Here is a 50146-nt window from a genome sequence, read left to right as displayed (position 1 = left end):
CCTAGCCCTCGCCTGACCTTCGCTCGACGACTTTTCGTACAGAGCCTAACGGGGACATAGCCATAAAAAAGCCGCCCCGAGGGGGCGGCAAGGTCTCCAGCAGATTTCGATGACGGGTGTGCTGGAGGCGGTTCCTCCTGGCGCGGCGGTCAGCGGATGCCGATGGCGCGCAGCGCCGCCGGGGTGAAGTCCGCGGTCTTGGCCTTGAGGCCGAAGCGGTAGGCGTTCTTCACCTTGTTGAACATGTAGTTGCCCAGGTAGCGGCCCGAGATCAGGTCGTAGGTCAGCTCGCCGGCGGAGATCTGCGTCTGCACGTCGTACAGCGGCAGGATGTGGTTCTCCGAGACGCGCCACAGGTTGCCGCGGGCGTCGTAGTGGTCGGCCTCGACGATGGTCCAGCTGTCCTCGTCGATGAACAGGTGGCGCTTGGAGTAGACGTGGCGCTGCCCCTCCTTCAGCGTGCCGACGATTTCCCAGACCCGGTGCAGTTCGTAGCGGGTCTTGTCCTGGTTGAGGTGGCCGGGGGTGATCAGCTCGTCATAGCTGTTGGCCGGGTCCGCCAGGCGGAAGCTGTTGTAGGGCACGTACATCTCGCGCTTGCCGACCAGTTGCCAGTCGTAGCGATCCGGCGAGCCGTTGAACATGTCGGTCTGGTCGGTGGTGCGCAGGTTGCCCGGGCCGGGGCTGTCGTAGGCCACCTGCGGCGCGCGACGCACCCGGCGCTGGCCGGAGTTGTACTGCCAGGCCATCCGCGGTTCCTTCACCTGGTTGAGGGTCTCGTGGACCAGCAGCACGCCGCCCACGTCGCGCGCCGGCGCGATGTTCTCGGAGGTGAAGTAGTAGAGGATGTTCTTCGACTTCTTCGGGTCGTAGTCCAGCAGTTCCTCGCTGTAGGCCAGGCGGTCGCGCTCGGTCTTCCACGAGTAGTCGCCGGTGGGGGTGGTCATGAAGGCCGTGGTTTCCCGGGTGAAGCTGCCGCCGCGGTAGCGGGTGATGTGGTTCCACAGCACTTCCAGGCCGTTCTGCGGGATGGGGAAGGCCAGCGGGCTGGAGTAGTTCTCCAGGCCGTTGCCGCCTTCCACCGTCTGCGTGGCGGTGGCGTTGCGCCGCGCGATCTCGTAGGCCTTCTGCGGCCAGGCGATGCTGCGGTGGGTGGTGTACACGGGAATCTTGTAGGTGTTGGGGTAGCGGGCGAACAGCGCCTGCTGGCCCGGGCTCAGCTGCTCCCGGTACTGGTCCAGGTTCTGCGCGGTGATGGTGAACAGCGGCGCCTCGCCGGCGAACGGATCGGCGCGGAAGCCGTCGCTGACCTGGCCGGCGTCCTGCGCCAGGCCGCCGGTCCACTCGGGGATGCTGCCGGCGGCGTTGCCGGCGCGCTCGGCGCCGACCGGGGTGAGGCTGGTGCCGAGCCTGTCCGCCTGCGCCGCGTCCACGGCGGCATGGGCGGTGTTGAGCAGCAGCGGCAGGCACAGCGAGAGCGCGCAGCGCGAGAAGAGGGTGGGTCGATTCATGTGGAGCATCCTCAGAACGTCACGCCGATGCTGGCGCTGATGAAGTCGCGGTCACCGTTGGTGGCGTAGTCGCCGCCGAAGAAGTCGGTGTAACTGATGCTGGCTTCGTAGTTGTTCAGGTACTTGGCACTGAGGCCGATGCTGACGGCCTTGCTGCCCTCGGTGAAGTTGGGGCCGTAGCCGTCCACGTCGTGCGACCAGGCCAGGCTGGGGCTGAGGTCGAGCCCGCCGATCACGCCGTTGTAGGTCAGGCCGGCGCGCAGGCGGTAACCCCAGGAGTTGCGGGTGAAGAAGCCCTTGTCGTTGCAGTATTCCGGCAGGCTGCTGAGCACGGCCCGGCACAGGTCGGTGCCGTCCTCGCCGAAGTATTCGCCCGGTCCGAAGTGGCTGGCGCGGCCGAAGCGGAACTCGCCCCACTTGCCCTCGCTGATGCCGTTGAGGTGGTTGAAGGCCACCTCGCCGATCAGGTTCAGGCGGCTAGCGCCCAGCACCTGGTCGAAGGTCTGCACCACGCTCACCTGGCCCTGGGTCATGGGCACTCGGGTGTAGCCTTGCACCTCGTCGCCGGGGATGCCCGAGTTGGGGATGATGCTCGGTACCAGCGGCGACAGGCGCAGGGTGGCGTAGGTCAGGTCGTCGACGCCCAGCGGCATGTTCGGCCGGTGGCTCAGCTCGCCTTCCACGGAGGCGGTGCCCACGGTGGTGGCGAAGCTCAGGCCGTACAGGCGGATGTCCTCGGGGTAGGAGAGGAAGTACTGGGCGTAGGCCGCGCCGTAGCCCGGGGTGGCGAAGGGGTTTTCCGCGCTGCTGATGACCGAGTTACCCACCGGCATGCGGCTGTGGTAGTTGAGGTAGTAGAGGCTGAACTCGGTGTCGTTCAGCTCCGGCACGAACCAGCGCAGGGCGAGGCCGAACTGGCCGCTGTCGCGGGCGTCGCGGTCGCCGCCGCGGGGCAGGTAGATGGTGTTGCCGTTGCGGCCGCTGTTGTCGGACTGGCCCGGTTCGATGTCCCGCCCGCTGACCACGTAACGGTCGTCGCAGCCGTCGGCGATGATGTCCGAGCTGGCGAAGAAGGTGCCGCAGTTGTCGGCGACGGTCTGGTCCCACTCCAGCTGGTAGAAGGCCTCCACGCTGATGTCTTCGGCCAGCGCCTGCTGCAGGTAGAACATGTTCACCGGCAGCAGGCCTTCCTTCAGCTCCGAGCCGGGGCGGCGCAGGGCGTTGGCATCCAGCGGGTTGATGCTGTTGATGCCGCCGCCGATGAACAGGCTGCCGCCCCAGCTGACCACCTGCTTGCCGACGCGGACCGAGCCGGGCAGGTCGGCGACCTCGTAGTTGTGGTAGACGAAGGCGTCGAGCAGCTCCACGCCGGACGACTGGGCGCCGCGCTTGCGGTTGTCGTCGCGGATGTCGTAGAGCAGGCGGTGCTCGTCCTTCAGTTCGAAGTCGTACCAGTACTTGCCGCGCAGGAACACCCCGGTGTCGCCGTACTTCAGTTCGAGGTCGTGGATGCCCTTGAAGATCTTCGAGAAGGTCTCGCCCTTCTTGAAGTTCAGGCGCGCGTCGTCGGAGGTGCGGGTATCGCCCTTGCCGCCGTTGCCGGCGCCGATGAAGTCGCGGTCCGGCGCGCGCACCGCCCAGCTCGCGCCGATGGACAGGGCCGAGTCGAACTTCCCTTCCACTTCGCCGATGTTGAAATTGACCGCTTGGGCGCCGGCCATGTAGCTCGCCGTCGCCACCGCCAGGATGGCTGCACCGGGCATGCCGGGCCGCTTGATGGTTGGTTTCACGTCTGTTCACCTTTTCTTGTTTTCGATGCGGGCCCCAGCGAGCGCTGCGTTCCCGGGCATCCCTAGGCTTGGCGAGTCAGGGCATTGATGTACTGTTTTTGTACATATGTATGAACTGATCTCCATAAGACGCTATACATATGCGATTGACATGTAAATCTGTACGATTTTTGTGCATGCGTGTCGGCCGCGCGCCGGGGAGGCGCGGGCGAAGGGGGGCGGCAAGGGCAGGGCGCCGGCGCGGGATAGCGCGCCGGCCAGGGCGGGAGGTCAGCCCGGCAGGGTGCCGGTGTAGCGGGCGCGGTGGCGGATCAGCGGGTGCTGGTTGTACTGCTCGCAGGCGTGGGCGATCCAGCCGATCAGGCGGGCGACGGCGGCGAGGGCCAGTTCCTGGCCGCCCAGGTTGAGTTTGCGGCCGACGAAGCTGACCAGCAGGATGAACTCCGCCGGGTGCTGCACCAGTTCCTCCGCCACCTGCATCGCCTTGAGCAGGCGCAGGTAGTCCGGGTCCTCGGCGAACATCGCGTCGAGGGTCTGCTTCAGGTTGATGGCGCGCGGGTCGGCGACGCTGTGCACGTGGTGCGCGGTGTGCGCGTTGGCGCAGAAGCCGGGGATGTCGCCGCCCTGGCTGTAGTACTGGAGGATCGGCTCGGCCGGGTCCTTGGCGTTGCAGATGTCCTCCAGCAGGTGGCTGACCGCCTCGTTACGGCCGTAGGCGACGCGTCGCCCGCGCGCCGTGGCCAGGCCGGTGATCGCCGCGTAGTAGGGGGTGATGCCGGTGTTCGCCGCCGCCCGCACGCTATAGGTGGAGTGGTCCAGCTCGTGGTCGATGCACAGGATCAGCATGCGCCGGATCAGGTCGGCGAAGCGCTGGTCGACGCCGCACGACGAGGCGATGAATTCGTGCAGCGGGCGGGTATCCGGCGCCGTCGCGCCGACCACCAGCGCGGCGAGCCAGCGCACCACGTCGGCGCCGGTGCGCGCGTAGCCTTCCGGTGACAGGTCGAAGGCCTTGGGGTTCTCCCGTTCCACCAGGGGGAACAGGGCGATGGCCTTCTCGATCACCGTGGTGTGGCCGTACAGCTCCAGCAGCTGCGGCACGCCGGCCGGCATGTGCGGCAGCGCGTCGCCGAATGCGCCCGGCACCTGCCAGAACATCTCCGCCACTTCCTCCACCGTGGCGGTTTCCACCAGTTCGTTGACGTCCCGGCCGCGGTAGTACAGGCCGTCCTCGGTGAGCAGGGTCAGCGAGCTGTGGGAGTCCGCGCCGCGCTTGCCCGGCGCGCCGTCGCCGCCGTTGCGCGAGCCCTTGACCAGGCGCTGGATGTCCGCCGCCCAGTAGCGCCGCTTGCGCGAGCCCTCGATCTTCACCGAACGGATGTTCTTGCGGCCCACGTAGGCGTACAGGGTCGGCAGGTTGACGCCGAGCAGGCCGGCGGCCTCCTCGGCGGAGAGGTACAGCTCATCTTGGTTGGCCATGGCGCCCTTCAGGTAGACGTTTTCAGTACAGATTTACCGATGTTAGTCGACTGTTTACATTCCTGTAAATCATTGCTGCGAGGCGTCTATGTAGGCCCTTCCAGCGCTTGCCAGCTTCCCCTGTCAGAGGTCGATCCGATGAAGTCCACCCATCTCCTTTCCCTCGTCCTGTTGCTGCCCCTCGCCGCCCAGGCCGGCGACTCCGGCCTGCGCTCCATCGGCCTGGGCGTGTCCGCCGCGCAGAGCGTCTACGCCGGCGAAGGCAATTCCGTGTCGGCGCTGCCGCTGCTGCACTACGAGGGTGAGCGCTTCTTCGTGCGTGGCCTGACCGGCGGCGTGCATCTGTACGAAGGCGAGGGCTTCGGCCTGGATGCCATCGTCGCCGGCCGCTTCGACGGCATCGACGCCGACGACTTCGGCCGCGCCGAACTGGCCGACAACGGCATCGACCGCGACCTGCTGGAAGACCGCGACAACGGCCTCGACCTCGGCCTGCGGGCCACCTGGAAGGGCGCCGCCGGCGAGCTGCGGGCCACCGCCCGGGGCGATGTCAGCGGCGCCAGCGACGGCTACGAGCTTGAGCTGGAGTACGGCTATCCGTTACGCCTGGCCGATGCCACGCTGACGCCGTCGCTGAGCGTGAGCTATCTGTCGGACAAGCTCGCCAACTACTACTACGGCACCCTGGGCGACGAGGAGGCGCGCGGCGTGGCGCGCTATCGTCCCGGCAGCGCGGTGGTGCCGGGCGTGGCGCTCGGCCTGGCGCAGCCGCTAGGCGAGCGCTGGTTGCTGAATGCCGAGGCGAGCTACCGGCGGCTGCCGGGGCGCATCGGCGACAGCCCGCTGAGCGAGGGCGACTCCGGCGTGGCCGGCGTCAGGGTGGGGCTGTCCTGGGTTTTCGACTGAAAGATGTACGAAAAAAATACAGATTTACGTATATGTGATCAATGTGTACTTTTCGCTTCGTCGTGCATCCGGGCAGCCCCGCTGCCTGATGCGCGAGCCCCTACCTGAACGCTTCTGATAACAAGGACAAGAGAATGGCTTGGGTTGGTTTCGCGATGGTCTCGGTGTTCATGCTGCTGATCCTCACCCGGCGGCTGTCGGCGATCGTCGCGCTGATTCTGGTGCCGGTGGCCTTCGGCCTGGCGCTCGGCCTCGGGCCGGAACTGGGCAAGATGATCATGGACGGCGTCCTCAAGGTGACGCCGACCGCGATGATGCTGATGTTCGCCCTGCTGTACTTCGCGGTGATGTTCGACGCCGGCCTGTTCGAGCCGGCGGTGAAGCGGATCATCCGCTGGGTCGGCGACGACCCGCTGCGCATCACCCTGGGCACCGCCGCGCTGGCGACGATCATCTCGCTGGACGGCGACGGCGCGACCACCGTGCTGGTGGTGGTCACCGCCTTCCTGCCGGTGTACCTGCGCCTGGGCATGAACCCGCTGATCCTGGCGGTGATGCTGCTGCTGACCAACACGGTGATCAACATCGTGCCCTGGGGCGGGCCGACGGCGCGCGCCGCCAGCGCCCTGCACGTGGACGCGCTGGAGGTGTTCCTCGGCCTGATCCCGGCCATGCTGGCCGGCCTGGCGTACGCCTTCGCCGCCGCCTGGTGGCTGGGCAAGCGCGAGCGCAGGCGCCTCGGCTGGGTGGCCGGCCAGGCGCTGGCGGCGGAGCCGGCGCAGGAGCGCGAGGCCAAGGCCAGCCACCGGCCGCGGCTGTTCTGGGTCAACCTGGCGCTGACGCTGGCCCTGGTCGCCTCCATGGGCCTGGGCATCGCCCCGCTGCCGGTGCTGATGATGGTCGGCCTGGCCCTGGCCATGGTGATCAACTACCCGCGCCTGGCCGACCAGCGCGAGCGGGTCGCCGCCCATGCGGAGAATGTGCTCAACGTGGTCGCGCTGATCTTCGCCGCCGGTGCCTTCACCGGGATTCTCAGCGGCTCGGGCATGGTCGACGGCATGTCCCAGGCCTTCCTCGACGTGGTGCCGGAGGGCTCCGGGCCCTACATGAGCCTGATCACCGCGCTGGCCGCGATCCCCTTCACCTTCGTCATGTCCAACGACGCCTTCTTCTTCGGCATCCTGCCGATCCTCAACGGCGCCGCCGGGCAGTACGGCGTGGACCCGCTGCACATCGCCCGCGCCTCGGTGCTGGGCCAGCCGGTGCACGCCCTGAGCCCGCTGATCGCGGCGCCCTACCTGCTGGTGGGGCTGCTCAAGCGCGACATGGGCGAGCTGCAGCGCCACTGCCTCGGCTGGGCGCTGGGCAGCTCCGCGGTGCTGATCCTGGCGGCGCTGGCGACCGGCGCGATCCTCTAGAACCACGCACCCGTGAACCACCACGCCCCCGTCGTCCGCGACAGGGGGATGGGCGGCGGCTTGCCGCGAGAAACGTAGGAAGAGAGACGCAATGAACAGGCAATCCCCGCGCAAGGTCCTGGTGACCCAGCGCTTCTTCGACCCCGACAGCCTGGCCTACCTGCGGAGCCAGGGCTGCGAGGTGAGCATCGCGCCGCTGTCGGAGCGGCAGGGCGACGGCGACCTCGACGAGGAACAGCTGCTGGCGCTGCTGGCCGATGCCGACGCCTGGATCGTCGGCCACGCCTGGGTCACCGCCCGGCTGCTGGCCGGGCTGCCGCGGCTCAAGGTGATCGCCCGCCGGGGCGTCGGCTACGAGCGGGTCAACGTCGAGGCGGTGCGCGCCAGTGGCAAGGTCGCCACCATCGCCGTCGGCGGCAACGACGCCAGCGTCGCCGACCACGCCATCGCCATGATGCTGGCCCTGGGACGCCTGGGCGAGGCCAAGGCGCGCATGGTCAGGGGCGACTGGGCCATCGCCCTGGGCCGCGACCTGTACCGCAAGACCGTCGGCATCGTCGGCCTGGGCCGCATAGGCCGCGGTGTCGCCAGGCGCCTGGCCGGCTTCGACGCCGAGGTGCTGGCGTATTCGCCCAACCCGGACTGGGAATACGGCCTAGAGGCCGGCGTGCGCTACGTCGACCTCGACCGGCTGCTGTGCGAGAGCGACTACGTGACCCTGCACGCCCCCCTGCTGGAAGACACGCGCTTTCTGATCGACGCCGCCGCCCTGCGCCGGATGAAACCCACGGCCTACCTGATCAACACCGCCCGCGGCGGCCTGGTCGACGACCGCGCGCTGCTCCAGGCGCTGCAGGACGGCGTCATCGCCGGCGCCGGCCTGGACGTGTTCCTCAGCGAGAACGATCCCCTCTACCGGCCCACCACCGAGGCGCTGCTGGCGCTGCCAAACGTGGTGGCCACCCCGCACAGCGGCGCCTCGACCCATGAAGGTCTGCAGCGCACCAACCTGATCGCCGCGCAGTGCGTCGTCGCCGTGCTGAACGGCGACACGCCGCCAGCGTCCTGCGTCATCGCCGATGGGCGTGGCCACTTTCCAAGCGAGGAATGACCCATGGAAAAACCGATAAAAGTACTCGTCCCCACCGGCTGCATCGGCTCCGGCATACGCCTGGACCTGTTCGAGCAGGCCCTGCTGGAGAAGCCCGACGTGATCGCGATGGACGGCGGCTCGACCGACTCCGGCCCGCACTACCTGGGCACCGGCAAGACCAAGGCGTCGCCCGCCGTGCTCAAGGCCGAGCTGCTGGTGTACATGAAGGCGCGCGCCGAGCTGGGCGTGCCGCTGATCATCGGCAGCAGCGGCACCTGCGGCTCCGACGCGGGCGTGGACCTGCTGCGCGGCCTGTGCCTGGAAGTCGCCGCCGAGCTGGGGCAGACCGTGAAGATCGCCGCCATCTATGGCGAGCAGCCGGCCGCCACGGTGGTCCAGGCGCGGGCCGACGGCCGCGTGTTGCCGCTCAACCCGGTGCGGCCCATCGACCAGGCGCTGGTCGAGCGCTGCTCGCGCATCGTCGCGGCGATGGGCGTGGAGCCGTTCATCCACGCGCTGGAGCAGGGCGCCGAGGTGATCGTCGCCGGTCGCGCCACCGACACCGCGGTGCTGGCCTGCCTGCCGATCATGCGTGGCGCGCCGGCCGGTCCGGCCTGGCACGCGGGCAAGATCATGGAGTGCGGCGCCCAGTGCACCACCACGCCGGCCGACGCCCTGGTGATGGCCGAGATCGACGACCGCGGCTTCACCATCACCGCCCTCGGCGAACAAGCGCGGCTCACCCCGCGCTCGGTCATGGCGCACATGCTCTACGAGAACAGCAACCCGCTGCTGCTGGTCGAGCCGGGTGGCGCGCTGAACGTAGAGGCGGCCACCTACACCGCCGTGTCCGAACGCAGCGTGCGGGTGGAAGGCTCGGTGTGGGAGCCGAGCGAGCGCTACACCGTGAAGCTGGAAGGCGCGGCCCCGGCCGGCTACCAGTCGGTGCTGCTCAGCGTGGTGCGCGGGCCGGAATACATCGCCCGCTTCGATGAGTGGCTGGCGCTGCTGGACGGCGTGATGCGCCAGCGCATCGAGAAGAACCTGGGCATCGGCCCGGCGGACTACGACCTGCAGTTCCGCGCCATCGGCAAGAATTCGGCGCTGGGCGAGCTGGAGCGGCAGGTCGGCCAGCCGGTGGAGATCGGCGTGCTGGCCATCGCCACCAGCCCCGAGGCCTCGCGTACCCAGGACATCCTGGCCCTGCTCAACCCGTACATGCTGCATTTCCCGCTGCCCGAGGACAAGGACCTGCCGACCCACGCCTTCCCGCTGTCGCCGGCCTCCATGGATCGCGGCCTGATCTACGAGTTCGTGCTCAACCACGTGATGGTGGTGGCCGACCCGCTGGCCCCGTTCCGTTTCGACATCACCACCGCAGGAGCCTGACCATGATCCATTCCCAGGGTTACGAAATCCGTTCGAAAAGCGCCGGCCCGTTCTGGCTGACCTTCGACATCTTCTGCGCCGACGCCGAGACCTTCCGCAACCTGTGCGCCGACCCGCACCTGAGCGGGCCGGCCATGGCCACGATGTTCCGCAGCGACCCGGAGCAGGTGCGCATCTTCCACGTGGCGCCGCTCAACGTGATCAAGATCAGCCTGCCGCGCCCGGTGGTCCAGGGCTCGGTGGCCGACCGCGACATGCATGGCGCGCAGTGGGGCTACGTGCTGACCGAGGAGCTGGCCCGCGCGGGCGCCTGAGCGCCTGTGCCACGGCTCTGATCTCGCGATGGCCACATGGCTGACAACGATGGGGGCGCTCCCTCACCCCAGCCCTCTCCCAAGGGGAGAGGGAGTCGGTCCGAGGTATCGATGGGGCTCGGTGCTCGACTCCAACCTAGATCAAGCCCCCTCTCCCTCTGGGAGAGGGCTGGGGTGAGGGACCGCCCCTACCGTAGACGCCCCACCCAAGCGCGAGAACCACCATGACCCGCCTCAGAACCCTCTACGAGAAGCACATCGACGCCCACACCGTCTGCACCCTGGACGACCACGGCCACGTGCTGCTCTACATCGACCGCCAGGTGGCCAACGAGTACACCAGCCCGCAGGCCTTCAGCGGCCTGCGCGAGGCCGGGCGCCAGGTGTGGCGGCCCGCCGCCACGCTGTGCGTGGTCGACCACGTCAACCCCACCGCGCCCGAGCGCATCGCCGCCATGCCCGATGCCGGCGGCGCGCGCCAGGTCGCCTACTTCGAGCAGAACTGCCACGACTTCGGCCTGGAGCTTTTCGGCGTGCTGGACCGGCGCCAGGGCATCGAGCACGTGGTGGCGCCCGAGCAGGGCTTCATCCTGCCGGGCATGGTGGTGGCCGCCGGCGACAGCCACACCACCACCTACGGCGCGCTGGGCGCCTTCGGCTTCGGCATCGGCACCTCGGAGATCGAGCACCTGCTGGCCACCCAGACCCTGGTCTACAAGAAGCTGCGCGGCATGCGCGTGACGGTGCGCGGCGAGCTAGGCCCGGGGCTCGTCTCCAAGGACATCATCATGGCGCTGATCCGCCGCATCGGCGCCGCCGGCGCCACCGGCTACGCCATCGAGTTCTGCGGTCCGACCATCGACGCGCTGAGCGTCGAGGCGCGCATGACCATCTGCAACATGGCGGTCGAGGCCGGCGCCCGGGGCGCCTTCATGGCGCCGGACGACAAGGTCTTCGCCTACCTCAAGGACAAGCCCCGGGCGCCGCGCGGCGCATTGTGGGAACGCGCCGTCGAGCGCTGGTGCGAACTGCGCAGCGACCCGGGCGCCCGCTACGAGGTCGAGGTGGAGCTGGACGCCGCCGAGCTGGAGCCGATGGTGACCTGGGGCACCAGCCCCGACCAGGCCGCGCCCATCGGCGGCCGGGTGCCGGACCCGGCGGGGGAGGCCGACCTAATACGCCGCCAGGACCTGCAGCGCGCCCTGCGCTACATGGGCCTGGAGCCCGGAGAGCGGCTGGCCGACATCCGCATCAGCCACGCCTTCATCGGCTCCTGCACCAACGCGCGCATCGAGGACCTGCGCGACGCGGCGCGGGTGGTGCGCGGGCGCCGGGTGGCCGCGCACGTGCGCGCGATGATCGTGCCCGGCTCCACCCAGGTGCGCGAACAGGCCGAGGCCGAGGGCCTGGCCCGGGTGTTCCGCGAGGCCGGCTTCGAGTGGCGGCAGTCCGGCTGCTCCATGTGCCTGGCGATGAACGACGACGTGCTGGCCCCCGGCGACCGCTGCGCCTCCAGCACCAACCGCAACTTCGAAGGCCGCCAGGGCGCCGGCGCGCGCACCCACCTGATGAGCCCCGCCATGGTCGCCGCCGCCGCCGTCAGCGGCCACCTTGTCGACGTCCGTCACCTGCTCCCGGAGGCCTGAGATGCAGCCGTTCACCACCGTCAGCGGCATCGCCGCGCCCCTGCTCGCGGCCAACGTCGACACCGACGTGATCATGCCCAAGCAGTTCCTCAAGGGCATCGACCGCAGCGGCCTGGACCGCGGCCTGTTCTTCGACCTGCGCTTCCTCGCGGACGGCGCGCCGAACCCCGGGTTCGTCCTCAACCAGGCACCCTGGGACCGGGCCTGCTTCCTGGTGGTGGGGCCCAACTTCGGCTGCGGCTCCAGCCGCGAGCACGCGGTGTGGGGCCTCAAGCAGCTGGGTTTTCGCGCGCTGATCGGCACCAGCTTCGCCGGCATCTTCTTCGACAACTGCCAGCGCAACGGCGTGTTGCTGATCCAGCTGGCGGAGGCCGAGCTGCAGCGCGTCGGCCGCGCCGCGAGCGATCCGGCCGGCGCCGCGATCAGCGTCGACCTGCAGGCCCAGCGGATACACCTGAGCGACGGCACGAGCGTGCCCTTCGACATCGACCCGCTGCGCAAGCAGGCCCTGCTGCTGGGCCTGGACGCCATCGGCAGCACCCTGCAGCGCACCGAGCAGATCCGCGCCTTCGAGGCTGCGCACCTGCACGCCAATCCCTGGCTCGCCTGAGCCGCAACGACGGAGACTCCCCATGCCCGAAGCGACACTCGCGCGGCGCATCGCCCGCTACGCCTGCGGCCTTTCCTTCGCCGACCTGCCCGAGCCGGTGGTCGCCTGCGTGCGCCGGCGCTTCGTCGACAGCCTGGCCTGCATCCTCGGTGCCTACGGCGCGCGCCCGGTGGAGGCGGCCATCGCCGTGGCCGCGCAGGCGCCGCAGCCGGCGTCCACGGTGTTCGGCACCGATCTGCGCACCTCGCCGGAACTGGCCGCCTTCGCCAACGGCGCCATGGTCCGCTACCTGGACTACAACGACGGCTACATGGGACGCGAGCCCGGCCACCCGAGCGACAGCATTCCCGCCTGCCTGGCGCTGGCGGAAGCGGAAGGCGCGAGCGGCGCCGAGCTGGTCACCGCCATCGTCGTCGCCTACGAGGTCCAGATGCGCCTGCAGGATGCCGCCAGCCTGAACAAGCGCGGCTGGGACCACGTCAACTACATCAACGTGGCGATGGCCGTCGCCGCCTCGCGTCTGATGCAGCTGGACGAGGCGCGCACCGAGCAGGCGATCAACATCGCCCTCGGCGCGCACCTGGCGTTGCGCCAGGTGCGCTCGGGCACCCTGTCCGACTGGAAGGGCTGCTCGGCGGCCAATGCCGCGCGCAACGCCCTGTTCGCCGCCAGCCTGGCGCGCCACGGCATGACCGGGCCGGCGCCGGTGTTCGAAGGGGATATGGGCTTCTTCAGGCAGGTGACGGGCACGTTCGAGCTGGACGTGGAAGCGTTCGGCAACCGGCAGAACGGCGACTTCGCCATCCTCCGCTCGCTGACCAAGACCTTCCCCACCAACGGCGAACTGCACACCGCGGTGTGGGCGGCCATCGACCTGCGCGGGCGGATCGCCGACCTCGATGCCATCGCCGCGATCCGCATCGAGACCTCGGAGTTCAACCGCCGGGTGCTGGCCGACGCCGAGAAGTGGCGGCCCGCGACCCGCGAGACGGCCGACCACAGCCTGCCCTACAACGTGGCCCGCGCCCTGCTGGACGGCGATATCACCCTCGATTCCTACAGCGCCGAGCGCATCGCCGACCCGCGTGCCATCGCCCTGATGGACATCACCACCGTGGCCGAGGACCCGGCGCTGACCCGGTTGTTCCCCGGGCACCTGGCGAACCGGGTCAGGGTGACGCTGGCCGATGGCGAAGAACTCGCCAGCGAGGTGATCGACGGCCCCGGCTCGCTGCTGAGGCCCATGGGCGACGAGGACTTCGAGCGCAAGTTCCGGCGCATGGCGGCGGCGCACATCGACCGCCCCGCCCAGGACGCCGCGCTGGCGTTCGTCGCCGCCCTGGAGTCGCGCACGGACTACCGGCCGCTGTTCGCCGCCATGCGCCCGCGTGCCAACCCCGCCTGATCCGCAGGGTGCGCCGCGCGCACCGCACGACCGGTACACGAGGCCGCGACAGGGTTCAGAAGCTGCCGCGCAAGGTGAGCATGTAGTTGCGCGGCGCCCCGTACCAGTTGCCCCTGGCGCTGCTGTTGACCGTCTGGTAGTAGGTCTTGTCCAGCAGGTTGTTGCCGTTCAGCGCCGCCGTCCAGTGCTCGTCGATGCGGTACTCGACCAGCGCGTTCCACACCGCGTAGCCGGGCTGGGTGTAGTCGTAGCTGTTGGTGCTGGGGCTCAGCGAACCGTCGCCGAGGCGACGCTGGACATTGCCGCTGACGTAGTTGCGGCTCTGGATCGTGGCGCCCAGCCCCAGCTTCCAGTCGTCCAGCCCGCCCGGCAGCTGGTAGGTGGTGAAGAACTTGAACAGGTGCTTGGGCGTCTGCGTGCTGATCGGCTTGCCGACCGCCGTGTCGTCGCCGACCTTGCGCTGTTCGTTGATGTTGAAGGTGTAGCCGGCGGTGAGCTGCCAGCCCGGTGCCAGCTCGCCGGAAATCTCGGTGTCCAGGCCCTTGCTGACGATTTCCCCGCCCGCGACGTAGCAGCAGTTGTTCGACGAGGAACCCTCGTAGTACAGCTGGATCGCGTTGTTCTCCTGCTGGGTGTAGTAGAGCGCCGAAGACAGGTTCAGACGGCCGCCGAACAGTTCGCCCTTGGCGCCCACCTCGTAGGTGTCGCCGGTGATGGCCTCCAGGGGCGCGAAGGCGCGATCCAGGAATTCGGTCTGGGGTTTGTAGATCTGCGCGTAGCTCGTGTACAGCGACCAGGCCGGATTCAGCTCGTAGACGATGCCGCCATAGGGCGTGAGGATGCCGCTTTCGCGCCCGCCGTTCTTGCGATCGGTGCCGAACGCCGGCACCAGTACGCTCACCGTGTTGGCGAAGTCCGAGTAGCGTGCGCCGACGATCAGCTTCAGCGGGTCGGCGAGGTGCAGGCGCAGGGTCGAGTACGCGCCGCTCTTGCGGATGTTCCAGTCGGGGTTCTCGTAGTACAGCGGCGGCCTGGCCGGCTTCGGCAGCGCGCCGATGTCGGTGGTGAAGATGTCGACGGGCACCGCCGACTCCCAGTCGCTGTGATCGGAATAGCTGCGCTTGATATCGGAGTAGTCCACGCCGAACAGCAGTTCGTGGCTCCGGCCGAATGCCGCGAAGGTGCCCTGCAGGTTGGCGTCGAACAGGTCCTGGTCGTTGGTGTAGCCGCGGATGAAGCGCTGGAAGTTGGTGCCGGCGAGGTCATCGGGATTGATCGGTTGCTCGATCTGCCCGAGGTCCTGTTCGGTGTCGTAACGACCCCGGGTGAAGCTGGCGTTGATCTTCCAGTCGTCACCGAGGCGATGGTCGGCCTTCAGGAACGCCTCGGTCTTCCTGTAGTTGTTGCTGGACCAGTCCGCCGAGAGCTTGGTGCTGCGCGACAGGCCCAGCGGATCGCCGGTGGTGAAGCGCGGCAGACCGTTTTCCCAGTAGCCATCCATGTCGCGCCATTCATGGGTGCCGCCCACGCTGACCTGGGTGTCCGGTGTCAGGTCCGCCTCCAGCACGCCGTACAGCACGTGCTTCTCGCTGTCAGCGCCGTCGTAGAAATAGCGCTTGTCCTCGTGCGAGGCGGCCAGCCGGCCGCGCAGTGCGCCGTCGAAGCCCAGCGGGCCGGTGACGTCGACCTCGGTGCGGTAGTTGTCCCAGCTGCCGGCCGAGGTGGCGAACTTCAGCTGCGTCTCCGCCAGGGCGCGCTTGCGCACCAGGTTGATCGCGCCGGCGGGCTCGCCGGTACCGCCGAACAGGCCGTCGGAGCCGCGCAGCACCTGGATGTGGTCGTAGGCGGTGGTGTCGGCCAGGGTGTCGTAGGTCTGCTCGCGGTAGGCCGGTGCGCCGCCGTCGACCTGGATGTTGGTGAGGTTGAAGCCGCGGGAGAGGATCATGGTGTTGGCGTCGTTGCCGCCGACCAGGGTGATGCCGGTGGTCTGGTCGAGCACCTGGGCCAGGCTGGTCAGGCCCTGGTCTTCCATGCGCTGGCGGGTGATCACCGAGACCGACTGGGGTGTCTCGCGCAGGCTGTGTGGCGCCTTGCCGCCCACGGTCACGGCGCCGGTGGTGTAGGAGCCGGTGTGCTCGGTCAGGCCACCGAGCGAGGCGGTGCCGGTCACGCTGGTGGTGGACAGCTCCAGCGCGCCCGGTTCGTCGGGCAGGCGCTTGAGGATGAGGGCGCGCGGCCCGCTGAAATCGAAGCCGAGGCCGGTGCCGGCGAGCAGCTGGGCCGCCGCCTGCGCCGGCTGGAACTCGCCCTGCACGCCCTGCGACTGCACGCCCCGGGCCAGCTCGGCGGCATAGCCGACTTCCCAGCCGGTCTGCGCGCTGAACTGATTGAGGGCGCTGGCCAGCGCCTGCGGCGCGATGTCGAAGCGCTGCACGGCGTCGTGTCGGGTGGCGGTTTCGGTGGCGGCTGGCGCGGCGACGGACTGGCCGCTGCCGAGGCTGACGGCGAGCGCCAGCGCACTGCAGCCGAAGACGGTTCTGAGAGCGAATACCTGCATGGGAGCCTCTGGGCTGGGAATGATATGCAACTGCGAACGCCTTGACGGGTTGGCCGGAGCGAACCCGTAAAACTTTTTCGCGACCGCGTTGCAGCTCCGTTCAGCGGAGGATCAGTACCCCGCCCGGCAGGCGGGTCAGGTCGGCGCCGCAGATGCGTGCCAGGGCGGCGATCACCCCGTCGGGGTCGTCCAGCCGGTAGTTGCCGCTCACCTGGCGCCGGCCGACGTCGCCCAGCAGCAGGACGGGCGCCCTGCGCTGGCGCCGCAGTTCGTCCAGCACCTCGGCCAGCGGCCGGTCCTGGAAGATCAGCCGGCCCTCGACCCAGCCGTTGCGTTCGGCACCGCCCTCGGCGTGCTTGGCGTCGAGGCGGCCGTCATGCAGGCGCTGCCAGTTGCCGGCGGCCAGCAGGCTGGTGTCGTGGCCCGCGCCGCTGAGCAGCACCCGGCCCTCGTCCACGGCCACGGTGACATCCTCGTCGCGCAGGCTGACGCCGAAGCGCGTGCCGACCACTTCCACCCGCGCCCGCTCGGCCTGGATGCGCAGGGGCCGCCGGCTGTCGTGGAAGGCCTCGACGTAGAGATCGCCACGCAGCAGGCGAATGCTGCGCTGGCCGTCGTCGATGCGGGCGCTGATGGCGCTGTCGGCGCCCAGCAGCACGTGCGAGCCGTCGGCCAGGGTGATGCGCTGGCGCTCGCCCGCGCCGGTCAGGTGGTCGGCCTGCCAGCGCAGCGGCAGGTCGCCCAGCCAGCCGCCGAGGGCGAGCAGCACCACGGCGGCGCTGGCCAGCGCCGGCCAGCGGCTGCGGCGGGGGGGGCGGGCCGCCGGCAGGTCGAGTTCCAGGGCCTGCAGCGCCCGTTCGAAGTCGCTGGAGCCCCACAGGCCGGCCACCCGCTCGTAGGCGCGGGCGTGCGCGGGGCTGGCCGCCAGCCAGGCCTCGAAGCGTTGTTGCTCAGGCGTTGGCAGGGGGCTGTCCAGGCTGCGGGTGAACCAGTCCAGGGCCTCTTCTTCGGCGCGGGCGTCGTGTTCAGCCATCGCTGCGCCCCCAGTCGGTTCCCTTGAGGCAGGCTGCCAGGGCAAGACGAAGATCCTTTTCCACGGTGCTCAGAGATACATCCAGTCGCTTGGCGATTTCGCCCTGGGTCAGCCCATGCAGGCGGTGGAGCAGGAGTATACGCTGCTGCCGCTGCGGCAGGCCGACCAGCACCTGCTGCAGGCGCTGCCACTGCTGCTGGCCGAGGGCGTGGGATTCCGGCCCCGGCAGGGGCGTGGGCACCGCGGCGACCTGCGCGGTGTCGTCCGGCGGGCATTCGTAGCGGCGCCTGCTGCGCTGGCTGCGCAGGTGGTCGAAGGCCAGGTGCTGGGCGGTCTGGTAGAGGAAGGCGCGCAAGTGCCGGATTTCCCGGCCGGGCAGCGCCTGGGCGACCTTGAGGTAGGCTTCCTGGGCCAGGTCCTCGGCCAGGCTGGCGCAGCCGACCACCCGGGCGAGCATGCGCACGAGGACCGTACGCTGGTCGATGAACAGCTCATCCAGCTCCTTCTTGTCCGCGTCCGCCACCATCCCGTGCCCCCGAATCAAAGCGCGCGCATGCTAGCAGTAAACAAGAATCTCTCGCATTCGAATTTTGCCGGACCGCTGCGTCCGCATCATCGCGGGAGCGGGCGCGTCTTCTCGTAGCGCACGTCGCGTTCGTCCACCCGGCAGGCGAACGTCCAGCCCTGGCGCAGGTAGAAGCCGTTGGCGCGGATGTGCTCATGGCCGTCGGTGACCAACCAGATGCGGTCGTGGTGCTGGAACAGTGCCCGCTCCGCCTCGTCCATCAGCAGGCGGCCGAGGCCGTGACCCTCGAACGGCGGGCGGACGAACAGGGCGAACACTTCCCCGGCCTCGGCATCGACCATGGCGAAGCCCGCGGCCACGCCGTCCAGCTCCGCGATCCAGGCGCAGGGGCCGCTGCGCACGGCCTCCGCCAGGGCGGCGGCGGTGATGCCCAGCTCGGCCAGCTGCTCCATCGAGAGGTGGTTCTGGGTGACGCTGGTGCGGATGTCGAACAGGGTGTCGATGTCGGCCTCGGTGGCCGGTCTCAGCGTTGCGCTCATTTGTTTCTCCATGTGTGCGGCGGGGGCCCTCTGGCTGGCGGCGCCGGATGAACGCTCAGGGGCCGGCTTCAGCGGCCGTGCGGCTCGGGCACGAATCCTCCCCAGCGTGGCGCCGGGCGGGAAATGAACCCTATCCGGCGTTCATAAGCTAGTTCCTAAAGATTATTGGAACTGGTTTTTTTATATCTCCTAGCTTTGCCTTCACCGGATCACCGGACTCTCCGTTCAACCCTGAAGCCGCCCGTGATCCGGCCCGCCATGATGGCCGACACGGGCTCACGAGGTCTGCCATGCCCACACGCTTCGAGTCCTCTCGGCCGCGCTCGCGTCGCGGCCTGGACCGGCCGCCCGCCAGATGACCTGGCACGCCTGAAGGGTTCGCACGACACCGACGACGCAAGGCGGAGCGCCTTGTTCGATCCATTTCTACGAGGGACTTTGCAATGAAGCTGAAAACCCTGATCGGCGCCGGCGTGCTGGCGCTGGGCGCGTTGTGGCAGGCCGCCGCGAGCGCCGCCGCGAGCGATGTGCTGGTCACCACCGACTGGCTGGAGAAGCACCTCGACGACCCGAAGGTGCGGGTGATCGAGGTCAGCGTGGTGCCCGGCGTCTACGAGCGCGGGCACATTCCCGGCGCGGTGAATTTCGCCTGGCACAGCGACCTGGTCGACCCGGTGCGCCGCGACATCGCCAGCCAGGAGAACTTCCAGGCGCTGCTGCGCAAGGCGGGCGTCTCCGCGGACACCACCACGGTGCTGTACGGCGACAACAACAACTGGTTCGCCGCCTGGGGCGCCTGGGTGTTCGACGTGTACGGCGTGGAGAACGTCAAGCTGCTGGACGGCGGCCGGGTCAAGTGGGAGGCCGAGAAGCGCCCGCTGGACAACCGGGTGAAGACGCCCGCGGCGGGTGACGTGGTGGTGAAGGCGGCGAACAAGGAACTGCGTGCCTTCCTGCCGGACGTGCTGGCGGCGGCGGAGAAGCGCAGCGATGTGCAGCTGGTGGACATCCGCTCGGCCGACGAATACGGCGGCAAGGTCTTCGCGCCCCAGGGCGTGCAGGAGTTGGCCGTGCGTGCCGGCCACGTGCCGGGCGCGGTCAACGTGCCCTGGGGCCAGGCGGTGGCCGCCGACGGCACCTTCAAGTCCGCCGAGGAGTTGAAGAAGGTCTACGGCGCGGTGGGCATCGACGGCAGCAAGCCGATCATCACCTACTGCCGCATCGGCGAGCGCTCCAGCCACACCTGGTTCGCGCTGAAGAAGATCCTCGGCTACGACGTGCGCAACTACGACGGCTCCTGGACCGAGTACGGCAACGCCGTCGGAGTGCCGGTGGTCAACGTGGCCGGCACCGTCTGGGGCGGCAAGTAACCACGCCCGGGTGGGCGTCCCCGGACACCCACCGTAGGGTGCGCCGCGCGCACCAAATGTTCCTGACCTGATCAGCCTGTCATCGCACCCTCTATTTCCTGCCGGAACTCCCCCATGTCCACCACCTCCGCGCCTTCGCCCGCGCCTCTCGCCCTGGCGGTATCGCTGGCCGTACTGGCACTCCTGCTGGCGGGTGTCTGGCGGCTGTCCGGACCGGACAGCGAGAGCCAGGCGCTGGGCCTGTCTCTGCTGGGCGGCGCGCTGTTCGGCCTGCTGCTGCAGCGCTCGCGTTTCTGCTTCTTCTGCGTTACCCGCGACTTCCTCGAACAGCGCAGGCCGGACGGGTTGCTCGGCGTGCTCGCCGCGCTGGCCGTCGGCAGCCTGGGCTACCACGCCGTGTTCGGCGCCTTCCTGCCCGATCCGCTGGGCGGGCGCCTGCCGCCGGACGCCCACGTCGGGCCACTGAGCTGGGTGCTGGCGCTGGCCGCCACCCTATTCGGTATCGGCATGGCGATTTCCGGTTCCTGCATCAGCGCCCATCTCTACCGGCTGGGGGAGGGCGCGTTCGCCTCGCTGCTGGCGCTGGTCGGCGCGCTGATCGGTTTCGCCCTCGGCTTCATGGCCTGGAATCCGCTGTACCTGGCGAGCATCCAGTCCGCCCCCGTGGTCTGGCTGCCCGCCTGGCAGGGCTACGGGGTTTCCCTGCTGCTGCAGCTGGCGGCGCTCGGCGGCCTGGCCGTCTGGCTGCTGCGCCACCGCCAGCCGCCGGAGCCGGCGCGGCCGGCGATACGCGGCCTGCGCCAGCTGCTGTTCGGCCAGCGCTGGCCGACCTGGGTGGGCGGCGTGCTGATCGGCTTCCTGGGCACGCTGGCCTACCTGCGGGTGGCGCCCCTCGGCGTCACGGCGGAGCTGGGCAGCCTGGCACGCACCGCCGCCGATGGCCTCGGCCTGCTGCCGGCGCGCATGGAGGGGCTGGACGGCTTCGCCGGCTGCGCCACGGTGGTCAAGCAGGCCCTGCTGTCGAACAACGGCCTGTTCATCCTCGGCCTGGTGGCGGCGTCCTGGGCCAGCGCGCTGGCGGCCGGGGACTTCCAGCCCCGTCGCCCGACCGCCAACGAGCTGCTGCGCAACCTGGCGGGCGGCGTGCTGCTCGGCCTGGGCAGCATGCTGGCGCTGGGCTGCACCGTCGGCACGCTGCTGTCCGGGGTGATGGCCGGGGCGCTGTCGGGCTGGCTGTTCGGCCTGTTCTGCCTGCTCGGCATCTGGCTCGGGCTGGTGCTCAGGCGCGCCTGGCCCTAGGCGCTGTACGAAAAGGGCCTGCGCTCGGTGATGCTTCGTTAAAAACGGATTCGCCTGACCTTCGCTCGACGACTTTTCGTACAGACCCTAAGACCCGGTAAAACAGTACCTTCGACCAGTGGTCCCGGGCGCCCCGATGTGGTGGCATAGGCCCGCGCTCGTAGGGGTACCGCAACCATGACAAGAACGACTCCACTGCTCGGCCTGATATTCGGCCTGGGCTGTCTGCCGGCCGAGGCCGCCGACACGGTGCTGAGCCTGCCCAGCCAGGTGATCCTCGGCAGCTCCAGCGACAGCGAGGACCTGCGCCAGCCACTGGCCCGCACCACCCTGGTCGGCGCCGAGCTGCAGCCGCAGAGCCTCGGCGCCAATCTGTCGGAGCCGCTGCAGCGGGTGCCCGGCCTGCTCGCGCTGAACCGGCAGAACTACGCCCAGGACCTGCAGATATCCTCCCGCGGCTTCGGTGCCCGGGCCGGCTTCGGCGTGCGCGGCGTGCGCCTGGTGCAGGACGGCATCCCGCTGACCATGCCCGACGGCCAGGGCCAGCCGGCGCTGTTCGACCTCGACGGGCTGGACCGCCTCGACGTGCTGCGCGGCCCGCTCAGCAGCCTCTACGGCAATGCCTCCGGCGGCATCATCCAGGGCTTCAGCGCCAGCCCGGCGGCCGAGCCGACCCTGAACAGCCGCAGCGCCGTGGGCAGCGACGGGCTGTGGCGCTCGCGCCTGCGCTACGGGCAGCGCTACGACGCGCTGGACATCAGCGCCAACATCGCCCGCCTGGAAACCGACGGCTACCGCGACCACAGCGAGACCCGCCGCGACAGCGGCAACCTGCGCCTGGGCTGGGAGATCGATGCGGACTCCAGCCTGACCCTGCTGTTCAACCACCTGGACCAGCCGCAGACCCAGGACCCGCTCGGCCTGACCGACGCCCAGTGGCGCGACGACCCGCGCCAGGCGGTGCCCGTTTCCAGCACCTTCGACACGCGCAAGAGTGTGCGCCACGACCAGCTCGGCATGAACTACCAGCGGCAGTTGAACGACAGCGACAAGCTCACGGTGATGGCCTACGGCGGCCAGCGCTACGTGCAGCAGTACCAGGCCTTCTCCGGCGCCGATGCCTTCGCCGCCGGCGGCGTGGTGGAGCTGGAGCGCGACTTCGGCGGCGGCGAGCTGGGCTGGACCCGGGAGACGCAGGCCTTCGGCCTGCCCGTGGAGCTGGCCGCCGGCCTGGTCTACGACTACCAGGGCGAGCGCCGCCGCGGCTTCGTCAACCAGCGCGGGCACAAGGGCCAGCTGAAGCGCGACGAGTTCAACGCGGTCGACAGCCAGGAGGCCTACCTGATCAGCACCTGGCAGCTGGCGGAGGACTGGAGCCTGACCGCCGGCCTGCGCCACAGCCGCATCCACTTCGATTCCGAGGACGACTTCCTCGCCGACGGTCGCGACGACAGCGGCTCGGTCCGTTACCGGCGCAGCAACCCCGCGCTGGGCCTGAGCTGGCGCTGGACGCCGGAGCTGAGCCTGTACGCCGCGCTCGGCCAGGGCTTCGAGACGCCGACCTTCCAGGAACTGGCCTACCGCCCGCAGAGCAGCGGACTCAACCTGGGGCTGAAGCCGAGCCTGTCGCGCAACGCCGAGGTCGGCATGAAATGGCGCCACGCCTCGGGCCGGGCCGACCTGGCGCTGTTCGAGAGCCGGGTGCGCAACGAGATCGTCCCCGGCGAGAGCCAGGTGGGCACCGATCGCAGCACCTACGCCAACGCCGGCCGCTCCCAGCGGCGCGGCCTGGAGCTGGCGCTGGAGCAGGAGCTGGGCATGGGCTTTCGCGCCTACCTGGCGTACACCTACCTGCAGGCGCGCTTCGACAGCTACCGGGGCGCCGACGGCAGCGACCTGGAGGGCAACGACCTGCCCGGCGTGCCGCGCCACAGCGGCTACGCCGAGCTGGCCTGGAACCCGCTGGACAGCGGCTTTTCCACCGCCCTGGAAGCGCAGGGCATGAGCCGCCGCTTCGCCGACGACAGGAACAACGCCGAGGCCCCCGGCTACGTGGCATTCAACTGGCGCGCCAGCTACCGCTACAACCTGCATGACTTGGAGTTGGAGCCCTTCGTTCGGCTGGACAACCTGGGCGACCGCGCCTACGTCGGCTCGCTGATCGTCAACGCCTCGGGCGGCCGCTACTACGAGCCGGCACCGGGGCGGCAATGGCTGACGGGGCTCGCCCTGGAGTACCGCTGGCACTGACCGCGCAGCGCGTCGCGGCAATCAGCCCTCCACCGGCTGCAGCGCGCGCCAGGCCACCCGGTTGCGGCCGTGGTGCTTGGCCCGGTAGAGCTCCTCGTCGGCGAGGTTGAGCAACTCGGACGGGTCGCAGCGGTCGCTGCCGCAGATGCTGATGGCGCCGATGCTCACGGTCAGTACCTTGCTGGTCTCCGACCGGCTGTGGGGGATGCTGAGTCCGATCACCGCCTGGCGCAGCTTCTCCAACAGCGGGCCGGGGTCCTCGCAGCCCGGTAGCAACAGCACGAACTCCTCGCCGCCGTAGCGCGCCGCCAGATCGTAGGGGCGCCGGGTCGACTCCTGCAGCGCCCGGGCCACGGCCACCAGTGCCTCGTCGCCGGCGGCGTGGCCGTAGTGGTCGTTGAACGGCTTGAAGAAGTCCACGTCGAGCAGCGCCAGGCTGAGAGCGCTCTTGTCCCGGCTGGCCTTGCGGCAGGCGGTGAGCAGGGCTTCGTCCAGGGTCCGCCGGTTGGCGATGCCGGTCAGGCCGTCGAGCCGGGCCAGGCGCTCCAGGGTGCGCTCGGCGTCGCGGCGCACGGTGATATCGTGCAGGGTCAGCACCGCGCCCTGGTTGGGGTCGTCCACGTCCATCGACTTGAGCTGGATGGTGAACCAGCGGGTGCTGCCGTCCTTCTTCACCAGTTCCGCGTCGCCGATGTAGGTGCCGCCGCACAGCAGCACCGGAATGAAAAAGGTCGCTTCCTGCTCGAAGGCATGCTGGCTGGGGAACAGCAGGCGGGTGGAGCGCCCCGTCAGTTCGCGGTTGGCGTAGCCGAACATCTGCTCGAAGCTGGTGTTGCAGCGCAGGATGGTGCGGTCGCGGATGAAGGCGATGCCGGTCAGGGAGTTGTCGAAGATCGCCTGCTGTTCGAGCAGCGCCTGGTCGAGGAAGCGCGTGCGCCGCTGCACCTCGTCCTCCAGTTGCTCGCGTAGCTCGACTTCCTTGCGATGGTATTCCTCGAGGCGCTCCTGGGCCTGTTCCAGGGTGGAGGCCAGGGTGCTCAGCTCGTCGCCGGCCTGGCGCTCGCCGGGCGTCATCAGTTGCAGGGGCGCGCTGGGGCCGGGGCGATAGGCGCGCAGCAGGGTGTTGAGGCGGGTCAGGCGACGGCTCACCAGGTGGTGGACGAGCAGCAGCAGCGCCACCGACAGCACCAGGGTCTTGACGCCCTGGGTGAGGGCGACCACCAATCCGCGGTCGAGGGTGCGCTGGTAGATCAGCGCCATGTCCGGCAGCACCCGCAGGTGGCCGAGCTGCACGGTGCGCGGGCCGACGTCGAATGCCAGTGGGTAGGTCATCACGTCCCGGCTGCCGTCGACGCGCTGCCCGAGCGCCACCCGCACTTCCTCGTTGCGGCCGTAGAGCACCTCGGCGCCGGCCACCCAGGGCGAGCCCGTCAGCCCGCTCAACTGCGCCTCCACCAGCGGCCGGTCGAAGTTCCAGGCCGCCGCGGCCAGCCCCTGGCTCTGGCTCTGGCCGACGAAGCTCAGGTGCTCCTCGAGGTCGGCCATGTCGCGCTTGTAGTCGAGGTACAGCTGCACCGAGATCGCCAGCAGGGCGTTGGCCGCGCTGATGATCAGCACCCAGGCGAGCAGCCGCCTGGCCAGGGACCGCCGGGGCGCCTCAGCGCCCGTCGAAGGGGTGCTGTTCGAGGAGGGCTCGTTCATAGTGTTCTCGGTCTTCGCGGGCGGTGAACTCGATCACCTTGTCTGTCCAGGGCGGACGCGGGCCGGCCAGCCGCAGCTGCTGGTCGATGTCGCGGATCACCCGTTCTCCCCAGGCGCCGCGCGCGCAGGCGACGTGGCCGAGCATGAAGGGCGGGTCTTCGGTGAGGGTGAGTCCCTGCACGGCCACGTCCTGGCCGTCCGGTTGCTGGCGGCGATACCAGCCGAGTTCGACCGGGTAGGCGAACAGGTAGTCGATCCAGCCGGCGGTGAGCTGCTGGAAGGGCGCGTTGAACTTGACCCCGGCCTTGAGCACGTGGGGCTGCGGCCCTAGCTCTTCCAGCGCCGCGCTGATGGCGGGGGAGTAGCCACGGCGCTCGCTGATCGCCGTCACCAACTGGTCGTCGCGCAGCAGCCGGCGCACGTCGATCCGGCCCTGCGGGTCCAGGTAGGGCCGCAGGCGGGGCAGGCGATCCTGGCGCACCAGTACCTGCTGCGAGGCGAGGAGCACCACCGGCCGGCTGAACAGCATGGAGCGTTCGCGGCCGGGCATCTTCAGGGTGGTGGGGTGGCAGACCGGCTCGCCACGCTCCATCAGGGCGTAGGTGCGGGCGAAGCTGGCCACCTCGAACTGGTGCTGGTACTGCGGCAGGTGCGCCTGCAGGTAGCGCAGCATGTCGTCGTGGATGCCCTGCCCGGGCAATTCCGGGCCGACCTCGGTGAACGGCGGGAAGTCGTTGATCAGCCAGCGCAGCCGCTCGCCCTCGGCATTGGCGCCGCTGGCCAGCAACAACAGGCAGCATCCCAGAACTGGCAGCTTCACCGCGCCGACTCCCGAATAGAGGCACATAGCCACTAAAGTAAAGCAGGAGTTCGGCCGCCAGCCACAGTCGGCGCGGCTTATTGAGAGAAAGGCCTCAGTGCGAGGGTGAGCGGATCACCTGCGGCCCGATGGCGGCCAGGTCGCGGCAGCCGGTCAGGGCCATGGCCACTTCCAGCTCGGCGCGCAGGATCTGCAGCACGTGGGCCACTCCCGTGGCGCCGGCGGCGGCCAGGGCGAACACGTAGGGCCGGCCCACCAGCACGGCGTCGGCGCCCAGGGCCAGCGCCTTGAGCACGTCGCTGCCGCGGCGGATGCCGCCGTCCAGCAGCAGCGGTATCCGTCCCTGGATCGCGGCGGCCACTTCCGGCAGCGCGTCGATGGTCGCCGGCAGGCCGTCGAGGGTGCGCCCGCCGTGGTTGGACACGATCAGCCCGCCCGCGCCCGCCGCCAGCGCCCGCTCGGCATCGAGGCCGCTGGTGATGCCCTTGAGCAGGATCGGCAGGCGGGTCAGGCCGCGCAGCCAGGCCAGGTCGTCCCAGGTCGGCGCCGCCGCCAGCAGCGGCCCGCCGAGCAGCAGGCCGCCGCCGGCCGGCGCGCCGCCCTGCAGCGGTCGCATGCCGCGCAGGTTGACCGCCTCGATGCCCTCGGGCAGGGCGAAGCCGGCGCGCTGCTCGCGGTTGCGCATACCGCTGACCGGCGCGTCCACGGTCAGCACCAGGGCCTGGTAGCCGGCCGCCTCGACGCGCCGCACCAGGGCGGCGGTGAAGTCGCGGTCGGCCTGGATATAGAGCTGGAACCACAGCGGCGTCTGCGCCTGTTCGGCGATCGCCTCCAGCTCGACGCTGGCCTGGGTGCTGACCACCATGCCGGCGCCGAAGGCCGAGGCGCCCACTACGCTGGCCAGCTCGCCATCGGGGTGGGCCAGCTTCTGGTAGGCCACCGGGGCGAGGAAGATCGGGTGGGCGAAGTCCTGGCCGAACAGGCGCAGGCGGGTGTTGCCGCCGGACAGGTCGGCCAGCACCTGGCCGCGCAGGCGCAGGCGCTCGAAGGCGGTGCGGTTGTCGGCCAGGGTCAGTTCGTCGGTCGCGCCGCCGGCGATGTAGGCCCAGGCCTGCTCGCTCATGCGCTCGCGGGCGAAGGGCTCGTAGTCGGCCACCGCGGCGATGCTCGGCGGGATCTGTTGCAGCTTGGGCAGGGGCATGTCGGCTCTCCGCGTGCGCTCAGGTGTGCGACCACTGGCGCAGCAGGTTGTGGTAGACGCCGGTCAGGCGGATCAGCTCGGGGCTGTCCGGCAGTTGCCGGCGCAGGGCCTGGATGTTGTCGTCCAGCTCCAGCAGCACGGCGCGCTGGTTGTCCTCGCGCACCAGGCTCTGCACCCAGAAGAAGGCGGCCAGGCGCGCGCCGCGGGTGACCGGCTCGACCCGGTGCAGGCTGCCGCTGGGGTAGAGCGCCAGGTGCCCGGCCGGCAGCTTGGCGCGCTGGCTGCCGAAGCTGCTCTCGACCACCAGTTCGCCACCGTCGTATTCGTCCGGGTCGCTGAAGAACAGGGTGGCGGAAAGGTCGGCGCGAATCCGGTGCGGGGTGCCCGGCACGCTGAAGATGGCGCTGTCGATGTGGTTGCCGTAGGTGCCGCCGTCCGCGTAGCGGTTGAAGCGCGGCGGCATCACCTTGAGTGGCAGCGCGGTGGCGATGAAGCGCGGGTTCTGCCCCAGCTGGGCGAGGATGAAGTCGCCCAGCTGCTGGGTCAGCGGGTCGTCCTGGCTCAGTTGCTGATTGGCCTTGGCGCTGGCCGCCATCTGCCCGGCGGTCTGCCGGCCGTCCTGCCAGTCGGCCCGCTCCAGGGCGGCGCGGCACTGTCGCAGCTGCTCGGGCGTCAGTAGATCGGGAATGTCCAGCATCATGGGCGAAGGTCTCCGGGGCAGGCGGCTCGGGTGATTCTAGAGAGGCCGGCGGCACTATGACAGACGCCGTGGCGCTTCCGTGGTGAAGCAAGAGGCTATGTCCCCGTTACGTGGGAACGGCTGGGCGGCATTCCGATTGGCCGCGAATTTCGCGGATGAATCCGCTCCCACAAGGCATGCAACAACCAACGGGGACATGGCCAAGCAAAACGCCCCGGCCGCTCGCGCGGCCGGGGCGTGGTTACCTGGCTCGACCGATCAGAAGTGGAAGTCGGCGCTGAGCAGGTAGGTACGCGGGTTGCCCAGGAACACGCGGGAGCCGTTCCAGTTGGAAGAGCTGGCGTATTCCTCGTCGGTGATGTTCTCGACGTTCAGGCGCAGGTCGAGGTTCTCGTTGACCGCGTAGGAGGCCATGGCGTTGAAGATGGTGTAGCTGGGCAGCTTGCCGTAGCGACCGTTGGGGATGATGCGGTTGGCGTTGTCCGGGCGGCCCAGGTAGGAGGCGTCGCTGTGCTGCAGGCCGCCGCCCAGGGTCAGGCCGACCGGCAGGCGATAGGTGGTCCACAGGTTGGCGGTCATCTTCGGCGAGAAGGCCAGTTCGTCGCCGTTGGTGCGCAGCGCGGTGTCGTAGTCGGCCGGGTTGGCGCGGCGGCGCACGTCGTCCAGGTAGGCGCTGTGCTTGCGCTCGCTGTCCATGAACACGATGCCGCCGTACACGTCCCAGGCGTCGGTGATCCTGCCGGTGGCGCCCAGTTCCAGGCCCTTGACGATCTGCTTGCCGTGGCCCTTCAGGCTGTCGGCGGTCTCGCCCGCGTCGCGGCCGGTGATCGGCACGTCGCGCTTCTCGCTGTAGAACAGCGCGGCGGTGGTGCTCAGGCGGTTGTCGAAGAAGTCCCACTTGGTGCCCAGCTCGTAGCCGACGATCTTGACCGGGTCGGCGCCCTCAACGAAGCCGGGGAAGGCGTTGTCGCCGGTGCGCGAGATGTCCGAGTCGGACAGGTAGGAGCCCGGCGGCGTGGTGGAGACGCCCGCGGCGGCGTAGATGCTGCCGTTCTGCGCCGGCTTGTAGACCAGGCCGACCTTGCCGCCGACGGTGAATTCGGTGTCGTCGTGGCCGTCGATCGAGCCGGCCGGGGCGCCGTCGGCGGTCTCGCTGTCGATGCGTACCCGGTAGTTCTCCAGGCGCATGCCTGCGGTCATCTGCCACTGCTCGTTGAACTCGACCGTGTCGTAGACGTAGAGCGCCGCGGTGTCGATCCTGACGTCGTTGGTCTGGGTGGCCGCCGGGCTGAACGCGCCGGTGCGGTCGTAGACCGGATCGAACAGGTCTGTGGTGCTGTTGCGGGTGCCGTAGCGGTTGGCCTCGGACTCCTCGCGGGTCAGCTCCAGGCCGGTGGCCAGGGTGTGCTTGACCGAGCCGGCGTGGAAGGTGGCGGAGAGGTTGGTCAGGTTGGTCAGGCTGGTGTTGGTGCGGTCGTAGAACTGGGTCTGGGTGGCGACCGAGCGCGGAGCGGTGAAGCCGGTCGGCACGGTGAAGCGCGCCTGGCGGTCGACCCGCGCCCAGCGGGTCTGGTTGCTCAGGGTGACGCCGTCGGACAGGTCGTGCTCGAAGCGCGCCAGCAGGGAATCGACGGTGGTGTCGTCGTAGTCCGACTTCAGCCCGTAGAAGTTGTCGCGGTCGGCGCCGGAAGTCGCCGAGCTGTAGGGCTGGCTGCCCTTCATGCCGTGCACCATGGCGCCCGGCACGCCGAAGTCCGGACGGTCGTTCTGCTCCACATGCTCGTAGGCGAAGATCGCGCGGGTCTCGGTGCCCAGGCCGAACGCCAGCGACGGCGCGATGCCCCAGCTGTTCTCCTCGGCATGCTCGCGACCGGCCACGCCGCTGTCTTCCAGCATCAGGTTGAGGCGCACGGCGGTACTGTCGTTGAGCACCTGGTTGGTGTCCAGGGTGGTGCGCTTGCGGGCCTCGGAATCGTAGTCGTCGAAGCCGTAGCTGACGCCGCCGTTGATGAACTCGCTCAGCCCCGGGGTCTTGGTCGCCATGTTGATGTAGCCGCCGGCGCCGCCGCGGCCGTTGTCGGCCGCCGGGCCCTTGACCACTTCCACCTGCTCGATGTTGAACACGTCACGGCTGTAGCTGCCGGAGTCGCGGGAACCGTCGACGAAGATGTTGCCGCTGGTATCGAAGCCGCGCAGGCTGAAGTTGTTGGAGTTGGTGGAGAAGCCGTTCTCGCCGGCCTCGAAGCTGATCCCGGGCGTGTTGCGCAGCACGTCGGTCAGGTTGCGCGCGCCCTGCTCGCGGTACAGGCGCTCGGGGATCACGTTGATCGTCTGCGGAGTGTTCAGCAGGGGCGCGGTCTGCTTCGGCGAGGACGCCTTGTCGACCTTGTAGCCCCGGTCCTGCTGCCCGTGGATGGTGATGTCGCCCAATTCCACCGCCTGCTCCTGCGCCATGGCGAATTCCGACGCCAGGGCAAGGCCGATGGCCGAGGCCAGCAGGCGACGCTGTGGAAGGGCTGCACGCTTATTATCGTAGTTGCTCACGAGAATCACTCCTGATTGAGACAGGGCGCGATAGTAGTTGAGATTCACTCTCGATCGACATTTACGAATCATTTACAGGGAACTTGTTTGTAACAAAATGGTCCAAGCGCGCCTTTTCGGCCGGATGGATCTGCCGGCCTAGAGCCCGTGGGGCCTGTTCATGGAAGGGACACATCTAACCGAATGCTCAAGTTCTTGTTTCGAGCGTGGAGGGTGATTGCGGCGGGGCTGATCGCAGAGCGGGGAAAGTGCGGCGTGGGTCGATCCGGCTCAGAGACGAAACAGGCGTTCGCGGCAAGGCCGAGCGCCTGGAGTCGACCGAGTACTAGTGAGGAGCGTCCTCACTCACCCGTCTTATTCATTCCCCGGGTAGTTCAAGCGCACATGCGCTAGAGCACCACGCGAGACAGGCTTCAATGCGTATTGAACGGATCTTCCGGAGGCGTATTGGGCTGAGTAAGCGGCCAGCTTGCCGTTCGCAAAGTGGAGTTTCTCTTCTGCGCCCTCTTCATCGTTCAGCCGGAATTCACCCTCCTCGATCTTGGCGGAGTGTGCGTGCCCGATAAGAAAGGCCGAATATTGCAGTTCCGGATCGATTGCCGGATCACCACTCCAGAAAACATATGCCAGATCGGTGTCGCCGATCCCCATGAACCGACCCTTCACAAGCTCGAAGAAGAGAATGCCTTCGCATGGATCGGTTGATTGCTCCACGGCATGACACTTGGGTTCTGCCACTTCGTACAGGCCGATGTAGTCTTCTAAATCCGTTTTCTGCGTGGTTGCGCAGGCACTCAATACAGAAACGGCCAGGATCAGACCCATCGACTTCAGTAATGCGGGCAAGCATGAGCCTTTAGGGTTTTTCACCATCATTCCCCTTTCGATAAAACTGTCTTTGCCGGAGCGGGGCGATATCAGCGCGCAGCCTGGCCGCAGTCAATTATCGAGGGTGTTTCTGTGAGGGGATCGACATGTGCCGGTCTTTGGCAGGGGATTAAAATGCCGATTCCAACATCTGTGATCGTGGGCGCCAGGCTTCCGGATACAGAAACTTGAGGTGCGGGACTTCATGCCACATGCCCTGATCATTCCCATGGCTGCGCACGTCGCGCTCGCCGCATTTCTCTATGCGCTGCTCACTGCCGCACGAGCGCCCGCCATATGGGGAATCGGTCGCCGTGCCGATGGTAGCAACCCATGGGCGGCCGTCGAACCGCGCATCGGCGCCAACCTGTCCAACCAGTTCGAGTGGCCGCTGTTCTTTCATGTCGCGTGCCTGCTGCTTATCCAGTTCCAGTCGTCGAGCCTCGCTGCTCTGGCTCTGGCCTGGGTATTTGTCGCGGGGCGGGTCATGCACAGTGCCGTGCAGATATTCACCCGCAATGTCCGGCTCCGGGGTGTCGTGTTCACGGTCAACTTTCTTGCAGTGCTCGGCCTCTGGATATTCGCTGTACTGGCTGTTGGTAATAGCCCTGCTCATTAACAGCCATATCGGTGGCATGTCTGGGGTGCCGATTGACATTCATGTATTGCGAGGCATCGATGAAGTTCTGCTACACGCTCGATGAAAAAGAGGTCGTCAAGGCCATGCAGCTACATGGAAAGGGGACAAGAAAAGTCCTTGCAGCTCTGATTGCCCTGGGCCTCGCGATCATTGCGGCCGGTGCCGTTGCGGGTCATGTCTATCTAGCCCTGGCTGCCGTCGCTTGTGGCGCGCTGGGCTATTTCGCGGTGCTCTACCTGACGATACCGTTCAACGCCCGGAAGCAATTCAGGGAAAACCGCGCCATTCGCAACGAGATAGCGGTGGACGCCACCCAGGATGGCGTGAGTTTCAAGAGCGACTCTGGCGAAAGCCGGTTGCAGTGGAGCGACATCCATAGGTGGAAGGGCGGGAATGGCATCTACCTGCTGTATGTCACGAGCCACATGTTCCACATCGTTCCTGCCCGCGCCATACCGGCCGAACCCCAATGGGTTGAGCTGCTCAGCACCCATGTCGGACCGGGACGGGTATAGGCGGCACGCTGCGGCTACCCGAGCGGTCCCGAACCCGACGCGGATTCGCCGATCATAGCGCTCGTCAGGCGATATCCGTTTCCGCGGCCCACGCGCTAGGATCGGGTATCCGTCGACAGACCGATCGCCAAGGCGCTCGGCGCGGTTCCGGAGGGCTTCGCGAGGCCGGCCCCGGGGCCGCGAGGCGTCCGTCCGGGGAAAACAGCATGAAGCCACTCAAGCTGAACCATACCCAGGCTGCCAGCCCCAGCCCGTCGTTCGTCACCCTGTTGCAGCACTTGCTGCGGGGGAGTGGCGGCGATTTCGCCATGCGCCTGTGGGATGGCACCGAGCTGCGCAGCGCTCCTTCCCAGGCCCCCCGTTTCTCCCTGGTCTGCCGCACGCCCGCGGCGCTGCGGGCGTTGATGCTCGGTGGCGATCCGCTGCGGCTGGCCGAGGCGTACCTGCGCGACGACCTCGATATCGAAGGTGATCTGTTCGCCGCGATCGCACTCAAGGACCGTCTGCAGGATTTCCGCCCGGCCTGGCACCAGCGCCTGCGGATCGTCCTGCATACGCTGATGCTGCCCCGCGCGGGTGGTCCAGACGCCGCGCCCGGCTATCGCCAGCGCGTGAGGCGCCACACCCCGCGGGAGAACCGCGAGGCCATCGCCTTCCACTACGACCTTTCCAACGACTTCTACGGTCTCTGGCTGGACCCGGCCATGGTGTATTCCTGCGCCTACTTCGAACGACCCGACGCGAGCCTGGAGCAGGCGCAGCAGGCCAAGCTCGAACACATCTGCCGCAAGCTGCTGCTGCGCCCCGGCGAGCGCCTGCTCGATGTCGGCTGCGGCTGGGGCGCGCTGGTCATCCATGCGGCGCAGCACCATGGCGTGCACGCCCACGGCATCAGCCTAAGCCGCAACCAGCTGGAAGTAGCCCGCGAGCGGATCGCCCGAGCCGGCCTGGAAGGCCGGGTGACGGTGGAGCTGCGCGACTACCGCGAACTGGAGGGCGAGGAGGGCTACGACAAGATCGCCAGCGTCGGCATGTTCGAGCACGTCGGGCTGCGCCGCCTGCCGCTGTACTTCGCCACCGTCCGGCGCTTGCTCAAGCCCGGCGGCCTGTTCCTCAACCACGGGATCACCAACGCCACCGAGGGCTGGCGGACCAGCGCCGGGACCCGCTTCATCAACCGCTACATCTTTCCCGACGGGCAGCTCGACACCATCGGCAACATCCAGCGGGCCATGGAGGCCGCGGGGTTCGAGATCGTCGACGTCGAGGCGCTGCGCAGCCATTACGCGCTCACCCTGCGGCAGTGGATCGCGCGCCTGGAGAGCCACCACGACGAGGCCCTGCGTCATGTCGACGAGTCGACCTACCGGGCCTGGCGGCTGTACATGGCCGCCAGCACCCTGGAATTCGAGTCCGGCGGCATCGGTATCTACCAGATCCTGGCCCGCGGCCGGGCGGACGGCACCTGCGAGCTGCCCCTGACCCGCCGCCACCTGTACCGCTGATACGGCCTGTCACCGCGAGCCGAATGAGCACCCAGGATCATAGATGGCTGGGCCCTATCCGAGCAGGAAAAGCGACAGCGCCAGCGGTGGCGCTGCGATGCTCAGGGGGACGATGAGGCGAGGCCGATAGCTGAGCAGCAGCATCTGGGCGGCGGCCGCCAGGGTGAGGGCCGATGCCCAGAGTGCCAGGCCGATCGTGGGGCCGAGGCGAGTGGTGGCGGGGGCGATGGCGCAGGCCAGCAGCGACCAGCCGAGCAGGCGCAGCAGCGTGCGTCTGGCCGTCGTCGTCTTGTTGCCCAGAACCTGTTCGTAGTGGCGATCGATGGCCAGGCAGAGTGCCCCGAAGCCGCTAAAGCAGAGGGCCAGACAGAGTTCGATCATGTCGCGATCTCCTGGCCCGACCGAGCCGGCCGAGGCTGGCGTTGCCTGCCCTGGATGGGCTGGTGCCGCGCGACACCCACGGCGGCGTAGGCCAGCAGTGCCGCCACGGCCAGCAGGGTCAGGTCCATCCCGGCCACCAGCCAGTGGCCGTCGGCCACGGTTGCTAGCAGGCCACTGTGTGGCAAGGTCAAGCCGAACAAGGGCAGGCCGGCGAACAGGATGGCGGCGAACAGCAGTTGCTCGATCCAGGCGCGCTTGTGGGTACGCAACAGCGGGTGCAGCAGGCTCAGCGCCCAGATGAGGAAGAAGCTGCGTATTTCCCAGTCGGCGCGTTGCTCCAGCCCCGCCGGCAGCAGGCGATTGGCCCAGAAGTAGGCCGCGATGGCCAGGGGCAGGCCAGCCACGGTGCCGATATTGAGCACCTCCACTAGGCGATGGCCCTTCGGGGTATGCCCGAGCTTGCGTCGCTCCGGCAGGCGCTTGACCACCCAGAGCACCAGGCCGGTAGCGATCATCGCTGTGCCGAGCAGGCCGCTGAGGAAGAAGAACCAGCGCAGCGGCGGACTCGCGAACCGGATCAGGTGCAGGCCGGTGAACACGTTGTACGTGGCGCTGGCGGCGTTGATCGTGGCTGGTGGAGGGCTCGGCAACGGCTCGCCGGTCACGCCATTGAAGCGCACCCGTTCGCCGTTGCCGCGCTCGAGCAGGCTGTCGCCTCCGCGCTGGCGAATCTCGACCACTGCGCGGCTGGTGCCGGGGGCGGTCACCTGGATGCTGGCGGCCCCTCGGGGCCAGTCGCGTTCCGCCCGGGCTAGAAGGGCGGCGATGTCTGCCATCGGCGCGGCCTCGGCGGGAGCGCGGCTACGCTCGTTCGCCCCGCCGCGTTCCCCGCCGCGGCCACCGGCCTCGTTGAAGAACGCCTGGCGGTCGCCACGGTAGGCACTTTCCACTCCCCACGGCATGAGCATGAACATCAACAGCAGCAGGCCGCTGTAGGTGATCATGAAGTGGAAGGGCAGTGCCAGGACCGCCGTGGCGTTGTGCGCATCCAGCCAGGAGCGTTGCCCCTTGCGCGGGCGGAAGGTGAAGAAGTCCTTGAAGATCTTCTTGTGCGTGATCACGCCGCTGACGATGGCGACCAGCATGAACATGGTGGCCACGCCGACGATCCAGCGGGCGAGCTCGCGGGGCAGGCCGTAAAGCTCGAAGTGGAAGCGATAGAGGAAGCTCCCGCCGCGGGTCTCGCGCACCTGCAGCGGCTCTCCGGTCGCCGCATCCAGGACCAGCCGCGTGCCGCCGCCCTTGCCGATGCGTTCGCCCTGCTCGAACCACTGTACCTGCATCGCGGCGTTGCGCTCGCCGGGCAGGCTCACGCTCCACTGCACGGCATTGGGTGCTACCCGTGCGAGCGTATCCAGGGCATGGCGGGCGCTCGTGTCGTCCGGCCTGGACGCATGCTGCTCGGGCTTCATCCAGAAGCTGATTTCCTCCTGGAAGAAACTCAGGGTGCCGGTGAGGAACACGGCGTAGAGCAGCCAGGCCAGGAGCAGGCCGGTCCAGGTATGCAGCCAGGCATTGGCCTGGCGAAAGCCCATGGGCTTCATGGCGTCGCTCCTCGTAGCAGCAGGTGCAGCGCCGGTATCGCGCAAAGCGCGCCGGCCATCAGCCAGGCGCGTAATGCGCTGGGGGCGGAGAACGCCCAGATCACCAGGGCGCAGTACAGCGCGAACGACAGTTGGGTGGCGGCCAGCACCGCCTGTGGGCGAGGTAGCGGTAGCGCCAGGGCAAGGCTTGCCGCGCAGAGCGCCGCGAACAGGTAGCCGCCGGCGATCGCGAGCAGGGCGCGCGCGGCGATGCTCAGCCGATGACGCGCAGGTGGGGAAAGGAGGGCGTCAGGCCGGTGCATGGAGCACACCTGCATGACGGAAAGCCTGTTGCCGCCGGGACGATGAGAGGGAGCGTGGTATCCACATGGTATCTATTCGAAATGCTAATCGTAGTAATTTGATATGGTGTTCAGGTTCAACTATCCCAGCCCTGGCTGACCCAAGGCTGACGTGCGCGCGGTAAATGTCATGAAGTTGCTTGTCGTCGAGGACCACCCTTCATTGCGGGATCTGCTGCTGAAGCACTTGCAGCGCAGCGGTTTCGTGGTCGATGTCGCGGAGCACGGCAAGCAGGCGCTGGCGATGCTCGCGCTCAGCCGCTACGACGCGATGCTGCTCGATCTCGGTCTGCCCGACATGGATGGCCTGGCGCTGCTTTCCGCACGTTCATCCACCCGCAACGCTGACCTGCCCTGCATCATCCTCACGGCCTGCGATGCGCTGGAGCAGCGTATCGCCGGACTGGATGCCGGCGCGGACGACTACCTACTCAAGCCCTTCGAAATGGCGGAGCTAGAAGCCCGTCTGCGCGCGGTGCTGCGCCGACCCGGGCAGCGCGCCGAGCGCCGCCTGCAGCTGGGCAACCTGAGCTTCTGCCAGGAAAGCCGCGACGCCCACGTCGATCAGCGCCCGCTGCTGCTGTCGAAGCGCGAGATGGCCCTGCTCGAAGAACTCCTGCGCAGCGCGCCCCGGGTGGTGATCAAGGATCAGCTCGAGGAGCGGGTCTACGCACTCAGCGAAGCGGTCACGCCGAATGCGATCGAGGCGCTGGTGTCGCGGCTGCGGCGCAAGCTGGCGGAAGCCGGCGCCGACAGCGGCATCGAAACCCTGCGCGGGCTCGGCTACAGGTTGGCGCCGAGTTCGGCCTGACCCCCTCAGAAGCTGAGCGATACGCCCACGTTCAGGCGCCGACCGTCCAGCGTCTTGCCGTAGTCCTCGCTGGAAATGTCCTTGTCGAACACGTTGTACAGGCCGGCGTAGACATCCAGGTGCTTGTTCACCCGGTACAGCCCGCCGAGATCGACCAGGGTATAGGCCGGGCGCTGCTCGAGGTCTTCGTCGGAGACGGTCTCGCTCTTGTAGCGGGCCTTGGTCCACAGGTTCAGGCTGTCCGTCGCGCGCCAGTCCAGGCCGACGTTGAACATGTGCTTGGGCAGGTTGTTGAACGGTTTGCCGATGTCGTCCGGCGACGCTTCCGATTCGGTGATCTCGCTGTCGGAGAAGGTGTAGTTGGTCTTCAGGTCCACCCTCTCGCCAAGCGGCATGTTGAAGAAAAGCTCCACGCCACTGAGTTCGGCGGCGTCCTGGTTGACGTACTGGTTGATGGTCTGCCGGGGAGCGATGCCGTTGACCGTGCAGGTCGGCGCCGAGGCCGGGCTGGTGCAGTACAGGCGCTTGTCGATCTTGTCCTCGAACTCGGTGAAGAACACCGTCGCGCCGGAGCGGATGCCGTTCACGGCGTCCCACATCAGGCCCAGCTCGTAGTTGATGCTGCTCTCGGGCTTGAGATCGCTGTTGCCCATGTCATAGGAGCGGCCACGCCCCGCGTTCTCGACGATGCTGCTGTCGGCCTGCTTGAGCGAGGGCGCCTTGTAGCCGCCGCTGACCCCGCCCTTGAGCACCCACTCGTCGCTGAAGCGATAGACGCCGTATAGGCGTGGAATGATTTCCTCGCCGTAGTGTTCGTTCTCGTCGTAGCGCAGGCCGGCTGTCAGCGAGAAGGCGTCGGTGAGGTAGTACTCGTCCTCGACGAACAGGGCGCGCTGCCAGCGCTCCAGCTCCATGTCCGCGCCGTAGAAGCGGCCCTGGTCGTGCTCGATGGTTTCCCACTTGTACTCGCCGCCCACGGTGATCGTGTGGCGCTCTAGGGGGATGACGGTCTTGCTGTTGATCAGATCGTTGGAATAGGTCGATTCGGAGCTGCCGTTCTCGATCTCTTCCTTGGCCGTGGTGGCGAAGGTGGTGGTGCGGATATTGTCGCCCCAGTCCAGGTCATGGGTGATGCCGTAGTGGGTGCGGACATTGTCCATGTCGCCCGCCGCGCCGCTTTTCTCGGTGCGCTCGTTGTCGCTCTCGTTGCGACCCGCTTCGAGCTGGAAGCTGTGCATGTCGTTGACGACGATGTCGAGCAGCACCGTGTTGTCGATGGCGGTCTTTTCCGGATAGCCGCCGACGATCTCGTCCTCGTCCCGGTGATGACGCGAGCCGTACACGCTCAGCGCCAGGTGTTCCTGCACCAGCGGGCCGCTCAGGTAGTAGCGCGCCTGGTTGGCACTGCCGGCGTCGCCGTCCTCGTGCAGCAGCCTGTCGTAGCTGACGGTGCCGGACCATTCGCGGGCGGTGGCCTTCTTGGTGATGATGTTGATGACCCCGGCCAGGGCGCTGGAGCCGTAGAGCGAGGACATCGGCCCGCGGATCACCTCGATGCGTTCGATGGCGGACATCGGTGGCAGCCAGCCGAACTGGGTCGCGCTGCCGAAGCCGTTGTAGTAGGCCTCGCCGGAAGCCCCCAGCGGTTTGCCGTTGACCATGAACAGGGTGTACTGCTCGCCGAGACCGCGGATGTTGATCGAGGTGCTTTCCAGCTTGCCGCCGGCGCCGCCTTCGATGGAGACCCCGGGAATGTCTTGCAGGGCGTCGGTCACGTCACGGTAGTATTTGCCCTCCAGTTGTTCCTTGCCGATCACGGTGATCGATGCCGGCGCCTCGATCAACTGCTGCTCGTAGCCCGATGCGGTGACCACGATATCGTTGAGGCTGAGCCCTTCGGCGGTGTCTTCGGCCAGGGTGAGCGTCGGCAGAGCGGCGGTCGCCAGAGCCAGGGCCAGCGGGCGGAAACGGTGTGAGCGATTGACGTGATGCATGAGTAGCAGACTCCCCCATGAAAATAATACAAATGATAAGTAATCTCATTTTTGTGGGCGGCGACTATGCCACCGCTTGCTGACGACAAGCTGACGGGAAGCGGTCGCTCGGTACGGCGCAGCCTGCGCGGGCGCATGCTGGTCGCGCTGCTGCTGGTGTTCGTCCTGGGCTTCGCCAACCTGGCCGTGCACCTCTACGGCACCCGCGACGAGTTGCGCCGGGCCGTATTGGCCATCCAGGCGAGGGCGGTCAGCGAGGACGTGCAGGGCGCGGAAGATATGCAGCGCCTGCCACGCAACTACGCCGGAGGAGAGCTGGGCTACACGCTCTATTCGGCGGACGGCAAGGTGCTGTGGTTTTCCGAGAACCTGGACAGGCCCCGGCGCTTGCGCACCGTCATGCTCGAACGTGAAAGCAGCTGGTGGCGCTGGAGTCCCTTCGGGGGAGAGGTGATCAATGTGCCGGTGCGCCTCGCTGACGGCACGATCCTGATGGTCACCCGCAATGATGCCCAGGAGCGCTCGACGATCGATGACCTGCTGCTCGATCGGCTGCGCCAGAGCCTGGTGATCATGCTGCCGCTGGGGCTGGTTTCGGTATCGCTGATCCTCTGGCTGCTGCACTGGACGCTGCGTCCGGTGCGCCGTGCGGCACAGCTGGCAAAAGGCATCGGGCCGCGCCATCCCGCCCGCCGCATCCCGCTGGCCGACCTGCCCGGAGAGATCCACCCGCTGGCCGAGGCGGCCAATTCCGCGCTGGACCGACTGGCGGCCGCCTATGCCGCCGAGCGCCGTTTCGTCGCCGATGCGGCCCATGAGCTACGCACGCCGCTGACCGTGCTCGACCTGCGCCTGCAGGATGCCAGGGATAGCCAGAATCCCGACTGGCCGGCTCTCGAACAGGAAATGCGCCAGATGCGTCGCCTGGTCACCCAGTTGCTCGAACTGGCGCGCCAGGATGGCGCCTCGGCGGAGCAGGGCGGCGCCCCGCGTGTGGCCAAGGTTTCACGCATGGCCCGGGAAGCCGTCGCGGCACTGCTGCCCCTGTTCGAGGCGCAGCAACGCACCATCGAAGTCGAGATCGAGGATGGTCTGCTCTGTCGCGGCAACACCGACGAGTTGCGCGACGCACTGACCAACCTGCTGGAGAACGCACTGGTCCACGGCGCAGGCGATGTGCGCCTGACGCTATGGCAGGAGAAGGACTCGGTGATTCTGGAAGTGGGCGACCAGGGCCGGGGCGTGCCGAAGGAGGATCAGGAGGCGATGTTCCAGCGTTTCCGCAAAGGTCGGCAGAGCAGCGGTGGCACCGGGCTGGGGCTGGCCATCGTCCGCCGTATCGTGGAAAACGCGAACGGGACCGTCGCGTTCGTCGATGAGCGGCCAAGCACCTTGCGTATCGAGCTGCCTCGCGGTTGATGGCATGAGCCAACCTCCGGGCAGTGGATACCCGGAGGTTGTCACAGGTCACTCCAGCAGCTGTTCTAGGCTCGGGTCGCGGATCACGCGCTGTATTTCCTGCGGTTCCGCATTGCCGGGCAGCGCCATCTTCAGCTTCATGCCGGCGGCTTTCCGACAGGCGTTCACGCCGTCCGCGTAGATGCCGCTCATGTCGCATTTCCATTGATAGAAGTTCACCAGCCCGCCCGACATCTGGAGGCTGTAGTCCGTGCTCCGGGTACCCGGGGTGAACGCATGGCCTGCCGGGATGTTCTGGAACCACTTCATCCATTCAGGCGAGCCCACTGCCGGCGGGTCCGCCTGGAACAGCGGATTCATGATCGCGGTCTGCGGCGATTCGGCGGTCATGTGGCAGCTCAGGCAGGAGCTGTTGGGGTTGTCCACCGGCCCGTTGAGGCGACCGTTCCAGCCCAGGTGGGTCGGCGGCAGTTCCTGGGTGTCGGCATTGATGGCGGTCTGTTGCAGTGCGGTGTTGATCTTGGTGACCGTCGGCTCCGGGTTGGTGAATTCGTTGCTGGTGACCTCCGGATCGTTACCCCACATGATCCCCACCGGCACCAGGTTGTCCCAGCCGGCCTTGCCGGTCTTGGCGCCGTTGTACTGGAAGGTGCCGAAGATCCAGCCGGTCTCGCTGATGCGGGTGTCGCGCACGGCGATGTCCATCTGGATCAGGGCGACGTCCTTCACCTCGCGGTTGGCGGACGCGAAGGTCTCGGTGATGTAGCCCTGCCACAGCACAGGGTTGGCCAGGAATGGCACCGTGCTGCGGTCGATGTCGGCGAACAGCGCCTTGCACACCACGGTGCCGTTGGCGAAGCTGTTGGGCTTGGAGGTGTAGCTCGGATCGGGGTTCTGCGGGTCCTTCCAGACCTGGCCGATGGTATAGGCGCCGATGTCGTTGTAGATGCCCACCGCATAGGTCTGGCCGGTTTCGGTCTGTTCGGGCGCCAGCTGCTTGACCTGGATCTGCGCTTCCTTGGTCAGCCCGTGGATGCCTTCGCGCCCCAGCGGGCCGTAGTGCTGCCAGGGCATGTGGTACCACGGCCGCACCTTGTTGTTCTGCACGTACCAGTCGGCCTCGACGTTGCCTTCCAGGCAGTAGTCCTTCACGGCGTCCATATAGGCGCGCCAGGTCTCGAAGTTGTTGTCAGGCTTTTCCGGCAGCTGCTTGAAGAACTCGGGCAGCGTGTCCTTGGGTGGCGTGGTGGGGTAGTCCTGGCTGAGGACGAAGGAGGGGCCCTTGTAGTCGTCCGGCGGTGCGTAGCCATAGTCGGGGTAGGTTCCGGCCTGGGCCACGACGCTGAACAGGGTGGCCGTCACGGCCAGTGCAGCAGGCTTTCCATGGTGCTTCATGTCGATCATCTCCTTGATAGGTAGAACGCCTGGCATCGTTCGGGCACGTGCCCGTGGGCGCAGGGTCTCCTTTTTATTTTTCTGGGGGCTCGGTTCTGGCCGAGACCGGCTTCACGGGTGAACTGGGTGGTGGGTGGTTTACCTCCTCGGCAGCGCCGGACGAACCAATGCGCTCAGGCCCCGGCGATCTGCCCGGGATGAGGGAAAGGGAGAGAGTGAGGATGGTGTGCGGGGGGACGCGAGGGATGCTGCATGTCGACTCCTGTCGATCGCTACCGTTCTTCCTTGCTATCAGGTGTAGGTCATTTCCAGGAAAGCGCCATCCTTTTCAGCACAATTCGTGAATACGGATCGGCGTCGGCCCGACTCACCTTACATCAGTCAGGGGCCGTCCACTGTTGTGGCGGCAGTTGGGCGGTGTGGCATTGCAGCTTCGTCAGCGTGCCCTTGGTCCATTGATGGGCGCGCCGTGGTCCAGACAGTTTGTGCCAACCCGCTGGAGCAGAAGCCATCGGGGCGTATGTCCCGGTCGATCCGCTATCTGTTCAACTCGTAGGCGCACATATTGACCGTCGAGGCCAGGTTCAGCGATTCGATGGTGCCACACCCGGGGATCGTGAAGGGCCGGGCACCTAGGGCGGACAGCTGCTCGCGGGGTACGCCGCGCGCTTCGTTGCCGAACAGATAGCAATCTGACGCCCTGAAGCCGGGGGACTGCAGGCTGTCGCCATTCATGTCCAGGCAGGCGATGCGCTCGAAGCGCGTACGCAGGGTGTCCAGTTCCACATCCAGCTCCATGGGCGCGTGGAAGATGGCGCCCATGCTGGAGCGCACGACCTTGGGGTTGTACGGATCGACGCTGCCGGGGCTGAGCAGGCAGCGAAAATTGCCGAACCAGGCCAGGGTACGCAGGATGGTGCCGAGATTGCCAGGGTCCTGGATTTCGTGCAGGTAGATGGCGCGCTCGTTGGCTGCGGGAGCCGGCGCGGCCGTCACCGGCATCGGCACCAGGGCGATGATGCCCTGCGGGGTCTGGGTGTCGGCGATCTGCGCCATCTGCCGGTCGCTGATCACGTGGGTCTTGAGCGGGCTCTGCCAGTGCTCGTAGGCGGCGGTCACATACAGCTGGCTGCGCTGCAGCAGCGGATTCTTCAGGGCCGCTTTCTGCAGTTCCAGCAACAGGTGCTCGCCCTCCACCAGAAAATGTCCGAACTCGGCCCGGTACTTCTTCTGGTGAAGCTTCTTGATGTCGTCGAGTTTCATCAGTGCGGTGCCCGGTCGCTCTGCGTTTCCGCGGACAGAAGCGACCTGGCCACCGCCTCGGCGACCTTGATGCCGTCCACGCCCGCCGACAGGATGCCGCCCGCATAGCCGGCACCCTCGCCGGCCGGGTACAGGCCGCGTAGGTTGAGGCTCTGCAGGGTCTCGTGATCGCGGGTGATGCGCACAGGGGAAGAGGTGCGGGTTTCGATGCCGGTGAGCACCGCATCGTCGCGGTCGAAACCGCGTATCTGCTTGCCGAATGCCGGCAGCGCCTCGCGGATGGCCTCGATCGCGTACTCCGGCAGCGAGGGCGCGAGATCGCCCAGGCGCACGCCGGGCTTGTAGGAGGGCTCCACCTCGCCGAACTCGCTTGACGGCACGCCGCGGATGAAGTCGCCGACCAGTTGCGCGGGCGCGCAGTAGTCGCTGCCGCCCAGCTGGTAGGCGCGCGATTCGAGGCGCTCCTGGAACTCCACGCCGGCCAGCGGGCCGCCCGGGAAGTCCTGCTCGGGGTTGATGCCCACGACGATGCCGGCATTGGCGTTGCGTTCGTTGCGCGAGTACTGGCTCATGCCGTTGGTCACGACGCGCTCCGGCTCGGACGTGGCCGCCACCACCGTGCCGCCGGGGCACATGCAGAAGCTGTAGACGGCGCGACCATTCCTGGCGTGATGCACCAGCTTGTAGTCGGCGGCGCCGAGTTCCGGATGGCCGGCGTATTTGCCCAGCCGGGCCTCGTCGATCAGGCCTTGCGGGTGTTCGATACGGAAGCCCACGGCGAAGGGCTTGGCCTCCATGAACACGCCCTGGCGGTGCAGCATGCGGAAGGTATCGCGGGAGCTGTGGCCCAGCGCGAGCACGACATGGCGGCTGCGGAGGGTTTCGCCACTGGCCAGCACCACGCCTTCGAGCTGGCCTTCGTCGATCAGCAGGTCGGTCACCTTGCTCTCGAAGCGTACCTCGCCGCCGAGGGCGATGATTTCCTCGCGCATGGCGGCGACCACACCGGTGAGGCGGAAGGTGCCGATGTGCGGTTTGCTCACGTACATGATCTCTTCCGGCGCGCCGGCGCGGACGAACTCATGCACCACCTTGCGGGCGTAGAACTTGGGGTCCTTGATCTGGCTGTAGAGCTTGCCATCCGAGAACAGGCCGGCACCGCCCTCGCCGAACTGTACGTTGGATTCCGGGGTCAGGACCTTCTTGCGCCACAGGGCCCAGGTGTCCTTGGTGCGGCTGCGCACATCCTTGCCGCGCTCCAGCACGATGGGCTTGAAGCCCATCTGTGCGAGCAACAGTGCCGCGAACAGCCCGCAGGGGCCAAAGCCCACGATCAGGGGCCGCTCGCTCAGATCGGCGGGCGCCTGCCCCACGGGGTAGTAGCGGGTGTCCGGGGCTGGGCGCACATTGTGGTCATCGGCGAAGCGCGCCAGGATGGCCGCCTCGTCGCGGGCCTCCAGATCGATGATGTAGATGAACAGGATGACGCTGTTCTTCTTGCGGGCATCGTAGCTGCGCTTGAAGACGGTGAAGTTCAGCAGATCGGCGTCGCCGATACCCAGGCGCTTGACGATGGCTTTGCGCAATTCGTCGGCGGAGTGATCGAGGGGCAGGGACAGTTCGTTGATGCGAATCATGGCGGTAATCCTGGCCGGTGAATCCGGCAAAGGAAGCAACTGAGAGGGGGAAGGCGTGAATTGTACCCGCCGCCCTGGGGCCTGTCAGGCTGGCCCGACGCGCGCCTGGGGCAATCGGGTGAAAGACCTAGGAAATCCCGTCATTCCCGCGCAGCCTGGAATCCATGCGCAGGTCAGGACATAGCGTCCCTGGGTCCCCGCCTTCGCGGGGGCGACGGGGCGTTGCGCGCACGCCTGCCCGGCGGATACAGCCTGCGCGGTGTTATCGGCTTATAATCGCTGCCATTTCGCGTCCAGCGTTCACCGCGCTGGTCCGCCTCCCACCTTGGATGTCCCCTGGCTCTTACATGAAACGCTCCAAAAGCAGCAGCCGCTGGCTGAACGAACACGTCAACGACCCCTACGTCAAACGGGCGCAGAAGGACGGCCTGCGCTCCCGCGCCAGCTACAAGCTGATGGAGCTGAACGAGAAGGACAAGCTGATGCGCCCCGGCATGCTGGTCATGGACCTGGGCTCTGCCCCCGGCGGCTGGTCGCAGGTGGCCGGCAGGATCGTGGGCGAGAAGGGACGGGTCATCGCCAGCGACATCCTGCCGATGGACCCGCTGGACAACGTCGACTTCATCCAGGGCGACTTCACCGACGACGGCGTGTTCCAGCAGATTCTCGACACGCTCGACGGCAATCAGCCCGACCTGATCATCTCCGACATCGCCCCCAATATCAGCGGCGTTGCCGCCGCCGACCAGGCCTCCTCGATGTACCTGGTCGAACTCGTCCTCGACATGGTCCGGCAGGTGCTCAAGCCCAATGGCAACTTCGTGGCCAAGGTGTTCCAGGGCGAAGGCTCCGACGAATACCTGAAGGACGTTCGCACCTCGTTCGAGAAGGTGGTGATACGCAAGCCAGAGGCGTCGCGGCCGCGGTCGAGGGAGGTCTATCTGGTGGCCAAGGGATTCAAGGGATAAGGCGCTCACATTCCGTAGGGTGTTTGAGCAAGAGCGATAGCCTAGGTCCGCCTGCCGGTTGTGCTGCCATCCGCGACTGGTATTCGGCAGCGCGGCTCGATAACCATGTTCGGGCATACCAGCGGATGGTGGCGTGCAGCTGTGCATCTACAGCAAGACCGAACAGACCAGGGCATGCCCTACGGCCACCTTCGCCAGCCACTTCATCTCAGAACGGCGGGAACGTCCTCACCCTGCTGAAAATCCTGGGGCACTCCAGCCTGGCTATGACCATGCGCTACGCACACTTGGCTCCAGAGCATCTGGCGGAAGCAGTGAAACTAAGTCCGTTGGCAGGTGTGACACTCTCGGGGCATTCGATGGGGCTGGAAAGCAAAAGCCCCTGATTTTCTCTAGGAAAATCAATGACTTATGCTGTTCTGATTTGGTGGCCGGGGTAATCTGAATTGATTGTGTAAGTTTTTGATTTATAAGAAGTAATTCGGGTTAGAATTATTTTTGGAATACCATATGGAATACCGTTATCTGGGGGCACAAAGGCGTCCCTAGGGCCTCTCAGCGAACCAGCTTTGCCTTCGTGCCGAGCTTTGGGCTAGAGCCCCCCTTCGCTGTCTGCCGAAGCAATCCCGCAGCTCGACTTGAAGGCCGGTAGGTGTCCCATGTGAGCGAGCAGGCTGTGAGGGGCCTCCAAGGATACGCCAAGCTTTTCACGTTTTCTGCGCTTCTTGGCTTTACCCTGCTTCGTTGGTGCTATGTTCTACACCGACTGGAACGTCCCTCCCATCGAAAAGGAACTTCGAGCATGGGCAAGCTGACTCTTATGCGCCGTCCTGGCGAAGAAATCCGTCTGACTATCGATCCAGGTGTCGATACTGAAAAACTCCTTCGGCTGCTCTTACGTGACGGTATTACCTTGCGTGTTGAGTCCTCTGGGCGTAGTAGGGTTCGGCTTTCTGTCGAGGCGCCAAACCAAGTGTGTATTTCTCGCGCTGAACTGGAAGAGCTTGATTGAGCGCATAGTTGTTTCATCAGCCATATGGCAAGCATGACTCTCGCTCTATCAATAGGCCGCTGGCGGGTAGATATATGCTATTAAATTTGCCTTGCTTGATTAGTATCTTTCATCTTCCCCGTATCTCCCATATATCACTCCTGATGCTTCGATATATTTTTTGGCAGCGTGCATTTTTTTATCTAATTCCTTATTGACTTCCTCTTCGAGTTTTTCCATTTCCTCGGAACTTGGCAGCGCTTTGCATGTTATTATTTCTTTATTTAATAATTGTCTGATGTGCTGCTCTAGGATTATGAATGCTGTGTCGAGTCTTTTTTTGTAGCTACGTATGTTCTCTTTGAGTTCTATGTTTCTTTGTTCTTCTATTGCTCGTATCTTTTTGATTTGTTGGCTGTGAAACTCTGTTGTCTCACTAAATTCCATGACGGAAATTGCTATTGCATCTGTTTCTGTAATGTTTTCCCTCTTTGCGATTTTTTTTATCTGGTTAACGGTTTCTTGGGGAAGTATGAAGATTAGTGATTCATTGTGTTTTTTGGAGTCTCTACTCCTTCTCTGTCTTAGTGCGTTCTGCATTCTAGATATCAGGAGGCGTCCGTCGGCCGTCTCTTCCAGTGAGTCAATGGCATTCTTTATGGATAAATGATCTCTATTCGATTCCCGGAGATTTCTAGCGATCTGTCGGTCTTCTATATTCGATAGTAAATAATTTATTGCCCAGTCATGATCTCTGGCTCTTAGTAACTTAAGTTTCTTTATCATTTTGTGGTTATGTGATTAATGTTGTTTGTATTGGGATGAATATAATTATTTTAACTATATAGATTTTTTTATTGTATTTTGGTTTTGTCGTTACGTCACGATAAAAATGAAACAGTCACGTTACTGTTTTCGTTACGTAATGTTGTGTTATTTTTATAGGTATGAAAACAGGGATTTTATTGTGATGGCTATGGCAGATTCAGGGCTTTACATTCGGAATGGGGGGCTGGAGGGACGACTTCTGGGCACAGGGCCGGAGGCTAGGTTCTTGCTTGAGGCAGTGCTTCGCATGGCCGTGCTGGGGGAGATATGGAATGGCAAGAAAAATGACTTGGCTAGGAGGCTGAGACTGACGAAGAACTTCGTTTCAGTGGGAGTGGATGACTTGGTGAGTGCTGGGCTGCTGATCCGGCTATCCGCAGTGACTGAGCGAAGAGGGCGGCCAGCAATTACCTACGAAGTGAATGGTGAGATTCGGAATGATTTGAATAGTTTAGAGACCCCTTTTTCACCGTTGTTTGATGAGCTGTTTTTAGGGGCTGAACAAGCGTGTGGTGTCTCTCAGAAAACGACTGAACCGTTTTGGACAGGAAGGAAAATCGACAGTATTTTGAGAAAAAATCTCCCAAGCGCATGCAATCGACTCCTGCTAGCTGTTCTGCTAGACCATGCCAATGAGGTGGGGCTGGTGGTGGATGTTAGTAGATCAGATTTGCAAAGGATGACTGGGTTTAATGCTATTAGGGTACGCAATCGCCTAGCAGTTCTAATGGAATACGAATTGGTGCAGTTTCACGCGCCAGGATTTGCTTCTGCAAGATTTCCTGGCGGCAAGGTGAAAGTAGTTTCATTTTGAGTGATAGTTTACTGCCGTGTACTAAGAAGCCGCTGATCGTCAAGGTTTTTAGCGTGGAAGGGGATCACTTTTCGAGTGCTGCGGGAAATCTGTATAAGCAAGGAGGGTTCGGTGTCTCTCGTGAGTCTATACTTGGTGTTTGGCTTATGACGCACCGATTTATCTCGATTGCTCTATCTACGTTGAGGTGGGAGATATATCTGGAAGATAAGAAGTCGGTCGGTGAGTTGATAATGTCTACTCTGCGAGCTGACTCACCTAACAAGGCAGATGGGGTGGATTTTGAGTCGCTTTGTAAGGATTTGGCAGAATGGGTTATTTATTTAGCTAATCGCTACATTGCAGAGTATCACATCGACAAGAAAGGGAGGAATGAGTGTGTCTGGATACTTCCCTATAGCAAATGGAATATGTTTCTAATTCGCTGGAAGACTGATCAATCGGTGATTTAGGGTCATAGCTGTAGCGCTTCACTGGGCAAGGGAATCCTCTGAACGAACCACGAGGAGACCCGTTCATGAGGATCATTCGCCTAAAAGAAGTTATCGAATCCACCGGGCTAGCTCGATCGACCATCTACAAGCACATCGCAGAAGGGACTTTCCCTAAACCCGTTCCGCTGGGCGACCGTTGTGTTGGTTGGGTGGAGAGTGAAGTGCAGGATTGGATCCTGGCCCGCATCGAAGAGCGAGATTTGGCAGAGGGTCATGTAGTCCAAACCATTAGCACTCTGAGAATGGCTAGCTAAAACGAGTTTCACGCCATGACCGGCTGCGGCTGGTCATGGCGATTATGCCGCGTAGCCCGTGGGCTATAGGCAATCCTGAGACACCGGGCGGTGCTGTCTCCCACCGTCCCGGTCGAATCCAGGGGTTCTAAGCACGGACTTTGGCCTGGTTTATTTCCGGAATGCTGTTTTCAGCAAAAATGCTTCTGTGGCAAGGAGGTTGAGGTGGGATTCCTCCTTGCCTGGGGGAGATGTCATGTGCGGTGCGGGTAGTATGCTTTCCACTACTCACTCAATGGCTCTACTACTTACTTCCACCGCTTAAGCAACGCTCTCCTACGAATCTCCTTCACTGATCCCTTGCATCCGTCGTCTACCTCACAGTCCTCAATGCAGCATGAGAGATCCGGTACACGTCGTCATGTGTAGATATTCCCCTGACCAGATGACTATTTAGGGAAGCAGTCGCAGTAGAAAATCACACAGCACAGCACTGGCTATGAAACTCACCAACGAGGCTCATAGCCATGCTGAAGCTCAGTGGTACCAACAAGCCAGCTCGTCATCCCGGTAACAATAACCTCCACCTGCACTACGACGAGATCTACAAAAACTTACCCGTGATGGTCGACAAGGGGCCCTTCATCCGGGAATACCTTTCCGATCTCAAGCGCACCATCGACTCGGCGCTTTCTGAGTATCCCAGGGTGTTGGCATTCAGGGTGGATCTCAGGCTACCCCAGGAAAAGGACCTGCCTGACTACGTCTGTACGAATCAAGTCATCAGCAGATTCTTCGAATCCTTCACGAGGAAAATCCGGTACGACCAGGACAGGTTGCGTGAGCGCGGCAGGTATCCCCGCGGCTGTAATGTCCGATACGTATGGGCGAGGGAGATGGGTGAATCCGGGAGGCCGCACTATCACCTGTTGATCCTGCTCAACCGAGATGCCTATTACACGGTAGGGCGTTTGGATTCAGAGCGAGTGAACATGATCAGCAGGATGGAGGCGTCTTGGGCGAGTGTGCTGCGGATATCTGACAAGCAGGTGAGGGGGCTGGTGCATATCCCGGAGCATGCTGAGTACCGAATCGACCGGGATGTTCATCCTGACGATGAGGATGAACTACCCGCGCTGTTCTATCGAGCCAGCTACCTGTGCAAGGCCGCCACGAAGTCCTACGGAGATCGTCAGCGGGCGTATGACACCAGCAGGGGGTAGAGGGTAGCTGCTGGGCGCTGGTTTGGGATTGTGTGGTTGATCGCCAGGCCAGCGTCCCAAGCGATAGCAGCGCTTGCAGTTCTTGTGCGGAGTGGCAAATAGGTCCAGCGTAGGGTTCGCTT

Annotated in this window: 42 protein-coding genes and 1 pseudogene; 22 read left to right on the top strand and 21 right to left on the bottom strand. The window is 66.1% G+C overall.

Annotation, left to right across the window (positions count from 1 at the left end):
* Window positions 1-149: 149 nt before the first annotated feature.
* The 3 genes from N5D30_RS23125 to N5D30_RS23115 all read right to left on the bottom strand — a co-directional run bounded on the left by N5D30_RS23125 (window position 150) and on the right by N5D30_RS23115 (window position 4780).
* Complete coding sequence (locus N5D30_RS23125; RefSeq protein WP_279910875.1) at window positions 150-1511, bottom strand: DUF1329 domain-containing protein; 1362 nt, start codon at window positions 1509-1511, stop codon at window positions 150-152.
* A gap of 11 nt (window positions 1512-1522) precedes the next feature.
* Entirely contained in the window at window positions 1523-3274 is a 1752-nt protein-coding gene (locus tag N5D30_RS23120) for a DUF1302 domain-containing protein (RefSeq protein ID WP_279910876.1), read from the bottom strand.
* Between the two features lie 297 nt (window positions 3275-3571).
* Window positions 3572-4780 carry a citrate synthase gene (locus tag N5D30_RS23115; protein ID WP_279910874.1) on the bottom strand — a complete coding sequence of 403 codons (1209 nt, stop codon included), beginning with the start codon at window positions 4778-4780 and terminating at the stop codon, window positions 3572-3574.
* 138 nt (window positions 4781-4918) lie between these two features.
* Between N5D30_RS23115 and N5D30_RS23110 the strand changes: the two genes are divergently transcribed.
* The 8 genes from N5D30_RS23110 (at window position 4919) to N5D30_RS23075 (ending at window position 13561) form a co-directional block, all read left to right on the top strand.
* Window positions 4919-5686: a MipA/OmpV family protein gene (locus N5D30_RS23110; protein ID WP_279910873.1), complete on the top strand. Its 768-nt coding sequence runs from the start codon at window positions 4919-4921 to the stop codon at window positions 5684-5686.
* 134 nt (window positions 5687-5820) lie between these two features.
* Entirely contained in the window at window positions 5821-7104 is a 1284-nt protein-coding gene (locus tag N5D30_RS23105) for a citrate:proton symporter (protein WP_279910872.1), read from the top strand.
* 91 nt (window positions 7105-7195) lie between these two features.
* Window positions 7196-8215: a phosphoglycerate dehydrogenase gene (locus tag N5D30_RS23100; protein ID WP_279902626.1), complete on the top strand. Its 1020-nt coding sequence runs from the start codon at window positions 7196-7198 to the stop codon at window positions 8213-8215.
* Window positions 8216-8218: 3 nt separating this feature from the next.
* On the top strand, window positions 8219-9586 hold the full coding sequence (locus tag N5D30_RS23095) for an acyclic terpene utilization AtuA family protein (RefSeq protein ID WP_279910871.1): 1368 nt from the start codon (window positions 8219-8221) through the stop codon (window positions 9584-9586).
* 2 nt (window positions 9587-9588) lie between these two features.
* Window positions 9589-9900, top strand: a complete 312-nt coding sequence (locus N5D30_RS23090) for a DUF4387 family protein (protein WP_279910870.1) — start codon at window positions 9589-9591, stop codon at window positions 9898-9900.
* Window positions 9901-10124: 224 nt separating this feature from the next.
* A complete protein-coding gene (leuC, locus tag N5D30_RS23085) occupies window positions 10125-11546 on the top strand; it encodes a 3-isopropylmalate dehydratase large subunit (protein ID WP_279910869.1) in 1422 nt (473 codons plus the stop codon).
* 1 nt (window position 11547) lies between these two features.
* Window positions 11548-12156, top strand: a complete 609-nt coding sequence (leuD, locus tag N5D30_RS23080; RefSeq protein WP_279910868.1) for a 3-isopropylmalate dehydratase small subunit — start codon at window positions 11548-11550, stop codon at window positions 12154-12156.
* A gap of 22 nt (window positions 12157-12178) precedes the next feature.
* A complete protein-coding gene (locus N5D30_RS23075; RefSeq protein ID WP_279910867.1) occupies window positions 12179-13561 on the top strand; it encodes an MmgE/PrpD family protein in 1383 nt (460 codons plus the stop codon).
* A gap of 55 nt (window positions 13562-13616) precedes the next feature.
* On the opposite strand, the gene N5D30_RS23070 is transcribed toward N5D30_RS23075, so the two are convergent.
* The 4 genes from N5D30_RS23070 to N5D30_RS23055 all read right to left on the bottom strand — a co-directional run bounded on the left by N5D30_RS23070 (window position 13617) and on the right by N5D30_RS23055 (window position 18216).
* Window positions 13617-16118, bottom strand: a complete 2502-nt coding sequence (locus N5D30_RS23070) for a TonB-dependent siderophore receptor (protein ID WP_279910866.1) — start codon at window positions 16116-16118, stop codon at window positions 13617-13619.
* 100 nt (window positions 16119-16218) lie between these two features.
* Window positions 16219-17151 carry a FecR domain-containing protein gene (locus tag N5D30_RS23065; RefSeq protein WP_279910865.1) on the bottom strand — a complete coding sequence of 311 codons (933 nt, stop codon included), beginning with the start codon at window positions 17149-17151 and terminating at the stop codon, window positions 16219-16221.
* On the bottom strand, window positions 17144-17677 hold the full coding sequence (locus N5D30_RS23060; protein WP_279910864.1) for an RNA polymerase sigma factor: 534 nt from the start codon (window positions 17675-17677) through the stop codon (window positions 17144-17146). Before N5D30_RS23060 ends, N5D30_RS23065 begins: the two co-directional genes overlap by 8 nt.
* An 86-nt stretch (window positions 17678-17763) precedes the next feature.
* On the bottom strand, window positions 17764-18216 hold the full coding sequence (locus N5D30_RS23055; protein WP_279910863.1) for a GNAT family N-acetyltransferase: 453 nt from the start codon (window positions 18214-18216) through the stop codon (window positions 17764-17766).
* A 443-nt stretch (window positions 18217-18659) separates the two neighbouring features.
* Between N5D30_RS23055 and N5D30_RS23050 the strand changes: the two genes are divergently transcribed.
* The 3 genes from N5D30_RS23050 (at window position 18660) to N5D30_RS23040 (ending at window position 23135) form a co-directional block, all read left to right on the top strand.
* A complete protein-coding gene (locus N5D30_RS23050; protein ID WP_279910862.1) occupies window positions 18660-19586 on the top strand; it encodes a sulfurtransferase in 927 nt (308 codons plus the stop codon).
* Between the two features lie 114 nt (window positions 19587-19700).
* On the top strand, window positions 19701-20885 hold the full coding sequence (locus N5D30_RS23045) for a YeeE/YedE family protein (RefSeq protein WP_279910861.1): 1185 nt from the start codon (window positions 19701-19703) through the stop codon (window positions 20883-20885).
* Window positions 20886-21062: 177 nt separating this feature from the next.
* Window positions 21063-23135, top strand: a complete 2073-nt coding sequence (locus tag N5D30_RS23040) for a TonB-dependent receptor (protein WP_279910860.1) — start codon at window positions 21063-21065, stop codon at window positions 23133-23135.
* Between the two features lie 21 nt (window positions 23136-23156).
* Here the strand turns inward: N5D30_RS23040 and N5D30_RS23035 are convergent, their stop codons facing one another.
* The 6 genes from N5D30_RS23035 to N5D30_RS23010 all read right to left on the bottom strand — a co-directional run bounded on the left by N5D30_RS23035 (window position 23157) and on the right by N5D30_RS23010 (window position 30977).
* Window positions 23157-24836 (bottom strand): diguanylate cyclase, encoded by a 1680-nt coding sequence (locus tag N5D30_RS23035; protein ID WP_279910858.1) that lies wholly within the window; start codon window positions 24834-24836, stop codon window positions 23157-23159.
* A complete protein-coding gene (locus N5D30_RS23030) occupies window positions 24793-25656 on the bottom strand; it encodes a hypothetical protein (protein WP_220811145.1) in 864 nt (287 codons plus the stop codon). Before N5D30_RS23030 ends, N5D30_RS23035 begins: the two co-directional genes overlap by 44 nt.
* 94 nt (window positions 25657-25750) lie before the next feature.
* Window positions 25751-26857, bottom strand: coding sequence for an alpha-hydroxy acid oxidase (locus N5D30_RS23025; protein ID WP_279910857.1), 1107 nt, complete (start codon window positions 26855-26857; stop codon window positions 25751-25753).
* Between the two features lie 19 nt (window positions 26858-26876).
* Window positions 26877-27557, bottom strand: coding sequence for a Fe2+-dependent dioxygenase (locus tag N5D30_RS23020; RefSeq protein ID WP_279910855.1), 681 nt, complete (start codon window positions 27555-27557; stop codon window positions 26877-26879).
* Between the two features lie 258 nt (window positions 27558-27815).
* On the bottom strand, window positions 27816-30101 hold the full coding sequence (locus N5D30_RS23015) for a TonB-dependent siderophore receptor (protein WP_279910853.1): 2286 nt from the start codon (window positions 30099-30101) through the stop codon (window positions 27816-27818).
* Window positions 30102-30455: 354 nt separating this feature from the next.
* On the bottom strand, window positions 30456-30977 hold the full coding sequence (locus N5D30_RS23010; protein WP_279910852.1) for a hypothetical protein: 522 nt from the start codon (window positions 30975-30977) through the stop codon (window positions 30456-30458).
* 196 nt (window positions 30978-31173) lie between these two features.
* Between N5D30_RS23010 and N5D30_RS23005 the strand changes: the two genes are divergently transcribed.
* The 3 genes from N5D30_RS23005 to N5D30_RS22995 all read left to right on the top strand — a co-directional run bounded on the left by N5D30_RS23005 (window position 31174) and on the right by N5D30_RS22995 (window position 33628).
* The gene (locus tag N5D30_RS23005; RefSeq protein WP_279910851.1) at window positions 31174-31587 is read left to right on the top strand and encodes an MAPEG family protein; all 414 of its coding nucleotides are present in this window, start codon (window positions 31174-31176) and stop codon (window positions 31585-31587) included.
* Between the two features lie 59 nt (window positions 31588-31646).
* Window positions 31647-32123: a YcxB family protein gene (locus N5D30_RS23000; RefSeq protein ID WP_279910850.1), complete on the top strand. Its 477-nt coding sequence runs from the start codon at window positions 31647-31649 to the stop codon at window positions 32121-32123.
* A gap of 206 nt (window positions 32124-32329) precedes the next feature.
* Window positions 32330-33628 carry a cyclopropane-fatty-acyl-phospholipid synthase gene (locus tag N5D30_RS22995; RefSeq protein ID WP_279910848.1) on the top strand — a complete coding sequence of 433 codons (1299 nt, stop codon included), beginning with the start codon at window positions 32330-32332 and terminating at the stop codon, window positions 33626-33628.
* Window positions 33629-33682: 54 nt separating this feature from the next.
* Here N5D30_RS22995 and N5D30_RS22990 read toward each other — a convergent pair whose 3' ends face one another.
* Genes N5D30_RS22990 through N5D30_RS22980 form a run of 3 tightly spaced genes read right to left on the bottom strand, consistent with a single transcriptional unit; the run spans window position 33683 to window position 35915 of the window.
* Entirely contained in the window at window positions 33683-34009 is a 327-nt protein-coding gene (locus tag N5D30_RS22990; protein ID WP_279910847.1) for a DUF3325 domain-containing protein, read from the bottom strand.
* On the bottom strand, window positions 34006-35613 hold the full coding sequence (locus N5D30_RS22985; RefSeq protein ID WP_279910846.1) for a PepSY-associated TM helix domain-containing protein: 1608 nt from the start codon (window positions 35611-35613) through the stop codon (window positions 34006-34008). The genes N5D30_RS22990 and N5D30_RS22985 overlap by 4 nt, the downstream gene beginning before the upstream one ends.
* On the bottom strand, window positions 35610-35915 hold the full coding sequence (locus N5D30_RS22980; protein WP_279910845.1) for a hypothetical protein: 306 nt from the start codon (window positions 35913-35915) through the stop codon (window positions 35610-35612). Before N5D30_RS22980 ends, N5D30_RS22985 begins: the two co-directional genes overlap by 4 nt.
* Window positions 35916-36084: 169 nt before the next feature.
* Between N5D30_RS22980 and N5D30_RS22975 the strand changes: the two genes are divergently transcribed.
* Window positions 36085-36765, top strand: coding sequence for a response regulator transcription factor (locus N5D30_RS22975; RefSeq protein ID WP_279910843.1), 681 nt, complete (start codon window positions 36085-36087; stop codon window positions 36763-36765).
* 5 nt (window positions 36766-36770) lie between these two features.
* Here N5D30_RS22975 and N5D30_RS22970 read toward each other — a convergent pair whose 3' ends face one another.
* On the bottom strand, window positions 36771-38759 hold the full coding sequence (locus N5D30_RS22970) for a TonB-dependent receptor (protein WP_279910842.1): 1989 nt from the start codon (window positions 38757-38759) through the stop codon (window positions 36771-36773).
* Between the two features lie 66 nt (window positions 38760-38825).
* Between N5D30_RS22970 and N5D30_RS22965 the strand changes: the two genes are divergently transcribed.
* A complete protein-coding gene (locus tag N5D30_RS22965) occupies window positions 38826-40178 on the top strand; it encodes a HAMP domain-containing sensor histidine kinase (protein WP_279910841.1) in 1353 nt (450 codons plus the stop codon).
* Between the two features lie 48 nt (window positions 40179-40226).
* Here the strand turns inward: N5D30_RS22965 and N5D30_RS22960 are convergent, their stop codons facing one another.
* From N5D30_RS22960 to N5D30_RS22950, 3 genes are all read right to left on the bottom strand, one after another.
* Window positions 40227-41573 (bottom strand): hypothetical protein, encoded by a 1347-nt coding sequence (locus N5D30_RS22960; RefSeq protein WP_279910840.1) that lies wholly within the window; start codon window positions 41571-41573, stop codon window positions 40227-40229.
* Window positions 41574-42110: 537 nt separating this feature from the next.
* The gene (locus tag N5D30_RS22955; protein WP_279910839.1) at window positions 42111-42836 is read right to left on the bottom strand and encodes an RNA methyltransferase; all 726 of its coding nucleotides are present in this window, start codon (window positions 42834-42836) and stop codon (window positions 42111-42113) included.
* The gene (locus tag N5D30_RS22950) at window positions 42836-44473 is read right to left on the bottom strand and encodes an NAD(P)/FAD-dependent oxidoreductase (RefSeq protein WP_279910838.1); all 1638 of its coding nucleotides are present in this window, start codon (window positions 44471-44473) and stop codon (window positions 42836-42838) included. The genes N5D30_RS22955 and N5D30_RS22950 overlap by 1 nt, the downstream gene beginning before the upstream one ends.
* A 347-nt stretch (window positions 44474-44820) precedes the next feature.
* Here N5D30_RS22950 and rlmE point away from each other — a divergent pair, with 347 nt between their 5' ends.
* The 3 genes and pseudogenes from rlmE (at window position 44821) to N5D30_RS22935 (ending at window position 46453) form a co-directional block, all read left to right on the top strand.
* On the top strand, window positions 44821-45441 hold the full coding sequence (gene rlmE, locus N5D30_RS22945) for a 23S rRNA (uridine(2552)-2'-O)-methyltransferase RlmE (protein WP_279910837.1): 621 nt from the start codon (window positions 44821-44823) through the stop codon (window positions 45439-45441).
* Between the two features lie 212 nt (window positions 45442-45653).
* Window positions 45654-45827 (top strand): annotated as a pseudogene (locus N5D30_RS22940) (integrase); the annotation flags it as partial.
* A gap of 416 nt (window positions 45828-46243) precedes the next feature.
* Window positions 46244-46453 carry a carbon storage regulator gene (locus tag N5D30_RS22935; protein WP_279910836.1) on the top strand — a complete coding sequence of 70 codons (210 nt, stop codon included), beginning with the start codon at window positions 46244-46246 and terminating at the stop codon, window positions 46451-46453.
* Window positions 46454-46552: 99 nt separating this feature from the next.
* On the opposite strand, the gene N5D30_RS22930 is transcribed toward N5D30_RS22935, so the two are convergent.
* A complete protein-coding gene (locus N5D30_RS22930; protein ID WP_279910835.1) occupies window positions 46553-47032 on the bottom strand; it encodes a hypothetical protein in 480 nt (159 codons plus the stop codon).
* A 454-nt stretch (window positions 47033-47486) separates the two neighbouring features.
* On the opposite strand from N5D30_RS22930, the gene N5D30_RS22925 reads away from it, so the two are divergent.
* The 3 genes from N5D30_RS22925 to N5D30_RS22915 all read left to right on the top strand — a co-directional run bounded on the left by N5D30_RS22925 (window position 47487) and on the right by N5D30_RS22915 (window position 50024).
* A complete protein-coding gene (locus N5D30_RS22925) occupies window positions 47487-48074 on the top strand; it encodes a hypothetical protein (protein ID WP_279910834.1) in 588 nt (195 codons plus the stop codon).
* Window positions 48075-48591: 517 nt separating this feature from the next.
* Window positions 48592-48822, top strand: a complete 231-nt coding sequence (locus tag N5D30_RS22920; RefSeq protein ID WP_279910833.1) for an AlpA family transcriptional regulator — start codon at window positions 48592-48594, stop codon at window positions 48820-48822.
* 506 nt (window positions 48823-49328) lie between these two features.
* Complete coding sequence (locus N5D30_RS22915; RefSeq protein ID WP_279910832.1) at window positions 49329-50024, top strand: inovirus Gp2 family protein; 696 nt, start codon at window positions 49329-49331, stop codon at window positions 50022-50024.
* Window positions 50025-50146 lie beyond the last annotated feature (122 nt).

It is taken from the genome of Pseudomonas sp. GD03875 (genome assembly GCF_029840585.1).
In the GTDB taxonomy this organism is placed as follows: Bacteria; Pseudomonadota; Gammaproteobacteria; order Pseudomonadales; family Pseudomonadaceae; genus Aquipseudomonas; species Aquipseudomonas paralcaligenes.
This window is presented reverse-complemented; position numbering and strand designations above follow the sequence as displayed.

Bases quoted from the DNA above. Each gene is read 5' to 3' on its own strand.
- N5D30_RS23125 (WP_279910875.1), bottom strand. From the start codon at position 1,511: ATGAATCGACCCACCCTCTTCTCGCGCTGCGCGCTCTCGCTGTGCCTG.
- N5D30_RS23120 (WP_279910876.1), bottom strand. From the start codon at position 3,274: ATGCCCGGTGCAGCCATCCTGGCGGTGGCGACGGCGAGCTACATGGCC.
- N5D30_RS23115 (WP_279910874.1), bottom strand. From the start codon at position 4,780: ATGGCCAACCAAGATGAGCTGTACCTCTCCGCCGAGGAGGCCGCCGGC.
- N5D30_RS23110 (WP_279910873.1), top strand. From the start codon at position 4,919: ATGAAGTCCACCCATCTCCTTTCCCTCGTCCTGTTGCTGCCCCTCGCC.
- N5D30_RS23105 (WP_279910872.1), top strand. From the start codon at position 5,821: ATGGCTTGGGTTGGTTTCGCGATGGTCTCGGTGTTCATGCTGCTGATC.
- N5D30_RS23100 (WP_279902626.1), top strand. From the start codon at position 7,196: ATGAACAGGCAATCCCCGCGCAAGGTCCTGGTGACCCAGCGCTTCTTC.
- N5D30_RS23095 (WP_279910871.1), top strand. From the start codon at position 8,219: ATGGAAAAACCGATAAAAGTACTCGTCCCCACCGGCTGCATCGGCTCC.
- N5D30_RS23090 (WP_279910870.1), top strand. From the start codon at position 9,589: ATGATCCATTCCCAGGGTTACGAAATCCGTTCGAAAAGCGCCGGCCCG.
- leuC (WP_279910869.1), top strand. From the start codon at position 10,125: ATGACCCGCCTCAGAACCCTCTACGAGAAGCACATCGACGCCCACACC.
- leuD (WP_279910868.1), top strand. From the start codon at position 11,548: ATGCAGCCGTTCACCACCGTCAGCGGCATCGCCGCGCCCCTGCTCGCG.
- N5D30_RS23075 (WP_279910867.1), top strand. From the start codon at position 12,179: ATGCCCGAAGCGACACTCGCGCGGCGCATCGCCCGCTACGCCTGCGGC.
- N5D30_RS23070 (WP_279910866.1), bottom strand. From the start codon at position 16,118: ATGCAGGTATTCGCTCTCAGAACCGTCTTCGGCTGCAGTGCGCTGGCG.
- N5D30_RS23065 (WP_279910865.1), bottom strand. From the start codon at position 17,151: ATGGCTGAACACGACGCCCGCGCCGAAGAAGAGGCCCTGGACTGGTTC.
- N5D30_RS23060 (WP_279910864.1), bottom strand. From the start codon at position 17,677: ATGGTGGCGGACGCGGACAAGAAGGAGCTGGATGAGCTGTTCATCGAC.
- N5D30_RS23055 (WP_279910863.1), bottom strand. From the start codon at position 18,216: ATGAGCGCAACGCTGAGACCGGCCACCGAGGCCGACATCGACACCCTG.
- N5D30_RS23050 (WP_279910862.1), top strand. From the start codon at position 18,660: ATGAAGCTGAAAACCCTGATCGGCGCCGGCGTGCTGGCGCTGGGCGCG.
- N5D30_RS23045 (WP_279910861.1), top strand. From the start codon at position 19,701: ATGTCCACCACCTCCGCGCCTTCGCCCGCGCCTCTCGCCCTGGCGGTA.
- N5D30_RS23040 (WP_279910860.1), top strand. From the start codon at position 21,063: ATGACAAGAACGACTCCACTGCTCGGCCTGATATTCGGCCTGGGCTGT.
- N5D30_RS23035 (WP_279910858.1), bottom strand. From the start codon at position 24,836: ATGAACGAGCCCTCCTCGAACAGCACCCCTTCGACGGGCGCTGAGGCG.
- N5D30_RS23025 (WP_279910857.1), bottom strand. From the start codon at position 26,857: ATGCCCCTGCCCAAGCTGCAACAGATCCCGCCGAGCATCGCCGCGGTG.
- N5D30_RS23020 (WP_279910855.1), bottom strand. From the start codon at position 27,557: ATGATGCTGGACATTCCCGATCTACTGACGCCCGAGCAGCTGCGACAG.
- N5D30_RS23010 (WP_279910852.1), bottom strand. From the start codon at position 30,977: ATGATGGTGAAAAACCCTAAAGGCTCATGCTTGCCCGCATTACTGAAG.
- N5D30_RS23005 (WP_279910851.1), top strand. From the start codon at position 31,174: ATGCCACATGCCCTGATCATTCCCATGGCTGCGCACGTCGCGCTCGCC.
- N5D30_RS23000 (WP_279910850.1), top strand. From the start codon at position 31,647: ATGAAGTTCTGCTACACGCTCGATGAAAAAGAGGTCGTCAAGGCCATG.
- N5D30_RS22995 (WP_279910848.1), top strand. From the start codon at position 32,330: ATGAAGCCACTCAAGCTGAACCATACCCAGGCTGCCAGCCCCAGCCCG.
- N5D30_RS22990 (WP_279910847.1), bottom strand. From the start codon at position 34,009: ATGATCGAACTCTGTCTGGCCCTCTGCTTTAGCGGCTTCGGGGCACTC.
- N5D30_RS22985 (WP_279910846.1), bottom strand. From the start codon at position 35,613: ATGAAGCCCATGGGCTTTCGCCAGGCCAATGCCTGGCTGCATACCTGG.
- N5D30_RS22980 (WP_279910845.1), bottom strand. From the start codon at position 35,915: ATGCACCGGCCTGACGCCCTCCTTTCCCCACCTGCGCGTCATCGGCTG.
- N5D30_RS22975 (WP_279910843.1), top strand. From the start codon at position 36,085: ATGAAGTTGCTTGTCGTCGAGGACCACCCTTCATTGCGGGATCTGCTG.
- N5D30_RS22970 (WP_279910842.1), bottom strand. From the start codon at position 38,759: ATGCATCACGTCAATCGCTCACACCGTTTCCGCCCGCTGGCCCTGGCT.
- N5D30_RS22965 (WP_279910841.1), top strand. From the start codon at position 38,826: ATGCCACCGCTTGCTGACGACAAGCTGACGGGAAGCGGTCGCTCGGTA.
- N5D30_RS22960 (WP_279910840.1), bottom strand. From the start codon at position 41,573: ATGAAGCACCATGGAAAGCCTGCTGCACTGGCCGTGACGGCCACCCTG.
- N5D30_RS22955 (WP_279910839.1), bottom strand. From the start codon at position 42,836: ATGAAACTCGACGACATCAAGAAGCTTCACCAGAAGAAGTACCGGGCC.
- N5D30_RS22950 (WP_279910838.1), bottom strand. From the start codon at position 44,473: ATGATTCGCATCAACGAACTGTCCCTGCCCCTCGATCACTCCGCCGAC.
- rlmE (WP_279910837.1), top strand. From the start codon at position 44,821: ATGAAACGCTCCAAAAGCAGCAGCCGCTGGCTGAACGAACACGTCAAC.
- N5D30_RS22935 (WP_279910836.1), top strand. From the start codon at position 46,244: ATGGGCAAGCTGACTCTTATGCGCCGTCCTGGCGAAGAAATCCGTCTG.
- N5D30_RS22930 (WP_279910835.1), bottom strand. From the start codon at position 47,032: ATGCAGAACGCACTAAGACAGAGAAGGAGTAGAGACTCCAAAAAACAC.
- N5D30_RS22920 (WP_279910833.1), top strand. From the start codon at position 48,592: ATGAGGATCATTCGCCTAAAAGAAGTTATCGAATCCACCGGGCTAGCT.
- N5D30_RS22915 (WP_279910832.1), top strand. From the start codon at position 49,329: ATGCTGAAGCTCAGTGGTACCAACAAGCCAGCTCGTCATCCCGGTAAC.